45 protein-coding genes, 1 tRNA gene, 1 other RNA gene and 1 riboswitch (1 of these 48 running past the window's edge) are annotated in these 57,671 nt (G+C 66.1%); of the genes, 23 read left to right on the top strand and 24 right to left on the bottom strand.

Annotation, left to right across the window (positions count from 1 at the left end; translation table 11 throughout):
* Positions 1 to 106: 106 nt before the first annotated feature.
* From J3U95_RS22110 to J3U95_RS22160, 11 genes are all read right to left on the bottom strand, one after another.
* Positions 107 to 4,471, bottom strand: coding sequence for an RHS domain-containing protein (locus tag J3U95_RS22110; protein WP_208280803.1), 4,365 nt, complete (start codon positions 4,469 to 4,471; stop codon positions 107 to 109).
* Positions 4,472 to 4,480: 9 nt separating this feature from the next.
* Positions 4,481 to 7,447, bottom strand: coding sequence for a type VI secretion system Vgr family protein (locus J3U95_RS22115; protein WP_208280804.1), 2,967 nt, complete (start codon positions 7,445 to 7,447; stop codon positions 4,481 to 4,483).
* A gap of 304 nt (positions 7,448 to 7,751) precedes the next feature.
* Positions 7,752 to 7,827: transfer RNA gene (locus tag J3U95_RS22120), tRNA-Lys, on the bottom strand.
* Positions 7,828 to 7,905: 78 nt separating this feature from the next.
* Positions 7,906 to 8,661 carry a tol-pal system protein YbgF gene (ybgF, locus tag J3U95_RS22125; protein WP_071363434.1) on the bottom strand — a complete coding sequence of 252 codons (756 nt, stop codon included), beginning with the start codon at positions 8,659 to 8,661 and terminating at the stop codon, positions 7,906 to 7,908.
* Between the two features lie 101 nt (positions 8,662 to 8,762).
* The gene (pal, locus tag J3U95_RS22130; protein WP_109344256.1) at positions 8,763 to 9,287 is read right to left on the bottom strand and encodes a peptidoglycan-associated lipoprotein Pal; all 525 of its coding nucleotides are present in this window, start codon (positions 9,285 to 9,287) and stop codon (positions 8,763 to 8,765) included.
* Between the two features lie 34 nt (positions 9,288 to 9,321).
* Positions 9,322 to 10,593: a Tol-Pal system beta propeller repeat protein TolB gene (tolB, locus tag J3U95_RS22135; protein ID WP_208280805.1), complete on the bottom strand. Its 1,272-nt coding sequence runs from the start codon at positions 10,591 to 10,593 to the stop codon at positions 9,322 to 9,324.
* A gap of 31 nt (positions 10,594 to 10,624) precedes the next feature.
* Positions 10,625 to 11,605, bottom strand: coding sequence for a cell envelope integrity protein TolA (tolA, locus tag J3U95_RS22140; RefSeq protein ID WP_208280806.1), 981 nt, complete (start codon positions 11,603 to 11,605; stop codon positions 10,625 to 10,627).
* 10 nt (positions 11,606 to 11,615) lie between these two features.
* A complete protein-coding gene (locus tag J3U95_RS22145) occupies positions 11,616 to 12,047 on the bottom strand; it encodes a biopolymer transporter ExbD (protein WP_109344254.1) in 432 nt (143 codons plus the stop codon).
* A 30-nt stretch (positions 12,048 to 12,077) separates the two neighbouring features.
* On the bottom strand, positions 12,078 to 12,761 hold the full coding sequence (gene tolQ, locus J3U95_RS22150) for a protein TolQ (RefSeq protein ID WP_005671250.1): 684 nt from the start codon (positions 12,759 to 12,761) through the stop codon (positions 12,078 to 12,080).
* 20 nt (positions 12,762 to 12,781) lie between these two features.
* The gene (ybgC, locus tag J3U95_RS22155) at positions 12,782 to 13,186 is read right to left on the bottom strand and encodes a tol-pal system-associated acyl-CoA thioesterase (protein WP_208280807.1); all 405 of its coding nucleotides are present in this window, start codon (positions 13,184 to 13,186) and stop codon (positions 12,782 to 12,784) included.
* Between the two features lie 267 nt (positions 13,187 to 13,453).
* Complete coding sequence (locus J3U95_RS22160; RefSeq protein WP_208280808.1) at positions 13,454 to 14,200, bottom strand: SDR family oxidoreductase; 747 nt, start codon at positions 14,198 to 14,200, stop codon at positions 13,454 to 13,456.
* 168 nt (positions 14,201 to 14,368) lie between these two features.
* A riboswitch (ZMP/ZTP riboswitch) is annotated at positions 14,369 to 14,488 on the top strand.
* A gap of 109 nt (positions 14,489 to 14,597) precedes the next feature.
* On the opposite strand from J3U95_RS22160, the gene glyA reads away from it, so the two are divergent.
* The 9 genes from glyA to J3U95_RS22205 all read left to right on the top strand — a co-directional run bounded on the left by glyA (position 14,598) and on the right by J3U95_RS22205 (position 21,475).
* Positions 14,598 to 15,845, top strand: a complete 1,248-nt coding sequence (gene glyA, locus J3U95_RS22165) for a serine hydroxymethyltransferase (protein WP_208280809.1) — start codon at positions 14,598 to 14,600, stop codon at positions 15,843 to 15,845.
* A 69-nt stretch (positions 15,846 to 15,914) separates the two neighbouring features.
* Positions 15,915 to 16,382: a transcriptional regulator NrdR gene (gene nrdR, locus J3U95_RS22170; RefSeq protein ID WP_109344250.1), complete on the top strand. Its 468-nt coding sequence runs from the start codon at positions 15,915 to 15,917 to the stop codon at positions 16,380 to 16,382.
* A gap of 109 nt (positions 16,383 to 16,491) precedes the next feature.
* Positions 16,492 to 17,028 (top strand): type IV pilus modification protein PilV, encoded by a 537-nt coding sequence (pilV, locus tag J3U95_RS22175; RefSeq protein WP_208280810.1) that lies wholly within the window; start codon positions 16,492 to 16,494, stop codon positions 17,026 to 17,028.
* Positions 17,025 to 17,963, top strand: a complete 939-nt coding sequence (locus J3U95_RS22180) for a PilW family protein (protein WP_208280811.1) — start codon at positions 17,025 to 17,027, stop codon at positions 17,961 to 17,963. Before pilV ends, J3U95_RS22180 begins: the two co-directional genes overlap by 4 nt.
* 7 nt (positions 17,964 to 17,970) lie before the next feature.
* Positions 17,971 to 18,642: a pilus assembly PilX family protein gene (locus J3U95_RS22185; RefSeq protein ID WP_229520023.1), complete on the top strand. Its 672-nt coding sequence runs from the start codon at positions 17,971 to 17,973 to the stop codon at positions 18,640 to 18,642.
* The gene (locus tag J3U95_RS22190) at positions 18,639 to 19,091 is read left to right on the top strand and encodes a type IV pilin protein (protein ID WP_208280812.1); all 453 of its coding nucleotides are present in this window, start codon (positions 18,639 to 18,641) and stop codon (positions 19,089 to 19,091) included. Before J3U95_RS22185 ends, J3U95_RS22190 begins: the two co-directional genes overlap by 4 nt.
* 8 nt (positions 19,092 to 19,099) lie before the next feature.
* Positions 19,100 to 19,657 (top strand): GspH/FimT family pseudopilin, encoded by a 558-nt coding sequence (locus tag J3U95_RS22195; protein ID WP_208280813.1) that lies wholly within the window; start codon positions 19,100 to 19,102, stop codon positions 19,655 to 19,657.
* A gap of 84 nt (positions 19,658 to 19,741) precedes the next feature.
* The gene (gene ribD, locus J3U95_RS22200; protein ID WP_370662103.1) at positions 19,742 to 20,818 is read left to right on the top strand and encodes a bifunctional diaminohydroxyphosphoribosylaminopyrimidine deaminase/5-amino-6-(5-phosphoribosylamino)uracil reductase RibD; all 1,077 of its coding nucleotides are present in this window, start codon (positions 19,742 to 19,744) and stop codon (positions 20,816 to 20,818) included.
* Between the two features lie 30 nt (positions 20,819 to 20,848).
* Positions 20,849 to 21,475: a riboflavin synthase gene (locus tag J3U95_RS22205; protein ID WP_208280814.1), complete on the top strand. Its 627-nt coding sequence runs from the start codon at positions 20,849 to 20,851 to the stop codon at positions 21,473 to 21,475.
* Between the two features lie 4 nt (positions 21,476 to 21,479).
* On the opposite strand, the gene J3U95_RS22210 is transcribed toward J3U95_RS22205, so the two are convergent.
* From J3U95_RS22210 to J3U95_RS22235, 7 genes are all read right to left on the bottom strand, one after another.
* Positions 21,480 to 21,764, bottom strand: a complete 285-nt coding sequence (locus J3U95_RS22210) for a DUF3325 domain-containing protein (RefSeq protein ID WP_208280815.1) — start codon at positions 21,762 to 21,764, stop codon at positions 21,480 to 21,482.
* Positions 21,761 to 23,311 (bottom strand): PepSY-associated TM helix domain-containing protein, encoded by a 1,551-nt coding sequence (locus J3U95_RS22215; RefSeq protein ID WP_208280816.1) that lies wholly within the window; start codon positions 23,309 to 23,311, stop codon positions 21,761 to 21,763. Before J3U95_RS22215 ends, J3U95_RS22210 begins: the two co-directional genes overlap by 4 nt.
* Positions 23,312 to 23,320: 9 nt before the next feature.
* Complete coding sequence (locus J3U95_RS22220; protein WP_208280817.1) at positions 23,321 to 23,593, bottom strand: iron transporter; 273 nt, start codon at positions 23,591 to 23,593, stop codon at positions 23,321 to 23,323.
* Positions 23,577 to 25,700, bottom strand: coding sequence for a TonB-dependent receptor (locus J3U95_RS22225; protein ID WP_208280818.1), 2,124 nt, complete (start codon positions 25,698 to 25,700; stop codon positions 23,577 to 23,579). Before J3U95_RS22225 ends, J3U95_RS22220 begins: the two co-directional genes overlap by 17 nt.
* A gap of 96 nt (positions 25,701 to 25,796) precedes the next feature.
* A complete protein-coding gene (locus J3U95_RS28435) occupies positions 25,797 to 27,356 on the bottom strand; it encodes a M16 family metallopeptidase (protein ID WP_370662101.1) in 1,560 nt (519 codons plus the stop codon).
* 57 nt (positions 27,357 to 27,413) lie between these two features.
* Positions 27,414 to 28,712 carry a M16 family metallopeptidase gene (locus J3U95_RS28440; RefSeq protein WP_229520024.1) on the bottom strand — a complete coding sequence of 433 codons (1,299 nt, stop codon included), beginning with the start codon at positions 28,710 to 28,712 and terminating at the stop codon, positions 27,414 to 27,416.
* 92 nt (positions 28,713 to 28,804) lie between these two features.
* A complete protein-coding gene (locus J3U95_RS22235; RefSeq protein WP_208280819.1) occupies positions 28,805 to 31,477 on the bottom strand; it encodes a two-component system response regulator in 2,673 nt (890 codons plus the stop codon).
* Between the two features lie 347 nt (positions 31,478 to 31,824).
* Between J3U95_RS22235 and ribBA the strand changes: the two genes are divergently transcribed.
* Genes ribBA through nusB form a run of 3 tightly spaced genes read left to right on the top strand, consistent with a single transcriptional unit; the run spans position 31,825 to position 33,939 of the window.
* The gene (ribBA, locus tag J3U95_RS22240) at positions 31,825 to 32,937 is read left to right on the top strand and encodes a bifunctional 3,4-dihydroxy-2-butanone-4-phosphate synthase/GTP cyclohydrolase II (protein WP_208280820.1); all 1,113 of its coding nucleotides are present in this window, start codon (positions 31,825 to 31,827) and stop codon (positions 32,935 to 32,937) included.
* Positions 32,938 to 32,969: 32 nt separating this feature from the next.
* Positions 32,970 to 33,449: a 6,7-dimethyl-8-ribityllumazine synthase gene (ribH, locus tag J3U95_RS22245; RefSeq protein ID WP_005671273.1), complete on the top strand. Its 480-nt coding sequence runs from the start codon at positions 32,970 to 32,972 to the stop codon at positions 33,447 to 33,449.
* A gap of 19 nt (positions 33,450 to 33,468) precedes the next feature.
* Entirely contained in the window at positions 33,469 to 33,939 is a 471-nt protein-coding gene (gene nusB, locus J3U95_RS22250) for a transcription antitermination factor NusB (RefSeq protein WP_208280821.1), read from the top strand.
* Between the two features lie 308 nt (positions 33,940 to 34,247).
* On the opposite strand, the gene J3U95_RS22255 is transcribed toward nusB, so the two are convergent.
* A complete protein-coding gene (locus J3U95_RS22255; protein WP_229520025.1) occupies positions 34,248 to 35,099 on the bottom strand; it encodes a transglycosylase SLT domain-containing protein in 852 nt (283 codons plus the stop codon).
* A 572-nt stretch (positions 35,100 to 35,671) separates the two neighbouring features.
* Between J3U95_RS22255 and ubiD the strand changes: the two genes are divergently transcribed.
* The 6 genes from ubiD (at position 35,672) to J3U95_RS22285 (ending at position 41,974) form a co-directional block, all read left to right on the top strand.
* A complete protein-coding gene (gene ubiD / locus J3U95_RS22260) occupies positions 35,672 to 37,156 on the top strand; it encodes a 4-hydroxy-3-polyprenylbenzoate decarboxylase (protein ID WP_208280823.1) in 1,485 nt (494 codons plus the stop codon).
* Positions 37,157 to 37,238: 82 nt separating this feature from the next.
* Positions 37,239 to 37,337: signal recognition particle sRNA small type (gene ffs / locus J3U95_RS22265), an RNA gene on the top strand.
* Between the two features lie 146 nt (positions 37,338 to 37,483).
* The gene (locus J3U95_RS22270; RefSeq protein ID WP_208280824.1) at positions 37,484 to 39,616 is read left to right on the top strand and encodes a DNA polymerase III subunit gamma/tau; all 2,133 of its coding nucleotides are present in this window, start codon (positions 37,484 to 37,486) and stop codon (positions 39,614 to 39,616) included.
* 48 nt (positions 39,617 to 39,664) lie between these two features.
* Positions 39,665 to 39,994, top strand: a complete 330-nt coding sequence (locus tag J3U95_RS22275; protein WP_005671283.1) for a YbaB/EbfC family nucleoid-associated protein — start codon at positions 39,665 to 39,667, stop codon at positions 39,992 to 39,994.
* Positions 39,995 to 40,041: 47 nt separating this feature from the next.
* Positions 40,042 to 40,632 carry a recombination mediator RecR gene (gene recR / locus J3U95_RS22280; protein WP_109344233.1) on the top strand — a complete coding sequence of 197 codons (591 nt, stop codon included), beginning with the start codon at positions 40,042 to 40,044 and terminating at the stop codon, positions 40,630 to 40,632.
* A 106-nt stretch (positions 40,633 to 40,738) separates the two neighbouring features.
* Entirely contained in the window at positions 40,739 to 41,974 is a 1,236-nt protein-coding gene (locus tag J3U95_RS22285) for a glycosyltransferase (RefSeq protein WP_208280825.1), read from the top strand.
* Here J3U95_RS22285 and J3U95_RS22290 read toward each other — a convergent pair.
* Positions 41,965 to 42,282, bottom strand: a complete 318-nt coding sequence (locus J3U95_RS22290) for a hypothetical protein (protein WP_208280826.1) — start codon at positions 42,280 to 42,282, stop codon at positions 41,965 to 41,967. The two genes, J3U95_RS22285 and J3U95_RS22290, sit on opposite strands and share 10 nt — an antisense overlap.
* A gap of 281 nt (positions 42,283 to 42,563) precedes the next feature.
* Between J3U95_RS22290 and J3U95_RS22295 the strand changes: the two genes are divergently transcribed.
* A complete protein-coding gene (locus J3U95_RS22295) occupies positions 42,564 to 44,999 on the top strand; it encodes a penicillin acylase family protein (protein ID WP_208280827.1) in 2,436 nt (811 codons plus the stop codon).
* 182 nt (positions 45,000 to 45,181) lie between these two features.
* Here J3U95_RS22295 and J3U95_RS22300 read toward each other — a convergent pair whose 3' ends face one another.
* The 4 genes from J3U95_RS22300 to J3U95_RS22315 form a co-directional block, all read right to left on the bottom strand.
* A complete protein-coding gene (locus J3U95_RS22300; RefSeq protein WP_208280828.1) occupies positions 45,182 to 47,335 on the bottom strand; it encodes a putative bifunctional diguanylate cyclase/phosphodiesterase in 2,154 nt (717 codons plus the stop codon).
* Between the two features lies 1 nt (position 47,336).
* A complete protein-coding gene (locus J3U95_RS22305) occupies positions 47,337 to 50,210 on the bottom strand; it encodes a hybrid sensor histidine kinase/response regulator (protein WP_208280829.1) in 2,874 nt (957 codons plus the stop codon).
* A gap of 222 nt (positions 50,211 to 50,432) precedes the next feature.
* Entirely contained in the window at positions 50,433 to 50,627 is a 195-nt protein-coding gene (locus J3U95_RS22310) for a YbdD/YjiX family protein (RefSeq protein ID WP_109344227.1), read from the bottom strand.
* On the bottom strand, positions 50,627 to 52,693 hold the full coding sequence (locus J3U95_RS22315) for a carbon starvation CstA family protein (RefSeq protein ID WP_208280830.1): 2,067 nt from the start codon (positions 52,691 to 52,693) through the stop codon (positions 50,627 to 50,629). The genes J3U95_RS22310 and J3U95_RS22315 overlap by 1 nt, the downstream gene beginning before the upstream one ends.
* 202 nt (positions 52,694 to 52,895) lie before the next feature.
* Between J3U95_RS22315 and J3U95_RS22320 the strand changes: the two genes are divergently transcribed.
* The 4 genes from J3U95_RS22320 to J3U95_RS22335 form a co-directional block, all read left to right on the top strand.
* Positions 52,896 to 54,269, top strand: coding sequence for a cache domain-containing protein (locus tag J3U95_RS22320; protein ID WP_208280831.1), 1,374 nt, complete (start codon positions 52,896 to 52,898; stop codon positions 54,267 to 54,269).
* A complete protein-coding gene (locus J3U95_RS22325) occupies positions 54,259 to 54,915 on the top strand; it encodes a response regulator transcription factor (RefSeq protein WP_370662102.1) in 657 nt (218 codons plus the stop codon). Before J3U95_RS22320 ends, J3U95_RS22325 begins: the two co-directional genes overlap by 11 nt.
* A gap of 104 nt (positions 54,916 to 55,019) precedes the next feature.
* The gene (locus J3U95_RS22330; protein WP_208280832.1) at positions 55,020 to 56,195 is read left to right on the top strand and encodes an HDOD domain-containing protein; all 1,176 of its coding nucleotides are present in this window, start codon (positions 55,020 to 55,022) and stop codon (positions 56,193 to 56,195) included.
* Positions 56,188 to 57,671, top strand: the 5' portion of a protein-coding gene (locus J3U95_RS22335) for a putative bifunctional diguanylate cyclase/phosphodiesterase (protein WP_208280833.1). Its footprint extends 571 nt past the window's final position; the window shows 1,484 of its 2,055 coding nt (coding positions 1-1,484); the start codon lies at positions 56,188 to 56,190; the stop codon falls past the right edge of the window. The genes J3U95_RS22330 and J3U95_RS22335 overlap by 8 nt, the downstream gene beginning before the upstream one ends.

Genomic DNA, 57,671 nt, shown 5'->3' on the forward strand with positions numbered 1-57,671 from the left:
GTGCCGCCATCCTCAATCGCTTCACGCGCTTGGGCACGCCCACGACCGTAGCGGTGACCATGCCGTAAATCCGTCTGGGGTTTGGGGTACTACGCGCTCAATTGATTTATGCAACAAAGCCCCCCTGAAACCGTATTGGATTGCGGATGTCAGCCTTGCGCGCCGCTTCACTAATCGCCTCCTTTGCTTGCCCCCATGCCTTGTACTGCGCCGACCACGCGACCTTGCCCTCGCAATCTGTCAACTCCTGCGCCGTACCCAGATGATCGCATTGATAGAAGGCGATCTCTTCCTTATCGAACGGCTCGGCTTCCTGTTCGCACTCGCCGTTCCACAGCGGATCAAGCGCAATATCGTATTTTCCGTCGTTGTCCGCCATCAGCGCTTTGACATCGGTCGTGGGCATCAGTCGAAGCGCCCGGCTCCGGGTAGCCCGCACCAGCGGCACGAAGCTGTCGCGCTCGTACACGTAGTGCACCGTCCGTTCGCCCGCCGCATAGCTCTGGTGTACGCTGCTTTCCAACGCCAGCGTGTCGCCATCCCAGCCATACATGGTTCGGGCGGTCTCCCGAAAGGCAGTGTCCTTCATTACACCGCTGCGCTTGGCGATGCGCCGTCCGAGCGGATCGTAGGCATAGGTGGTGACGCCATGCCAGGTCGTAGCCCGGATCATCCGGTTGAACGCATCCCATTCATACTCTGACCGAAGGCCTTCCTGGGTTCGTTCCACGACGTTGCCGCGTTCGTCATAGCGGTAGCGCACGCCGGCATATTCCTTGAGTAGGTTGTCCAACAGTTTCGGCAGTGGGACACGGCGGCTAATGGGCTCCTGCTGCGCGGTATCGGGTGCTTGGATGTTCCCGGCCGGATCGAACGCGAAGGTTTCTCGACCCAAGGCGCTGTTCGCCGCCAGCAGCCGTCCGACCGGGTCGTAGCGGTATTCGATGCGGCCGCGCCGGTTGTCTTCGAGGCTGGTCAGTTGGCCGGACTGGTCGTAGCGGTATCGCCGCACGATTGCGGCCTGCATGCCGACCTGGACATCGGGACGGTACTCGTCGGGGGCGAAATACCGGTCCTTCCGACCGACCAGCGCGATGGCACCGAGCTGCTGTTCGATCAATCGGCCAGCCGGGTCGAACTTCATCGTTTGCAGTAGGCCGTTGGCCTGAGTGCGGCCGGTTTCCCGATACAGCGCGTCGCGCTCGAAGGAGACAAGGTCTTGCCCGTCGAGCAGCAGGCCATGCACGTGGCCGGCGCCGTAAGTCAGCCATTCGATGCGGTGGCCGTCGGGGCGGGTGGTGCCGGTGCGCTGATTGAGTTCGTCATGGTGGTGATGCCAAACGGCGGTGCGCTTGTCGGCGTGGAAGGGACCCTGGTAGTGCTGGTGCTCGCGTACCAGATTGCCGGCGTCATCGTAGAACCACTGCAGTCTGGCGTGTTCATTGTTCGCTTCGGCCAGTTGGCCGTTGGCGTTGTAGGCAAAGGTTTCGATCTGTTCCGGCTTGCCGGGCGCTGCGGCCCGCCGTTGCACCAGCCGGCCCATGGGATCGAATTCCAGCCGCGTGGTCACGCCGGCTTCGACGGTTTCCGCCAGCACGCCACTGGCTTCGTCATAGCGGTACTCGGTGGTCTTGCCGTCGAAACCCTGTTCTTGCAGTAGGCGGCCAACCGAGTCGTACCGGAAGCGGTAGATGCTGCCGTTTTCGTTTTCCAGCGCGGTCAAGCGGCCGAGCACATCCCACCGGTACTGCAGGCTGTGTCCTAACGCATCGGTGCGCTTCGCGATCTGTCCGGCGGTGGTGTAGCGGTAGGCGGTGGTGCGCTGCAATGCGTCGGTGTGTGCTAGCAGCCGGCCTTCGGCGTCGTAGCGCAGTTGCTCTTGGCTGCCATCGGAGTGCATGACGGCTTCGAGCTGGCCGGGATGATTGCCGCTGTTGGAGCCTTCGCTGTGCGCCTGCGCCAGCGTTTCGGCACTTACCGGCGTGTAGCGGTAGCGGGTCACATTGCCTGCGGCGTCAATACTTTTGACCCGGCGCTTGCGGTCGTCGTATTCCCACTGGCTGCTGTGCCCGGAACAGTCGGTGTAAGCGGCGAGCTGGCCGTCCGGGGTGTAGACGAGTTTCGTCACACCACCTTTAGCATCGGTGACTTCGACGGGCCGCCCAGCCTTGTCATACGCGTACTGGGTCTTGTTGCCGCGAGGGTCTGTTTCTTCGACCAGATGGCCCTGGGTATTGTAATCGCGCTTCCAGGTGCCGCCTTCGGCATCGCGGATGCCGGTGACGCGGTGCTGGGCGTCATACTCGAAGTGGACCTGGCTGCCGTCGGCGCGGGTGTGGGTCAGCAGGTTCCCGTGGTCGTCGTAACGGTGATGCTCGCTGCTGCCGTCGGTGTGGATGTGACGGACGACGTTCTTGGCGTCGTCGCGGAACAGCCATTCCTCGAGTCCGTCCGGATACACGATGCGGTAGGTGTAGCCGGCAATGTCGTAGTAGTAGCGGGTCTCGTTGCCAAGCGCATCGGTGACATAGGTCAGGCGAATGTTCTTGTCCCACTCCAGCCGGGTGTCGTCGCTGCCGTCGTCGGCCCATTCGCGGATTGCTTTGGCGTGCGCGCCGCTGTCTATGCTGGTGTCGTAGGCGAGGTTCATGCCGCGCCCGGTGCGGTCGGTATAACGGGTGACGAGGTGGCGGTCGTATTGGTACTGCCAGGAGGCGCCGTTTTCATCCTGGGCTTGAATCAGATCGCCGTGATCATCGTAGTCGTAGGCAGCAAGTTGGCGCTGCAGCTTGCCGTCCCTGATTTCCCACAGCGCGCGGATGCGGCCGGTATCAAGGTCGATCCGGGTGCCAACATGGGCGACGATGGTCTCGCCCTGCTTGCTGACGATGTCGCTGAGCACTTCCTCGCCGGCATAAGGGCCATTGGCGACGACGTGATCGTAGCGCAGGCCAAGGGCGGCGCCGTCGCCGGAATGCAGCGCGATCAGCCGAAAATGTTCCTTGCCCAGCTCGGCAGTCTTGGCGCGCACTGTGTCCACCAGCTCATAGGTTTCGCGCCAGGGGCTCGGTTCGCCTTCGGGGAGCGGCTTGCCGAAGTCGAGCGTGAGCAGGGTGGCGCTCATGCGGGTGAGCGTGACTTGCTCGACCGGATCGTAGTGCCGCTGGCCGATGTCCAGCCACGGATAGCGGTGGCTGCGGCCGTCGGCGGCGTGGTAGAGCAGGGCGGCGGGCTTGCCTTGGCCGACGACATCGATGCGGGTGCTGTACGGGGTGAGCCAGCGCGCACCGAGATTGCCGCGGTCATAGGCGCTCAGCTGGCTGCGGTAGGTGCGGCTCCATCCGATGGGGAGCGGCGCATCCAGTACGAAATCGGTATGGGTAAAGGTTTCGGCGCCGGTGGCGAAGCTGATCGAGTGTGCGGTGCCGCCTTTTGCAGGGCACAGCTTGCAGGCATTGGCGTCGCCCTTCGCCGGGCTTTGCCGGCCGCTCGTTCCCAATTCGTGGCCGGGGTTGTTCTTCTTATGGTCCGCGCCCTTGCTTGAGGGGACCATCGCTGGATGCCTCCGCTTGCGCTTGACGACCGCGTCGCGCAGCCGCACCAGCAGCCACCGGATGCTCATCTGCTCCTGTTCGTCGGCCAGCGCGGCGAGCTTGCTGCGAAACGCCGGGTTGAACTCCTGCAGGTGACCGATGATGCCCGTTACACCCGCGACCGCGTTCTGCGGCAGGTGGCTGGCCGCCGCTGCGGCAACATAGTTCGCGGTATTTTTGTACTGTCGGCCAAGGGCGCCAAGCATACGGCGCAAGCTGCTTTCTACCTTGGGGTCGTGCAGCTTGCTCTCCACTTCCGCCGGAGAAGCCACCTCGAACAGAGGTTCCTTGCCGATGCAGCGGTTCAGGATCTTGATCAGATCGTCCGCAATGCCGTCGGCAGTATCGGCGCAATTGTCGAGGATGCCGGCCAGTTTGCCCATCGCGCTGTCGACAAAGGTCTCGATCTCGCCGGCCAGCCTGGCGTTGAGGTGCAAGATCAGCACTTCGATTAGTGCGCTGCCGAGATCCTTGACACCTGACGCCAGCTTTTGCCGGGTCAGGTGCAGTGCCGGGCGCAGGCTCATGCGCGCCGCGCTCATCCCCAGCGGCACCGGAACGACGCCGATCAGGTTGATGCCGAGGCTGACCCAGTGCAGGAAATCGACTTCCTTCTTATTGATGGTCTTCTGGACCACGCCAACCATGTCCATGATGGCGTCGATCAGCGCCATGATGTTGCCGATCACCGGCAGGCTGCCGGCCACCGTGCTCAGGCGCTCCAGCGTGACGTAGTCGTTGCTGATCTTGCGCAGCCATTTATCGAAGGCGGCGGCGCCGGCGCCGATGTCTTGCTGATCTATGGTGTTGAGTGGGGCGACTGCGACTTCCGGCGCGCGTTCGGCGGGCTTGGACGGGGGCTGCTCGGTCTCGGTCATGGTGGCTTTTTATATGACGGATTTTTTCGGGATCGGGGACAGCGCTTCAGCGCCGATGTCCGGTAGTGATCCGGGCAAGCCGAGGGTGGACGCGGCGGCGCCGGCAGGTTTACCGGCATTTAAAGCGCCGTAGGTATGCGGGGCCGTCGCGCCGCCTGGAAGCTTGCCCACGGCATTGGCCATGCCCGCCTGCCCGACCGACGCCAGCAATGCTTGCGCGCCGCCTTTGGGAAGCGACTGCACCGCGCTTGCCGCTTGCTCCGCGGCTTGCGCAATCGCGCCGAACTTGCCGGCTGCGCCGTTGAGACTGCCTGCTGTCGCATCGGGGACAGTCTCGGTCAGCGCCACGGCCGGCCATTCGGTCCCCTGGCCGAAGTAGCTGCCTTCATCCCACGGGTCGCGCGGGTCCTTGCCGTAGCTGACCGTGGCCATCCCCATCGGCAGGCCGGCCACGCTGGCAAAGCCGTTGCCATCGAGCGTCCCCTGGTGGACACCACCTTCGGCATCGACGACGGTGTAATCGCCTCCCTGGATGCCTTGCTTGCTGCTGCCCTCCAGGTTCACGTACTGGTGACGGAGCGCAAGCTGTCCTGGCGGCAGCTGCACTGTCTGCGGCAAGGCAGGCGTCCCTTCGCTCTTGCCGGGCACGAAGCTGTGTTGCGCCGCGTGCTGACGCCAGTTGCCGCTGGTGCCATGAACGATCCCCGATGCGTTCCAACGGCTGAAGCTCGTGCCGCCGTTGATCACGACCTCTTCCTTCGCCGTGATCGTGATCCGGTTGGCGGTATGGGTGATGTTGAGCTTGGCCAGGATGTTGACGCTGTCCTTCAAGGCGGTAATGTCGATGTCGGCGCTGGCCGCCACCAACTTCATGCCGGCCTTGTAGGCAAACATGCGCACCGCTTCCTTTACGCTCACGAGCAGGCTCTTGCCTGCACTTAGGCTGGCATGGCCACCGCTGGTCAGGGCGGTATGCTCCACACTCATCAGGTGGGTGGAACCCTGCGAACTGGTTTCGATACCGGCAGGGCTGGCCAGGGTGAGGTGGGGAGCCTGGAACTCCGGAAATTCGCCTTGCGTCGGCGAGCCCCCTTGGCCTTTGATGGCGTCGGCCTGCGCCTGCAGTGCGGCGACGACCTGATCCTGGTCGCCCGGTTGGTGCGCCTGCGCCTGCTGCGCGGCCTGCGACAGGCTGTCGTGCAACTCATGTCCCTGGGCCAGACGCGCCAGGGTCTCTGCCATGTCGGTGATATGGGCGTGGGCGTTCGGGCGACCTTCGGTGCTGAGCAGCAGGCCTTGCTGCGCGCGCACCACGCCGTGGCCATCGGAGCGTAGCTCGAAGCCCTGGCCGCGCGCATCCTTGCGTCCGGCGTTGTCGTCGATGCGGTTGATATGGCCGAGGCTGAGCTGACTGGCCAGATGGTCGCTCTTGAGCTGTGCCTGGATCTTCCCCTGCGTGTCATCCAGTACCAGATGATTGCTGCGGCCGCCGGGCGTGTTGCCGCCTTCGGCACTCAGTTCCCGGCTTCTGAGCCCCATCAGCGCCTGCTGTTCGGGCAGCTTCCATGGCGGCATATAGCTCTGGTTATATACGGAGCCGGTCACGATCGGATGGTCGGGATTGCCATCGAGCCATTGCACGATGACTTCCGATCCGACCCGCGGATGGCTGGCCAAGCCCTTCTCGCCGCCGGCCCAATTGCTGCTTACCCGTACCCAGCAGCTGCTACTTTCGTCCCGGTCCCAGTGAAACTTCACCTGGATGCGCCCGTACTGGTCGACGTTCAGGCTGCCCTGGCCTTGCGAGCCGACCACGATGGCGGTCTGCAGAGTCAGCAGCTTTGTGTCCGTGCTGTTGAAGCCACGTCCCGGACGCCAGGGCACCGACTTGCTTTGGCAGACCAGGCGGTTCCTGTATTCCGCTGTCGCGTCCTTGCCTTGCAGGTAGTTGTTGCTGGCCTCATGATGCACTTCCAGGACCAGGAATTCGCCGTCGCCGCTTTCGCCGAAATGGTCGAGCAGCTTGAACCATCGGCCCGCAGCGACCCTCCGGTTGTTGCCCTGCGCTTCGACCATCTTGCCGCGAGCCTCGATTTCTTCCATGCGCAGGCGTGCAAGCTGGTCGGCGCCGGACTGGTGCTTGAAGCCGTAATGCCCTTCATAACTGTGCACTTCCAGCCGTGGAATATCACCTTGTTCGTTGACGGTGACAATGTCCGCATGTACTGAGCGCGGATTCTTGAAGTCGAAGCCGCTCACTGCCGCTTTACTGGAAGCCCACTGGCGCAATGGGCTCCAGTCGCCAATCGCGTTTTCTTCTATGGAGCCGCCTGCGCGCTGGAAGCGGATACCGGGCGATGCCCCGTCGATCGGCTCAGAGGTGCGCGTGTCGTTGCCGACCTTTAACACGTGGCCTTCGTTGGTATGCTCGTACCAATAGCAGTAGCCGGCCGCTTCCCAACGCCGACACAGGTAGTTGTGGTCGGTCTCGTCCCACTGCGTGGTCATCGTGAGCTGTGGCTGTTCGCCGGCGACCGTCCACTCCCACACAGGCAGGCTGCCGTAGCCGGCAAAGACCGTCTCGGCCTGTTCCCTCAGGTTTTGCGCATGGAACAAGCGATTGTTCCGGCGTAGACGCGTATATGCCAACCACGGCTTCAAGACGGCTTCATAGAAGGCCAGGCCACCATCCGTCTTGATCAGCTTGAAAGCTGCGACATAACCGGTGAATGGGCGCAGGCTGCCGTTGTCCTGCACCAACGATATGCACAGCAGCTTGCCGTGCATCGCCTCGAGTGCTATCCGGGCATCGTCGCTCAGCAGTTCCACCTTGAACTCGAAGTCGCGCGACAGGTATTCCGCGCCTTCGAACCGGTTTACCATCAGCCTCGCTTGCGGACCGTCCTTCTTGGGGAACGACAGGCGCAACAGGCGGGCGTGCTGGTGGGCTTCCAGCAGCGATTGCAGGACAGTCATCGTGGATCCGCATCAGTTGATGGAGCCGCAGTCCGTCTTGCACGCTTCGTTTGAGCGCGGCTGGACGTGCGACGAATCTCTTGACTGTAGTTATTAATCGCGAGCGACTGATGACGTAACGCAACTATTCACAAAGTCGTGCCGCGCAGCGGTATTAGCGGCGACCTTGAGATTTCACGGATTCAATGGGCGGGAGATGAGATTCCGCGCGGGGCGAGTGCGGTACGGAAAATAGAGCAGGGAATGCGGCAGAAACAAAAAAGGCGTCACGATCACTCGTAACGCCTTTTGCTACAACATATTCTGGTAGGCCGTGCTGGGCTCGAACCAGCGACCAACGGATTAAAAGTCCGCTGCTCTACCAACTGAGCTAACGACCCGAAGAAGCAAGATTATAGGGCTAGGTCATGAACCTGTCAATTGCCGAGCCCGATCAAACCGCGCTTGAAGCCTGCGGCTTACTTCAGCGAAGCCAACCGATCCCGCGCCGTCTGCGCCGCGCTCGAGTCCGGATACTTGGACACCAGCGTCTGCAGCGACTTCTTCGCGTTCTTGTTGTCCTTCAGCAGGGCGTAGCTGCTGGCGATGTTCAGCATGGCGTCCGGCACCTTGGCGCTGTCGGCGTAGGTGGTGGTTACGACCTGCTGGGCCGCGATGGCCTTCTTGTAGTCGCCCAGCGCGTAATAGGTGTTGCCCAGCCAGTACTGCGCATTCGACGCATAGGCCGATTGCGGATACTGCTTGACGAATTCCTGCAGCGCGACGGACGCGCCCTTATAGTCGCCCGACTGGAACAGGGCGGTGGCGGCCTCGTAGGCGGTCTTTTCGGTCGGCATCACTTCGGCGGTCTGGCCGTCGATGACTTCCTGGCGCGGCTCGAAGCGTTTCATGCGCGCGTCGAGATCGGCGTACAGCTGCTTCTGGCTTTCCTGGGCCTTGGACAATTCATTCTGCAGCACTTCGATCTGGCCGCGCAGGCGCGCGATCTCGCGCATGGTCTGCTCGTGCTGGTTCAACATCTCGATCTGGACCGTCTTGTCCGACTTGCCGTCGATGCGCGCGGTCAGGTCGCGCGTGATGTTGTCGACCTTGGTGCGCAGGTCCAGGATGGCCTTGCGCGCTTCGTCGTCATCGAACGGGCCGGCCGCGGCATGCAGCGGCATCCACAGGGCCAGAACGAGGCAGGCGAGGCGGGACGGAGACAGTTTGATCATAAGCGTTGCTCTTTCTAAACCGGTTGCTGAGATAAAACGGGGCGGGTAGCAGTCTGCACTGCGTCCCGCCCCCTGTCAATCGGCTGAGTCAGCCGTATTGATTACTGGTAAACGATGTCGGCGCGGCGGTTTTCAGCCCAGGCTTCTTCGTTGCTGCCGGTAGCTTTCGGCTTTTCTTCGCCCAACGAGACGGCTTCCATCTGGCCTTCCGACACGCCCAGCGATGCCATCGAGCGACGGACGGCTTCAGCACGCTTCTGGCCCAGGGCCAGGTTGTACTCGGTGCCGCCGCGTTCGTCGGTGTTGCCCTGGATCAGGACTTTACGCGAGGTGTTCTTGGTCAGGTAGCCCGAGTGGTTCTGCACCACTGGCTGGCCGTCGGCGCGGACCACGAAGCTGTCGTAGTCGAAGTAGACGCTACGGTTGGCCAGGACGCCTTTTGGATCGTTCAGTGGATCGACGGTGCCGGTTTCCACTGGACGGATGTCACGGCTGTCGGCCACTGGTGCTGCTGGCTCTGGCGACTTTTCAACGACTGGGGTTTCGTCCAGTTTGGTTGGCGACGAGCAAGCAGCCAGCAGGGCGGCAGCGGAAGCGATGAAGGCGAGACTCTTGAAGTTGCGCATGGATTTTCTCCTGTTCTGGTTAAGGTTTTACTTCTTACTTCATGAAAGGACCCCAGCTGGGCTCCCGAATGTTTCCCGCTTTGGTCGTCAAGCGTTGCTTGACCCGTCCATCCACAGACACCACTGCAAGCGAGACGCGCCCGCCGCCCTTGGTTGCATACATGATGTACTTGCCGTTAGGCGAAAAACTCGGTTCGGTGGCCCCATCGGCCAGGCGAAGTTCCCGGCCGCTTGCCAGGTCCATCGCGTATAAGGAGAAAGCGCCGCCGCGCTGCGAAATCCAGGCCAGCGTCTTGCCGTCGGAAGAGACGCGTGGGCTGATGTTGTAGTTGCCGTTGAACGTCACGCGGGTGGCATTGCCGCCCGAGACGCTCATCTTGTAGATCTGAGGACCGCCGCTGCGGTCGCTCGTGAAGTAAATGGTCTGGCCGTCGGCCGAGAACTGCGGCTCGGTATCGATGCCAGGATTATTGGTCAGGCGACGGTGGCCGCTGCCGCTCGAATTGACGGTGTAGATTTCCGTATTGCCGTCCTGCGACAGGGCGACGGCCAGGGTCGAGCCGTCCGGCGACCATGCAGGCGCGGAGTTATTGCCCTTCTGGTTGGAGATCACGTTGCGGCGGCCGGTCATCAGGTCTTGCAGATAGACCACCGGCTTGCGGTTTTCCATCGAGACGTAGGCGACCTTCATGCCGTCCGGCGACCAGGCCGGCGAAATGATCGGTTCCTTGCCCTGGGTGGCGATGATCTCGTTCTCGCCGTCGGCGTCGGCCACGGCCAGCGCGAAGCGGCTCGCCGCGCGGTCTTCCTTCACATACGCGATGCGGGTCGAGAAGATGCCGCGCACGCCGGTCAGCTTTTCATAGACGTCGTCGGCGATGCGGTGCGCCTGCAGGCGGGTGTAGCGGGGCTGGACTTCGCCGCCCAGCTGCGAGATTTCGCCGCCCTTGACGGTGTCGAGCAGCTTGTAGCGGATCGCGAAGCGGCCGTCCGGCTGGCGCGCCACGCTGCCGACCACCAGCGCGTCGGCGCCACTGGCCTTGAACGCGCCCAGGTTCACCTTGCCGGCGTCGGCATCGCTGATCACCTGGCCGGCGTCGATGACCTTGAACACGCCGCTGCGCTCGAGGTCGGCGCGGATGACGGCCGAGACTTTGTCGGGGGCGACGGATTCGTCGGCGAAGGCGGCGATGGCCACCGGAATCTGGTTGCTGCCGACGCCGGCGATTTCGATCTGGATTTGCGCATTGGCTGTCGTCCCCATTGCGAGGGAAACGCTGAACAGCAAAATGTGAAGTTTTTTCATGGAGTCTCTAGTAAAACTGGTTCGAACCGAATCAATCGTAATCTTTCATCGAGAAATTCACGTCAAGCGTACGCTCCACGGTCCCGTCCTTCTTCTTGGGAAGTGGAGATGCTTTCTTGATACCATTTTCCACTGCTCTGTCAAATTCTGGCACACCGCTGCTTTTCACGAGGCGTACCGACATGATTTCGCCGGTCGGCAACTGCTCCACCCGGAAGGTGGCGCGCGGATTGCCGGCCACGTCGGTATTGCCCGGATAGGCCGTTGCGCTCTTGATCGCAGCCGTGATCGCGGCGATGTAACCGCCATCGCTGCGCGGACCGGTCGACTTCACCGCGGTGCCGGTGCTGCCCATGGCGCCGGCCATGCGCTTGAGCTCTTCCTGGCGGAATTTCTCCAGCTTGGCGGCCTCGGCCTTCGCGGCAGCGGCTTCCTTTTTCTTCTTTTCAGCAGCAGCAGCGTCGGCCTTCTTCTTCTCCGCGGCTTCCTTCTTCTTGCGCTCGGCTTCCTCGAGTTTCTTCTTCTCGGCTTCGTCGCGCTTCTTCTGTTCCGCTTCCTCGCGTTTCTTCTGCTCGGCCTCTTCGCGCTTGCGCTCTTCCGCTTCCTTGCGCTTCTTCTCTTCAGCGGCAACCTTCTTCGCTTCTTCTTCCTTGCGCTTCTTTTCCTCGCGCAGCGCGATTTCAGGATCCGGCGTCGGCGCAGGACGTTCCACCACCGGCTCCGGTGGAGGAGGGGGCGGCGGCGGTTCCGGCGCGGGCTCGGGTTCGGGCTGCGGCTCGGGTTCCGGCGCCGGCTCGGGCGGCAATTCGGGCGCCGCGGCGGTCTGCACCGACATATCCCACACCTCGGCCTCGACCGAGACCGGATTGACCTTCTGCCAGCTCACGCCGATCGCCAGGAAGGCCAGCAGCGCCGCGTGCACCGCCACTGCCAGCAGGAACGATGGCAGTGGTTTCGGTTCTGGCGGCACGTAGTAGGGCGCGCCGTCGTTGACTGACTTCTTTGCGGTCATATCTTCGGCGTCACTGGGTGGCCAGGCCGACCCGGTTGATGCCCATCTTCTTGGCTTCCGAAATCAGCTGGATCACGTCGTCGTACTTGCTGTCACGGTCGCCTGCGATCAGGACCGGAAAGTCCGGATTCTCTTCGTGCAGTGCGCGCAGGCGCTGCAGCAGGGCGGAGCGGTCGGCCACTTCGTCCTGGGCGACTTTTACTTTTCCGTGCACGCCGATCGAGAGCTTGTTGCCCGGCTCGATGGAAATCTGGATATACGTGTCCGGCGGCAGCGCGGATTTCTCGGCGCGCGGCAGATTGACGACGCTCGGCGCCTCATTCGCCGGCACCGCCATGAAAATGATGAGCAGCACCAGCATCACGTCGATATACGGCACGACGTTGATCTCGGACTTGAACTTGCGGCGACGTCCGCCGCGCATGCTGCTGGAAAATGCCATCCCGATGCTCTCCCGGTTCTCGTGGGCGGATCAGCGCGACTGGCGCTGGAGGATGTTCGAGAATTCTTCGACGAAGCTCTCGAAGCGGTTCGCCAGGCGGTCGATGTCGTGGGTGAAGCGGTTGTACGCGACCACGGCAGGGATTGCGGCGAACAGGCCGATCGCGGTCGCGATCAGCGCTTCGGCGATGCCGGGAGCGACCACCGCCAGGGTGGCCTGCTCGACGCTGGCCAGGCCGCGGAACGAGTTCATGATGCCCCACACGGTGCCCAGCAGGCCGATGTACGGCGAGACCGAACCGACGGAGGCCAGGAAGTTCAGGTGGGTGTCGAGCGAATCGAGTTCGCGCTGGAACGAGGCGCGCATGGCGCGGCGGGCGCCGTCGAGCACCGAGTTCATGTCCAGGGCTTCGCGCGATGCCTGCTTGCCCTTGATGAACTCGCCCATGCCGGCTTCGAAGATACGGGCCAGGGGGCCGCTCTGGTCGCGCTGGCTGCTGGCGCTCTGGTGCAGCGTGTGCAGGTTGCCGCCGGCCCAGAAGCTGCGCTCGAACTGTTCGGTCTGCGCGCGCGCGGCGCGGATCGCGAACACCTTGCGGAAGATATAAGTCCAGCTCACGATCGACAGCAACAATAGCAAGGCCATGATCAGCTGCACCAGCACGTGGGCATTGGCGATCAGGGAGACAAACGAGAGGTCATGGGTTGCGGTCATGGCTTAACTTATATGATTTTTCAGGCGGCACGCATTTTAGCAGCCACGTCGTCGGGCAGGGAGCGAGGACGCGTGGTTCTTACGTCAACGCAGCCGATTTTCACGTTGGCTGAATTGAGCAGCACCTCGCCGCACCATGCTTCCTGGAGAAACTGAACCGAAGCTCCACCCACTTTCGTCACGCTGGTGCGGATGCTCAGTTCGTCGTCGAGACGGGCGGCAAGGCGGTAATCGAGGGTCATGCTCCTGACGACGAAGGCCGTATGGTCCGCGTCGATCAGCGCTTGTTGTTCGATTCCGAGCGCGCGCAGGAACTCGGTACGGCCACGCTCGAAGAACTTCAGGTAGTTGGCATGATAGACAATGCCTCCGGCGTCGGTATCTTCGTAATAAACCCTGACTGGCCAGTTATACACTGAAGGCATTCTTTGTTGCCGAATAAATGAAAACGGGAAATATTTTACGCGACTTTCCACTTTAATATGTACGCTGACGTACGTTGAAAGTGGAAAAGTTTTACGTACTGGTAGCACGGGGTCGTGCTTTTGAGCAGTAGTAGACTTGAAACGTGGTTAAAAGACCAATCACTGTAACACTTTCTCACAAATGATGGCTGTGTGATCGGTCTTCACGGCCTTTACAGGGGTAGAGTTGGCGGCTCCGCCGCCGACCCTACGGTAGCGAGCGTCGTCTTATCCCCGGCGCACGTTGAACGGCGAGAACCCCTGGCACGTCGGCATCAGCTCGATGCTGTTGACGTTGACGTGCGGAGGCAGCGTCGCGATCCAGAAAGCGGTGTCGGCGATGTCTTTCGCGGTCAGTGGTTGCGTGCCTTCGTAGACCTTGGCCGCGGCCGCGTCGTCGCCCTTGAAGCGCACGTTCGAGAATTCGGTGCCGCCGCACAGGCCCGGCGCGATATTGGTGGCGCGCACGCCGGTGCCGACCAGGTCGGCGCGCAGGTTCAGCGTGAACTGCTCGACGAAGGCTTTAGTTGCGCCATACACATTGCCACCCGGGTAAGGATAGTGGCCGGCCACCGAGCCGATATTGATCACCAGGCCGCTGCCGCGCGCCACCATGTCCGGCAGCACGGCGCGGGTCATGGTGACCAGGCCCTGGCAGTTGGTCGCGATCATGGTTTCCCAGTCCTCCAGGGGGACTTCGTATGCTGGCGCCGTGTTCAGCGCCAGGCCGGCATTGTTCACCAGCACGTCGATCTGTTTCCACTCGGGTGGCAGGCCGGACAGGGCGGCCTCGATCGAGGCGCGGCTGGTGACGTCCAGGGTCACGGCCAGGGCGCTGTCGCCCAGCTCGCGCGCCAGGTCGGCGATGCGGTCGGTGCGGCGCGCGGCCAGGACGACGCGGTGGCCATGGGAGACGAAGGTGCGCGCCATTTCGGCGCCGAAGCCGGCCGATGCGCCGGTGATGAAGACGATCATGATGGGTCCTTGGATGGCAACAGGGGGCAGGCGGGAGAGGCAAGGCGCGCTGCCGAACCGTAAAATTGTAGCCGAAACGACCACGGGTCCGCTGGACGGCCCGCATTCTCCGCCCGCACAGCGGTTTCCTTGCCCTACGATGGGGAGTTCAGTACAATTTGGAGTCCTTACGTCTCACGTAACTGGCGAAACACCGCGTGCGCGCACCATTCGGATGCACGGCGCGGCAAAGGTGGGCACCCACCGGGGAACGTGAGACGCCATACGCCGTTCGCCTGGGCAGCCATCAACCGGTACGCGTTCGATCGCGGCTGCCTGCGCCCGTGCCTACGGCCCGCCCCGGCTCCCGCCTTTCAATGCCACCAGTTGCCTGGATTACTATCGATTGGAGTTTTACATGTTTGCCAAAGACCATACGCTCGCCAATATCGACCCGGAACTGTGGGATGCAATTCAAAAAGAAAACGTTCGCCAGCAAGACCACATCGAGCTGATCGCCTCCGAGAACTACACCTCGCCGGCCGTGATGGAAGCGCAGGGCTCGCAGCTGACCAATAAGTATGCCGAAGGCTATCCAGGCAAGCGCTACTACGGCGGCTGCGAATACGTCGACGTCGCCGAGCAACTGGCGATCGACCGCCTGAAGGAATTGTTCGGCGCCGAAGCCGCCAACGTCCAGCCGAACTCGGGTTCGCAGGCCAACCAGGGCGTGTTCTTCGCCATGCTCAAGCCGGGCGACACCATCATGGGCATGTCGCTGGCCGAAGGCGGCCACCTGACCCACGGCATGTCGCTGAACATGTCCGGTAAATGGTTCAACGTCGTCTCGTACGGCCTGACCGCCGAGGAAGACATCGACTACGAAGCGCTCGAGAAGCAGGCGCACGAGCACAAGCCGAAAATGATCATCGCCGGCGCGTCGGCATTTGCCCTGCGCATTGATTTCGAGCGCATCGCCAAGGTGGCCAAGGACGTCGGCGCCTACTTCATGGTCGACATGGCCCACTACGCCGGCCTGATCGCCGCCGGCGAGTACCCGAACCCGGTGCCGTTCGCCGACTTCGTCACCTCGACCACCCACAAATCGCTGCGCGGTCCGCGCGGCGGCATCATCCTGATGAAGGCCGAGCACGAAAAGGCCATCAACTCGGCGATCTTCCCTGGCATCCAGGGCGGTCCGCTGATGCACGTGATCGCCGGTAAAGCCGTGGCGTTCAAGGAAGCGCTGTCGCCGGAGTTCAAGGCATACCAGAAGCAAGTCGTGAAGAACGCGAAAGCACTGGCTGAAACGCTGATCGCACGCGGCCTGCGCATCGTGTCGGGCCGTACCGAATCGCACGTGATGCTGGTCGACCTGCGCGCCAAGGGCCTGACCGGCAAGGAAGCGGAAGCGATCCTGGGCCAGGCTCACATGACCTGCAACAAGAACGGCATCCCGAACGACCCGCAGAAGCCATTCGTGACCTCGGGCATCCGCCTGGGCAGCCCGGCCTTCACCACCCGCGGCTTCAAGGAAGAAGACGCGGTCACCGTGGGCAACCTGATCGCCGACGTGCTGGACAACCCTCACGACGCCGCGACCATCGAGCGCGTGAAAGGCGAAGTCAAGAAGCTGACCGACAAATACCCGGTCTACGCTCGCTGATCGTCGCGATGTAAGGGGCCGGTTCGCCGGCCCGCTCAGTATCCATGTAGTACCTGCAGCCCCGGCGCCATGAAATGTCCCTTTTGCCAGCATGAAGAAACACAAGTCCTCGATACCCGCGTATCGGAGGAAGGGGACGCCATCCGGCGCCGGCGCCGCTGCGGCAAGTGCGACAAGCGCTTCACCACCTATGAACGCATCGAGCTGTCGATGCCGATCATCGTCAAGAAGAATGGCAGCCGCACCGAATTCGCGTCGAGCAAGCTGCGTGGCAGCCTGATGCTGGCGCTACGCAAGCGCCCGGTGGCGGCCGAAGCGATCGACGGCGCCGTCGCCTCGATCGAGGAAAAGCTGCTGACCAGCGGCCGGCGCGAAGTCCCCAGCGTGTATGTCGGCGAGCTGGTGATGGAAGAGCTCAAGCGCCTCGACAAGATCGCCTATATCCGCTTCGCATCCGTCTACAAGAATTTCGAGGACCTGGATTCCTTCCAGGCGGCGCTGGCCGAAGTCGGGCATCAGCGCAAACTCGACAACTGACGTCGTTTCCAAGTTCCGTTTTTCGTCCGACGCATTCTTGCGTCGACGCATGGGCGCCTGAGTCCTGCCTGATAACTTCTCTGCTCGCACATCGTTAGCGGAGGACTTCATGCAGGCGCATCTCCCCGGCCGCCCGGGCGGTTTCACCATGATCGAAGTGCTGGTGGCCATGTTCGTGCTCGCGGTCGGCGTGGTCGGCGCCGGCGCGGCCCAACTGGCGGCGCAGCGCACGCGCCAGCATGCGGCATTCACCTCCGAAGCGGCGCTGCTGGCCACGTCCTTGGCCGCCCGCATGCAGGCCAACGCCCATGTCGCGAGCCTGCCGGACGGCGCCAATCCCTATCTGCCGCTCGATTACAAGGCGTATGGCGCCGGCCCGCCGGCGGGCGGCGCCCCGTGTTTCGGCGCGGGCGCCTGCGATCCGCTGGCGCTGGCCGCCTTCGACCTGCGCGAGACGCGCCTGGCGCTGCACCGGGGCTTTCCATCGGGCCGCATCGCCGTCTGCCGCGACGGCGCGCCGTGGGATGCCGACCATGGCCGCTACCGATGGGCGTGCAGCGGGGACGCAACTGCGCCGGTGGCGATCAAGATCGGCTGGCATGGCACGCAGGATGGGCCGGGCTACGTGTTGCTGGTGGCGCGATGAGGGCAGCTAAACTGCGCGTTCGACAGGCCGGCCTCACGATTGCCGAACTGATGGTGGCGATGGCGCTCGGCCTGGCGGTGCTGCTGGCCAGCGGCTCGCTGTTGATCACCAGCGTGCGCGCGCATGCCGCCGTGATGGAAGCGTCCGAGATGGACGACAGCGGCCGCTATGCCGTGGATGCGCTGGCGCGCACGATCCGCCTGGCGGGGCACGTCGACTGGGCGGCGCATCCGACGTCCGACCCTGCGGCCCCGGCGCGGCTGGCCGGCCTGGATGCCAGTTCGCTGGAGCGTACCGGCGTCGGCATCGATGCAACCTTGCCCGACGAAGCCAATGGCAGCGACGTGCTGGCCCTGCGCTTTCCCGGCAGCGGCGCGCCGCCCAATGGCGACGGCGCCACCCTCGATTGCGCCGGTTTTCCCGTGCACCGCGAGGAAGAAGGCTGGAGCATCTTCTACGTCGCGCGCAATGCCCAGGGCGATGCCGAATTGCGTTGCAAGTACCGGGGCGCGAGCAGCTGGTCGTCGGATGCGGTGGCGGGCCGGGTCGATGGCTTCCAGGTGCTGTACGGCCTGGATGCCGACGGCGACCGCGTCCCGGACCGCTACGTCAATGCGACCGAGCTGGGCGCGCTCGATGCGGCGCTGGTGCTGGCCGGGGCCACGCCCGACGAACGCGCGGCCGACCTGCGCAAGCGCACCCACTGGAAGCGGGTGGCGCTGGTGCGGGTCGCACTGCTCCTGCATGGGCCGCGCCTCGATCCTGGCGCCGACGCCAACATCGTCTATGATTTGTTCGGTCCAGACCATGGCGCTGCCTTTTCCATTGGCGACCAGGGCACGCGGCTGGCGGGACCGGCGCTCGACGATGGACGTGAACCACGCATGCGCAAGGTCTATGGCGCGACCATTGCCTTGCCGGTGGCGCCGGATTGAACGTCGTATGCGCACCTTCTACGCAAGGCGGGAAGGCGGCATTGCGCTCCTGACCGCCCTGGTACTGATGCTGGCGGTGCTCATGACCGGCATCGCGTCCACCCGCGGCGCCTTGCAGGGGGCGCGCGCCGCCGCCCACGAACGCGATCGCGTGCTGGCGCTGCAGATGGCCGACGCCGCGCTGCTGGATGCGGAGCGGGACATCGAAGGCGGCGCCGAACCTGGTTCGGCGCGGGCCAACGCCATCGCCGGCGGCAGCGCGGACGCGTTCGTCGCCGGCTGCGGTGGCGGGCGTCCGTATAACGGCTTGTGCGCGTTCGCGGCCAATCCCGACCAGCTATCCGAACTGCTGGCCGAGGAAGAAGGCCCGGCGATCCTGTTCGGCAGCTTTACCGGCCTGAGCATGCCGGACGGCGAAGGCGCGCTGCCGCTCGCGGCGCCACGCTACCTGATCGAGCTGATGCCGACGACGCCCGACAGTCAGTTGTACCGGATCACGGCGCGCGGCGCCGGCAGCATGCCCGGCACCCATGCCGCGCTGCAAGCCTATTACCGCAAGCCGTCCGATGGTGCGCGGGGGCGGCGCGTCGGCTGGCGTGAGCTGGGAAACTGGAGCGAAACGTTCGCGATGCCGGCTGCCAGCGCGGCCGGCATAGCGACTGGAAAGGGCAGACGATGAAGCGCGACAGCAAGGGCTTTACGCTGGTCGAGCTGATGGCGGTGCTGGCCATCCTCGCCATCCTGGCCGCGCTCGTTTATCCATCATATACGCAGCAGGTGGTGAAGGCGCGCCGCATCGAGGCCCAGCTGGCGCTGCTGGACATCATGCAGCGCCAGGAACAATACCGCGCGCTGCACCATTCCTATCAGGCATTCTCGATCGAAACAGAGGACGCCGACGCCGGCCAATTCCCGACCTGGACCGGCAACAGCGCCGCCGCCAGCGCCCATGAGCTGGACGGTTACGCCTGCCCCGGCCAGGAGATCGCCCATTGCATCGAGCTGCGCGCCCGGCCGGGCACCGCCAATGTCGATGCCGGCTTCTCTGACCCCGACTGCGGTGACCTGACGCTCGACAGCACCGGCCGGCAAACGGCCAGCGGTCCGTCATCGCGTTGTTGGCCGTGAAGCCAGCGATGATACTGCGACATTGCGCCGGCCTGTCCCTGGCCGAGCTGGTGGTGGTGCTGGGGATGGTCGCGGTGACGGCGGCGGTGGCCGCCCCCGACCTGCACGCGCTGGTGCGCGGCCAGCAGCTGCGCACTGCGTCGGGCGACCTGCATGGCGCGATCCAGCTCACGCGCTCGCAGGCGATCGCGCGCAACGAGCGGGTCACGCTCACGCCCAACGACGAGGCGGGCCGCGACTGGTCGCGCGGCTGGACCGTCTATGTCGATCGCGACGACGACCGCCGGCCGGGGGAGGGCGACGAGATCCTGGCCGTGCATTCTCCTCTGCCGGACGGCATGCAGGTCAGCTATTCCTTCACCAGCCCTGCGCCGCCGCAATACATCGCCTACAATGGCGCGGGACGCAGCTGCAGCGACACCAACAGCGCCGCATCGCGTCTTGGCACGCTGTCGCTATTCCATGGCGGCGGGGTGCGCCGTATTAAAATCAATATGCTCGGGCGTGCGCGCCTGTGCAATCCGGCCCGCGAGGACGGGTGCGACGGCGCCGCGGCGCCGCCCTGAAGGAAAGAGATGGCGACCACCGATATGGCGACCAAAGAGATGGCGAACGGCTACAGCGAACTGATCCTGAACGATACCGATGGCATGGCCCTGGCCCTGGACTGGGCGGCGCGCGGCATGTACATCACCGCGCCGAACCCGCGCATCGGTTGCGTGATCGTCAAGGACGGCATCGTGATCGGCGCCGGCCACACCCAGCCCGCCGGCCAGGCGCACGCCGAGATCCAGGCCTTGCGCGACGCCGCGGCGCGCGGCAACGACGTGCGCGGCGCCACCGCCTACGTGACGCTGGAACCATGCAGCCACCACGGGCGCACGCCGCCATGCTCGAACGCCCTGGTGCAGGCCGGCCTGGGAAGAGTCGTGGCGGCCATGGTCGATCCGAATCCGCTGGTGGCCGGCCGCGGCCTGGCCCAGCTCGAGGCGGCCGGCATCGAGGTCAAGGCCGGCGTGCTGGCCGAGGCGGCGCAAGAGCTGAATGTCGGCTTCTTCTCGCGCATGGTGCGCGGCCTGCCGTGGGTGCGACTGAAAGTCGCCGCCAGCCTGGATGGCGCCACCGCGTTGGCCGGCGGCGAGAGCCAGTGGATCACGGGCGAGCAAGCGCGCGCCGACGGCCACGCCTGGCGCGCGCGCGCCAGCGCGATCGTCACCGGCATCGGCACGGTGAAAGCCGACGATCCTCAATTGACCGTGCGCGGCGTCGACACGCCCTTGCAGCCGCGCCGCGTGATCGTCGACAGCCGTCTCGAGATCGACCTGGACGCCCGCATCCTGCAGGGCGAGCCATGCTGGATCGTGGCCGCCGTCGAGAACACCGAAAAAGCCGCCGCCCTGGCGGCCGCCGGCCATGAGGTCTTGATGCTGCCGAATGCGCGCGGCAAGGTCGACCTGCCGGCGCTGATGCGCGAGCTGGGCCGGCGCGAGATCAACGAAGTGCACGTCGAGGCAGGTTCCAGGCTGAACGCCTCGATGGTGCGCGAAGGCTGTGTCGACGAGCTGCTGGCCTACCTGGCGCCGAGCCTGATCGGACCGGGGCAGGGCATGTTCGACCTGCCCGCGCTCGAGCGCCTGGCGGACCGCCGCCAGTTGCGCTTCCACGACGTGGCGCGCGTGGGCGACGACCTGCGTATCCTGGCCCGCTTCGTCGAGCCGGCCGCGTGAACTGAATTAGACCCAACACGAAGGAATCATATGTTTACTGGAATCGTCGCCGCCGTCGGCAACATCACTTCCGTCGCGCCACTGGCGGGCGGCCTGGACGCCGGCGTGCGCCTGGTCGTCGACGCCGGCCCGCTGCCCCTTAGCGACGTCGCCCTGGGAGACTCGATCGCCATCAACGGCGCCTGCATGACCGTGGTCGAGAAGACCGACAAGGCGTTCACCGTCGACGTCTCGCGCGAGAGCCTGAACAAAACGGTGGGCCTGGAAGCGACCGGCGAGGTCAATCTCGAAAAAGCGCTGACCCTGGCCGAGCGCCTGGGCGGCCACCTGGTCTCCGGCCACGTCGATGGCCTGGGCGTGGTGCACAGCTTCGAGCCGGTCGGCGAATCGTTCGAGCTGATCGTCGACGCGCCCCACGAGCTGGGCAAGTTTTTGGCGTACAAGGGCTCGGTCGTGGTCAATGGCGTGTCGCTGACCGTCAACCGGGTCGAGGATCTCGAAGCCGAGGGCAAGAAGGTCTGCCGCTTTTCGATCAACCTGATCCCGCACACGATCGAGGTCACCACCCTCAAGCACCTGAAGGCCGGCTCGAAGGTCAACCTCGAGATCGACCTGATCGCGCGCTACGTCGAACGCATGCTGTCGGCCGCGCGTTGATGCACTAGCGGCCTGCGCTGCGCCAGGTGATGGTGAAGGCGACGGCGATCGACGCCGCCGAGATCAGCATGGTCCACAGCAGGCTGCCGAAGCTGGCGCCGTCGCGCCAGACGCACAGGCCGTAGGCGAGCAGCAGCAGGCACAGGCCGCCGGGGCGCAACCAGCGCGGCGCCGCATTACCCGCGCGCCGCCACCCCATCCGTTCCCAGTGTTCGGACATCGCCAGCGCCAGGCAGGCGAAACCGGCGTAACTCGCCAGGCAGGCGAACAGCAGCAGCGCCGCGCTCAAGACCGTACCTCCGCCCGCATGGAGCGGGCCTGGGCCGGCTTGCCGGCCAGCCGGCGCGCGCTCCATGCCGCCAGCAGTGCCAGCGCCAGCAACATCAGGTCCATGCCGGCCACCGCCCATTTCCCGTCCGCGAGCGCCCGGGCGACATGGTCGCCCGTCGTCGCCGCGTTGAGCAGCACGCAGCCCACGGCGAGCAGGCAGGCAGTCCAGGCTTGTTCGCGCCACGCCGCCCTGCCGCGCCACCAGGCGTGGGCGAAGCTGGCCAGCCACGCGAGATAAAAGGTCCAGACCTCGAGCGCGGCGCGCGCCAAGCCATCCGGCAGCAGGCGATTCGCCGCCAGGAAGGCGAGCGTCGCGATCACGATCCCGGTCACGCTGCCGACCGTCAAACCTTCCACCACGCGCACCCCGGCCAGTCCCTTCGCGGCATGGCGCGCGCGGCGCGCCTCGAGCCAGAACAGGAAGCCGGTGGCGATCAGCACGCAGCCCGCCAGCCCGGCCAGGAAGTACAGCCAGCGCAAGGTCCAGTGCTCGAACTGGATGAAGTGGATGCCCGAGATGAAACGCTGGGCCGACATCACGGGCGCCGCCTGGAAGCGGTGCAGCACCTCGCCGCTGGCCGCGTCGAAGAAGATCTGGTCGACGTTCATCGTGACTTCGCGCGCGTAGGAGCGGCGCAGTTCGACGTAGCTGTTGGCGTCGCCCGGATGCCAGACCCGCACGAAATATGGCTGGGATTCGGGCTGCGCGCCGCCCCATTCGCGCCGCGCCACATCGGCCATCGCATCGAGCGAGGCCAGGGCGCCGGGCGCGTCGGCCCTGGGCCGGCTGTACTTGCCGTAGGCATCGGCGAAGAACGCGGCCTTGGCCGCCTTGCCTTCGCCGTAGGCGCCGGTGTACGCCTGCGGAAAGTAAATCATCATGAAGATGACCATGCCGGACAGCGTGATGATGAAGTGGAAGGGCAGGCCCAGCACGCCGACCAGGTTATGCAGGTCAAGGCTGCTGCGCTGCAGGGATTTGCGCGGCCTGAAGGTGAAGAACTGGCTGAAGATCTTGCGGTGGATGATCACCCCCGAGACCAGCAACAGCAGCATGCTCATCGCCGCCACGCCGACGATCCACTTGCCGACCTCTTTCCACCCCAGGTGCAGGCCGTAGTGGAAGGGGAAGAAGAAGCCGCTGCCACCCAGCGTGCCCGGCTCAGGCAGGAAGGCGAGCCGCTGCGGATCCAGCTGGCGCGGCGCCGGTTCGTCATCGCCGGCCTTGTAGGTGAAGCGCAGCACCGGCGTGCGCTGGGTCGGCAGGTCGACTCGCCACTGGCTGGCGCCCGCGGGCACCGCCGGCAGCACGGCGCGCGCGACGGCGTCGAGCGAGATCGGCGCGGTCGCGGGCACGAGCCGGGTGGCCGGCATCATCCAGCGGTCGATCTCGCGGTCGAACACGCTCAGGGTGCCCATCCAGAACACGGCGAACAGCACGCTGCCCAGCACGACGCCGGCCCAGGTGTGCAGCCACGCCATCGATTTGCGGAAGGTGTCTTCCATGGCGCTTCCCTAGTCAACCACGTGGATGACGGCGGCCGTCAAGACCACCCCGGCCGCCAGCACGATCCACAGTCGCTTCGCGGGACGAACGCTGAAAGCCCAGACCAGCAGCGCGAGATAGAACACGAAGCCCAGCATCGACGACAGCGCGACGGCTTCAGAGCGCCCCATCCCGAGGCGCGCCAGCACGGCGCCGGCCGCGATCACCGTCAGCACGGTGAGCAGGTAGCCGCCCGCCACCGCGCCGACGATCCTGAGGCCGCGTTCAGAAGCCGAGCGCATAGCCCACGGTCACGGTGCGGCCGCGGCCGGCGAAGTAGCGGGACGGTTCCACCAATGCGCTTTGCGAGTAGTACGTGATGTAGTCCTTGTCGAGCAGGTTGGCGAAGCCCAGGCGCAGGTCGCCCTTGCGCAGCTTGTAGGTCAGGGCAGCGTCGACCAGGGTGTAGCCCGAGAAGCGTTTCGCCGGCTCGTCGAAGTCCTGCGAGAACGCATGCTGGGCCTGTACCAGCGACGACAGGCGGTCGGTCCAGTTCGCGGTCCAGCTGGCCAGCACGCGGTCCGGCGCCACGTTCAGGCCGTCGAGCTTCGCATCCAGGCTGCCGTCGTTATTGCTGTCGTAGCGGCCCTTGGTGCGCGCATACGAGAGGCTGGCGCGGTGGGCCGCATTGAAGCGGTGCGCGATCTTGGCCTCGACGCCTTCCAGCCGCGTCTTTTCGCGCGCCATCATGAACACGCCGCCGACCGAGACGACGCGTGCGCCGAAGTCGGAATCGGAACGGTAGTAGCTGGCGTCGAATTCCCAGTCGCCCTTGCGCACGCGGGTGCCGGCTTCCACGCCGTCGGTCAGGATCGGTTCGAGGTTGCGCAGGCTGCCGATGCTCTGGCCCGGCGTATTGATCGAGCGGAGCGTGCGGCCAATGTCCGGCAGGCCGAAGCCTTCCGAATAATTGGCGTACAGGGTGACGTCCTTGACCGGCTCCAGCACCAGCCCCGCGTTGAGCAGCGTTTCGTTGAACTTGATCTTGCCGCCTTCGACGAAGGTGTTGTTGTAGGCGGCCAGCGTGCGGTAGCTGTCCACTTCGAGGTCGGCGTTCTCGCGCCGCGCGCCGGCGTGCAGCGTGAGGTTATCGAGCAGCTTGAATTCGCCCTGGGTGAACAGCGACAGGTTGCGGTACTTCGACTCCGGCACGAAAGTGCGCCTGGTCCCGTACATGTCCTGCTTGCCCTCGTCGACCAGCGTGTCGAAGCCGAAGGTGAGCTTCAGGCGCCCGTCCAGCAGGCCTTCTTTCGTCAGGCCGACCTTGCTGCCGTACTTCGAGGCGACCGAACGCGACTGGTCGTACAGGGTGCCGCGCGGCGCGATCGTCACGTCCTGGAAGGTGGCCGAGTTGTCGGCGCCGAACAGGCCGACGAATTCCTGGCTGTAGGCCATCGCCGACAGTTCCATGCCGGCCAGGCTGGTATGGGTATAGCTGGCGCTGGTGGTCCAGACGTCGTTCCAGGCCGGCGTGCCGGGCGGCGTGCCCTCGATCGAGGTGGATGGCATGCCGCGCGCGCGGTCGCCCGGCACGCCGAGGTAGCTGGCCTTCGACTTGATGCGGTAGCGGTTGACCGAGAACTGCAGGCGCTGGTGTTCGTCCGGCCGGTAGCCGATCTTGGCCAGCACGTCGTAGCTGCGCGAATCCATCAGGTCGCCCTGGGTCACGTCGACCCCGATCGAACGGCCGGCGCCGTCCAGGTACAGCCCCTGGTCCTCGTAGCCGACCGAGAACAGGTATTCCAGCTTGTCGCCGCGGCCGTCGAGGCGGTAGGTGGTCTTGTAGTCTAGCAGGTCGCCGTTCAGGCTTGATGTGGGCGTCGTCACCTGCACGTCGACGTGCTGGTTGAAGCTGCCGGGGGCAGGGCGGCGCGTGATGATGTTGATGGTGCCGCCGGTCGCGCCGAGGCCGTTGATGGCGTTCTGGCCCTGCACGATCTCGATGCGGTCGACCATCGCGTAATCGATGGTGTGGGCCTCGCGCCCGGTGGGGCGCACCGGATTCGATTGCGGCACGCCGTCGACCAGGATCAGCGGGGCGCGTCCGCGCAGCGTTTCGCCCGAGCCGTTCATCTTGCCGCGGCTGGGCGTGTACGAGGGCAGCAGGTTGCTGAGGACGTCGGACGTGTTGGTGGAAATGGTCAGCTGGCGCGCGATGTCTTCCTTGCGGATCACGACCACCGTCTGCGGCGCCTTGTCCACTTCGACGTTGGAGCGGGAGGCGGCGATGACGACCGCGGCGCCGTCGCCGTCGGACGGCTGGGCTTGGGCGGCGAACGCCAGCAAGACGAGTGGAATGAACGCCGCGAGTGGATGACGCTTGAAATGGAAGGTCTGCGAGGACTGCACGAACGGCTCCGATCTACTTGATAATGAGAACTATTATCAAGTAGATCGGAGGTCGGTGTCAATTCACCACCGGCGGTGGATGGGATGGCGTGGAGGTCAGCGGCCCGCGGCGCCTGTCCTGCCGGCGCTGGCCACCTTAGCCGCCGCCTGCGTCTCCGGGTTGAGCACCACTTGCACATAGTTCTTCGTGTCGAAGTAACGCCGTGCCGCCGCCTTGATGTCATCCGCCGTCAGGGCCTGCACCTGTTTTTCCACGGAGAGGATCGAGGCCGGATCGGTGCCCTCGGTCAGCGACGATTGCAGGTTCGCCACCCAGTAGCCGTTCTCGCGCAGCGAGCGGCGGTGGTTCTGGATCCAGCCGGTCTTGACCTTGTCCAATTCCGCCGCGTCCGGGCCATGTTCCTGCAGGCGCGCGATCTCGGCGAAGGTCGCGGCGATCACCTTGTCCACGTGTTCCGGTCCGGTCGGCAGGCTGATGCCGACCGAGTAGTTCCCGTACGGGATCTTGCTCAAGGTGCCGCTGGCGCCGCCGCCGTAGATCATCGCCATCTTCTCGCGCAGCACCTCGATGATGCGCAGATTGGTCACTTCGATCAGCGCCGACAGGCGCAGCTGCTCGGCGTCGGAGAATTCGGCCGGGCCGGTGAAGTTGAGCGCGATCGTGCTCTTCGGCTCAGAGCCGCTGCGCACCTCGCGCTTGACCACGCCGGTGGCCGGACGCAGGCCGACGTCGCGGTAGGCGACCGGGATATCGGGCGTCGGCAGGGTGCCGAGATAGGTCGCCAGCAGCGGCCGGATCTTCTGTTCGTCGAAGCTGCCGACCAGGATGAAGGTCAGGTCCTTCGCGCTCGAGAAGCGCTGGCGGAAGATGTCGATGCTGCGGTCCAGGTCGATCTTGGAAAATTCCTCGGCATCGAGCGTGCGCGGCGCGCGCGGGTGGTTGTTGTACAGGGCCGCCACCAGCGCGTCGTTGAAGTAGCGTCCCGGCAGGCCGCTCTGGTTGCGCGCGATTTCGGCCTGCTTGTCGATGTAGGCGTGGAACAGGCCTTCGTCGCGGCGCACGTCGGCGAACTTCAGCCACAAGAGCTGCAGCATGGTCTCGATGTCGGTGGCGCCCGATGCGCCCGCGATCACGTCGGTGTAACTCCCCAGGCCCACGGTCACGCCGGCCGCCTTGCCGGCCAGGATCTTGCGCATGTCGAGCGGGGAAAAGTCCTTCACGCCCATGCTGGCCACGATCGCGTTCGAGAAGCGCGCATTGAGGATGTCGCCGTCCGGGAACAGGCTCTGGCCGCCGGGACGGGCCGCGCTCAGCATCACCTGGTCGTTGCGGAAGTCGGTCGGCTTGAGGATCACCTTGACCCCGTTCGACAGCGTCAGGCGGGTCAGGCCCAGCGCCTTGTCGTGCTGCTCGGCGGTGATTTTTCCGGGTTGCGCCGGGCGCTCCATCAGGCGCGTCGCCAGCAGTTTTTCGTCGTGGCGCTCCACCGGCGCGCGCGCGGCCGTGCTGACCGCCGCCAGCAGCTGTTCGCCGGTCGGCGCGTCGGGCTTGTCCACGCCCGTGTACAGCACCAGCTTGCCCGAATCCGCCGGAATGGTACGCTGCGCGTAATTGTTCATCTCGGCGAGCGAGATGCCCGGCACCAGCTGCTGCACGTAGCGCCACTCGGTGTCGATGCCGGGGATCGCTTCGTCCTGCAGGAAGTTGCGGATTTACTCGGCGGCGTAGGTGGCCGAATCGCTCTTGGCGCGCTCGTTCCAGGCCTGCTCGTAGGTGCGCATCAGGTTCTTCTTGGCCCGCTCGAGCTCCTGCTCGCCGAAGCCGTGCTGGCGCGCGCGCTCGTTTTCCTGGACCAGGGCCGCGATCGCCGGCAGGGCGCCGCGCGGGCCGATGGCGGCAGAGGAATTATAGGAGTGATAGCGCGGCGTCAGCTTGCCGAGCGAGCTGCTCGCGCCCAGGTAGGGCGCATCGGGCAACTGCGCCAATTCGGCCAGGCGCTGGTTGAGCATGGTTCCGAACAGCGATTGCACCAGTTCTTCGCGGTAGGCGCCGATGGTGCCCAGCTCGCGCACCGGCTGCACCGGATAGCGGATCAGGACCGCATTGCCGTTGGCTTCCGGATCGGTGACGACCAGCGCCTCGGTATCGGCGCGTGCCGGAATGGCGGCGTAGTCGCGTGGACGCGGATTGGCCGGATTCTTCAGGCGCGCGAAATGCTGCTTGACGAGCTTCTCGGCGCGCGCCGGGTCGACGTCGCCGACCACCACCACCGCCATCAGGTCGGGGCGGTACCAGTCGCGGTAGAAGCGCTTCAGGGCATCGGGTTTGAAATTCCTCAGCACGTCTTCGCGGCCGATCGGCAGCCGCTCGGCATACTTCGAGCCGTTGAACAGGCGCGGATAGATCTGCTTGCCCATGCGGTCCGAGGCGCCTTTGCCGAGGCGCAGCTCTTCCAGCACGATGCCGCGTTCCTTATCGATCGCGTCGGCATCGAAGCGCACGCCATGGGCCCAGTCTTCAAGCACCTGGAACGCCTTGCTGACGTGTTCCGGCTTGTCGGTCGGGATCGGAAGGATGTAGACGGTTTCGTCGAACGAGGTATACGCGTTCAGGTCGGCGCCGAAGCCGACGCCGATCGACTGCAGATAGGACACCAGCTCATGCTTGCGGAAGTTGGTGGTGCCGTTGAAGGCCATGTGCTCGACGAAGTGGGCCAGGCCGCGCTGGTCTTCATCCTCGAGGATGGAACCGGCCTTGACCACCAGGCGCAGTTCGAGCTTGCGTTCGGGGCGCGCATTGCGCTGGATGTAGTAGGTGAGGCCGTTGTCCAGTTTCCCGACCTTGACCTGCGGGCCGACCGGGATGGGCGATTCCATCTGCAGCGCCGGCGTTGGTTCGGCCTGCTGCGCCGGCGCCTGGACTGCCTGCGGCGCGCCATGCGCCAGCGGGGACAGTCCCAGGACCACGGCCAGCGCCATCGACGGCAGGCCGCGTACGAAGTTGTTGCTCATTCAATGGTTCCCGGAAGACTTGGTGATTGCATTCTACATGGCGCGAAGGTGTGCACGGATGAGCTTAAGGCTGCCCTAAACCTGTCACCGGTTCACAGTACGACCCGTCCTTTCGCCAGCAGCTCGGCCATCTCGAAGGCCGGCACCGGCCGCCCGTACAGATAGCCCTGCAACACGTCACAGCCGAGGGAACCGAGAAAATCGCGCTGGCCGACCGTTTCCACGCCTTCGGCCACCACCGCCAGCGACAGGCCCTGGGCCAGGGCGATCGTGGCCTGGGCGATGGCGGCGCTGCGCTGTTCGGTGGCGATATTGCGGACAAACGTCTGGTCGATCTTGAGCTTGTCGAGCGGGAAGCGCGACAGGTAGCCGAGCGACGAGTAGCCGGTGCCGAAGTCGTCCAGCGACAGCGAGACTCCCAGCGCGCGCAGCTCGGCCATCTGGGCCTCGGCCGCGGCGCTGTCGCCCAGCATCACGCTCTCGGTCAGCTCGACCTCGAGCCATTGCGCTTCGAGCCCGCTGTCGCGCAGGGCGGCGCGCACCACCTGGGCCACGGCGCCGGCCTTGAACTGGCTGGCCGAGACGTTGACCGCCACCCGCACCGGCCCCAGGCCGGCGTTTTGCCAGGCCTTGTTCTGGAAGCAGGCCTGGCGGATCACCCATTCGCCGATCGGGTGGATCAGGCCCGTGTCCTCGGCCAGCGGGATGAAGTCGGCGGGCGACACCGGCCCGATCTCTTCGCTGCGCCAGCGCAGCAGCGCTTCCATGCCGACCACGCGGCCATCCAGGCGCGAGACCTGCGGCTGGTAGTGCAGCGACAGCTCGTCGCGCTCGATCGCGCGGCGCAGGCGCGTCTCGAGCGCCAGCCAGCGCAGCGCTTCGGCGTTCATCTCGCCCTTGAAGAACCGGAAGCCGTTGCGGCCCGATTCCTTCACCAGGCTCAGCGCGGCGTCGGCCGCCTTGAGCAGGTCGCCCGGGACGTCGCCGTCGCGCGGATAGACGCTGATGCCGATGCTGCCGGTGACCACCACGTCGTGCTCGCCGACCAGCAGCGGCTGGGACACGGCTTCCATCAGGCGCTGGGCGCAATAGATCACGTCGTCGGTGTCGTCGAAGCTGGTCAGCAGCAGCACGAATTCGTCGCCCGACAGGCGCGCCACGGTGTCGGTCGCGCCGGCCACCGCGCCGGCGCGGCGCGCCACCTCGCGCAGCACGGCGTCGCCGGCCGCGTGGCCCAGGCTGTCGTTGATGCGCGACAGGCGGTCGACGTTAAACAGCAGCAGCGCCACCTGGGTCGCATCCTTGCGCGCGGCGGCCAGCGCCTGCTGCATGCGGTCGTTGAACAGCGAGCGGTTCGGAAGCAGGGTGAGGGCGTCGTGGTTGGATAAAAAGTCGAGCTGGTGGTGGGCCGCCTTCAGCGCCGACAGGTCGGTCGAGACCGACACATAGGCGGTGATCCTGCCATGGTCGTCGCGCACCGCGCTCAGGCTGGTGCGCTCCGGGTAGATCTCGCCGTTCTTGCGGCGGTTCCAGACCTCGCCGCGCCACTGGCCTTCTTGCTCCAGGCAGTCCCACATCGCGCGGTAGAAGGCCGGATCGTGGCGTCCCGAGCGCAGCATGGCCGGGCTGCGGCCGAGCACCTCGGCTTCGCGATAACCCGTGATTTCCTCGAAGGCGGGATTGACGGCGACGATCTTGGCGTCGGCGTCGGTCATCAGGATCGCCTCTTGCGTGCTGTCGAACACCTGGCGCGCCAGTTCCAGCCGGTGCTCGCTGTCGCGCAGGGCGGCGTCGGCATCGGCGCGCGCCAGCGCCTCGAGCTGCAGCTGGGCGGCGTGGCGCTGCACGACCTCGTACAGGTTCAGGTTCTCGTAGGCTACCGCCAACTGGGCCGCGAGAGCCGTGGCCCAGCGTTCCTCTTCGTCGGAGAACGGCGCCGCGCCATTCCTGCGCGTGCAATACAGCCAGCCGAGCGGATGCTGCAGGTCGTGTACCTGGAGGCCGAGCAGGTGGCCGACCTCGGGATGGTGCTGGGGCAGGGTGGCCAGCAGGGCGTCGTCGCCGTCCAGGCGCAGCGGGGCGCGGGCGCGCAGCAGTACGCCGGGCAGGTCTTGCTCGTTCAGCGCATAGGCCTCGAGCAGGCCGCCTTCGACGCCATGGGTGGCCAGGTGGCGCACCGTGCGTTCGGTGCTGGCCAGCAGGCACAGGGCGACGCAGTCGGCGTTGAGCACGCGCCGCGCGGCGTCCACGAAGGCATCGGCCAGGGCCTCGACGCGGCGCTCGCCCACCAGCATCATGCACATGCGCTCCAGCTCGGACAGGCGCGCGCACAGGTCGAACGGCAGGTCGCGGTCGTGCTCGCGGCTCGACGGCAGCGCCGGCGCCGGCGCGCCGTGCGCCACGCCCAGCTCGGCCGCCACCGCTTCGAGGATGCGCTGCGGCTCGGAAGGCTTGCCCAATACCGTGGTCACGCCGCAGCGCGCCGCCATGGCCATCGTCTCGCGCTCCGAATAGACGGCCGAGAAGAAGATGACGCGGGTCGCGTGCAAGGCGGGATCGGCGCGCAGCTGCTGGACGAACTCGTAGCCGTCCATGGTCGGCATCAGGATGTCGGTGATGATCAGGTCGGGATGCTCGGCGCGCGTGATGGCGAGCGCCCGGGAGCCGTCCTCTGCTTCGAGGATCCGGTGCTCGGTGTAGCCGAGCAGGGCGCCGAGATAGCTGCGGTTGCTCGGCCGGTCGTCGACGATCAGGATCGTGGCCATCAGCACCGCCCTCCGCATGGGGCGGCGCCTGGATGGCTGACAGGAACGGCTACCGGCATGGCAACTCCGAAAATTGGCCCGCACCGCCTGGATGGGTGCGGTAAAGATGTCTTAATAATAATCCAGTTGGATGTGGGCACAGTACGATGTTGCACGTGAAAACATCGAGCTTAACAATTTAAAGCCGCAGAATCACTAGTTGTTGCTCATTCGTAACGCCAGTTGACGCGATAGTACGGCTGTGCTGCCGAATTGGGGAGAGGCAGGGGCCGACAATGCGGTTGAACGCCTGTAAATCCTTTAAAATAGCGGATTACGCATAACACTCCCGTTTCAAGGAATCCCGTATGTCTATTTCCAGCACCGAGGACATCGTTGCCGAACTGCGCGCCGGCCGCATGGTCATCCTGGTCGACGAGGAAGATCGCGAGAACGAAGGCGACCTCGTGCTTGCAGCCGACTTCGTCACGCCCGAGGCGATCAATTTCATGATCCGCCACGCGCGCGGCCTGGTCTGCCTGACCCTGTCCGAGGAAATCTGCGACCGCCTGGCGCTGCCGATGATGACCTCGCGTAACGGCACCTCGTTCGGCACCAATTTCACCGTGTCGATCGAAGCGGCCGAAGGCGTCACCACCGGCATCTCGGCGGCCGACCGCGCGCGCACCATCCAGGTGGCGGTGAACAAGGGCACGACGCCGGACGACCTGGTGCAGCCGGGCCACATCTTCCCGCTGCGCGCCCAGAAGGGCGGCGTCCTGATGCGCGCCGGGCATACCGAAGCGGGCTGCGACCTGACCCATATGGCGGGCCTGACCCCGGCCTCGGTGATCTGCGAGATCATCAAGGAAGACGGCACCATGGCGCGCCTGCCCGACCTGATCGAGTTCGCCAAAGAGCATAATCTGAAGATCGGCACCATCGCCGACCTGATCCACTACCGCAGCCAGAACGAGTGCCTGGTCGAGCGCGTGGCCGAGCGCACGCTGTCGACCGAGGCCGGCGAATTCCAGCTGGTCGCCTTCCGCGACGCGCCGAGCGGCTCGGCCCACCTGGCCCTGGTCCACGGCGAGCTGTCGCCCGAGAAGGAAGCGCTGGTGCGCGTGCACCAGCCGGTGTCGATCCTCGACCTGCTCGAGAACCGCGCCACCACCCACTCCTGGGACATGGCTTCGGCCATGAAGACGATCAAGGCCAGCGACGCCGGCGTGATCGTGCTGCTCAACTGCGGCGAAAGCGCAGACCAATTGTTCGCCCAACTGGCGCCGCAGGACGGCAAGGCCAGCCGCGCCGGCGCGCGCGCCGCGTCGATGGACTTGCGCACCTACGGCATCGGCGCCCAGATCCTGCGCGCCCTGGGCGTGGGCAAGATGCAGCTGCTGGCCAATCCGCGCAAGATGCCGTCGATGACCGGTTTCGACCTGGAAGTCACCGGCTACGTGCCTCGCCCGGACGCCTGAACAATCAACCAATCAACAAGAAGAGGTCAGCCATGACGGTAGGAACTTTTGAAAGCAATCTGCAGGGCGAAGACCTGCGCATCGGTATCGTGCAGGCCCGTTTCAACGCCGACGTCGGCCACGGCCTGCTGTCGTCCTGCCTGGCCGAGCTCAAGCGCCTGGGCGTGGCCGACGAAGACATCCTGCACGTGACCGTGCCGGGCGCGCTCGAAGTGCCGCTGGCGCTGCAGCGCATGGCCGTGACCGAGCAGTTCGACGCGCTGATCGCCCTGGGCGCGGTGATCCGCGGCGAGACTTACCACTTCGAGCTGGTGTCGAACGAATCGGGCGCCGGCATCACCCGCATCGGCCTCGACTATGGCATCCCGATCGCCAACGCGATCCTGACCACCGAGACCGACGAGCAGGCCGAAGTCCGCATGGCCGAGAAGGGCGGCGACGCCGCACGCGTCGCGGTCGAAATGGCCAACCTCCTGATGGCGCTGGACGAGCTGGTGCCAGAGGACGAATAACAGTAAAGGCAAGAAAACAATGACTGACAAGAGTACGCACGCCAACCCGAGCAAGAACCGCACGCCGCGCCACCGCGCGCGCGAGTTCGCGCTCCAGGGTCTGTACCAATGGCTGCTGAATAACGAATCGGCGCGGGTGGTCTCGACCAATATCCGCGGCGCCCACGGCTTCGACAAGGCCGACGGCGAGTTCTTCTCGGCGCTGCTCAATGGCGCGATCAGCACCTCGGTCGAGCTGCGCGAAGCGATCGCCCCGCTGATCGACCGCGCGATCACCGAGCTGTCGCCGATCGAGCACGCGGTGCTGCTGCTGGGCGCCTACGAGCTGAAGAACCATCCAGAGATTCCGTATCGCGTCGTGATCAACGAGGCGGTCGAGCTGACCAAGTCGTTCGGCGGCATCGATGGGCACAAGTACGTCAACGGCGTGCTGGATAAATTGGCGTCGCGCATGCGGCCGGATGAGGTGGCGGCGAACGAGCGTCGCTGATCGTTTTGCTTCCAGCTTGACGAGAGAAAGCCACCGTGCGCGCGCCGGTGGCTTTTTTGTTGGGTGTGTGGTTTGCGGCGGGCTTGGCGGGAATAGTGCCAGTGGCACTATTCCCGCCTGCGCGGGAACGACGTTGATTTGGTCGATCGACCAGCCAGCAACGCGACTTCGAACACGTACCTAAGCACGTCGTTCCCGCGCAGGCGGGAACCTAAGTCGCGTGCGCAGCCCACAGCGCCAACTATATATAGCAAACGCAAAAAAGCCACCGCCGCAGCGGTGGCATCCAAGGAACTTCCCTCGTGATCTTACAGGCCGGCCAGCGGCTCGACGTTCGGCACGTGCGCGCCGGTGGTGGAGGCGGTCGTGGTTTCCTGCATCGGCCTCGCTTCCGGCTTGACCGTGTCGGACTCGGTCTGCTTGGCGGTGACGATGGTCGCCGGCATCGGCGCCGCGCGCGGGGTGCGCACCGGAACGTTCTGGCCTTTCGAGACTTTCTTCAGCAGGCGGTACTCGTTCAGCACCTTGTTGCCGTAACCCGAATCGGTTTCCAGGTCGGCCGCGCCGACATAGGTCTTCAGGCCGCCTTCGATCGAGCCGGTACGCTTGACGTAATCCTTCAGGATCAGGGCGCCGACACGGATGTTGGCGACCGGGTTCAGGGCTGCCTGCGGGCCGCCCACGTCCTCGAACTTGTCGTGGTGGACCTTGGCCATGACCTGCATCAGGCCCTTGGCGCCCATCGGGCTTTCGGCGAACGGGTTCAGGCCCGATTCGATCGCCATCACCGCCAGGATCAGGAGCGGGTCGAGTTTCAGCTCGTGCGCCGTCAGGTAGGCGGTCGAGACCAGCATATTGGCGGCGTCGCCGGCCACGCGATAACGCTTGGACAGCCAGTTGGTGACGTATTGCTGCTGCTTGCTATTGCCCAGCATCGCGTGCGAATCGCGCAGGTGCGTCGTCTCGACGGCCACCGCTTCGACCACGGCCTTCGGCGTCGGCGCGACGGGCGCGACCGGTTCCACGACGGCAACGGCGACTGGCTGCGGATGCAGCATTTCAGAGACGCGCTTGGCGAAACTGTCATTGGTGTACAGCAGCGCCAGCATGGCGACTGCGGTCAGACCGAATACGGTCAGGGTAGTGCGTGCGGTTTTCATGAAACCGCTTGCCGTTTTGCTCACGGAAGACCACGTGATTGGCTGGCTGGCCATGGATTGCACGAGCCTTGCGCTCGTGATAACACGATGAAACATCGAATTTTCCCCTTGTCGCGGCAAAAAGAATCCCGTCGTGTCGCTCCGAGCGAAACGCAGAATGTGTTTTTGCCGTGCATCAGAAAATCGTTTGTCGCCGCGACGCGGCCGACTAACGCCGTCATTGCTTTGCTTCAGCTGGCTGCTAACCCGTAGGGCAGGGACCAGTGGCTCAACAACTGTCTCGGGGGTTTGGGCAGACGCCCAAGAGAAAACACTCCTTAAAATGTCGTATGGGGCCCCGACCCCGTGAATGCATGAGAACGGCTAAAATTGTGGCAAAAAAAGTAAGGCCGTCTCATCAAGTAGGACGGATTGTAGGGGCGGAGCTTATATCAAGTCAACCCTAGCACGTTCGTCTCTTATAACTTTTGGTTCTGATGAGGTGGCCTTCCAAATGGAAATACTTGACGAATCAATCACTTGGCTCCACCCTCTCACTTACGTTCTGCAATCGAAGAAATGCACAAAACTTGATGAAATATACAGACTTGCGAGATTTTATGGCCCAGCTCGAACGCATGGGCGAGCTCAAACATGTTGACATTCCGGTATCGCCGAATCTCGAAATGACCGAGATCTGCGACCGCACCCTGCGCGCCGAAGGCCCCGCGCTGCTGTTCCGGCAACCGACCGGGCACACGATCCCCGTCCTCGGCAACCTGTTCGGCACCCCGAAACGGGTCGCGCTGGGCATGGGGGCGGAGGATTTGAGTGAGCTGCGTCAAATCGGCCACGTGCTGGCGCGCCTGAAGGAGCCCGAGCCGCCAAAAGGTTTCAAGGACATCATGGGCATGGGCTCGCTCGTCAAGGCGGTATGGGATATGGCGCCGAAAGAAGTGAAGGGCGCCCCCTGCCAGGAAATCGTCTGGGAAGGCAAGGACGTCGACCTCGGCCGCCTGCCGATCCAGCACTGCTGGCCGGGCGACGTCGCGCCCCTGATCACCTGGGGCCTGGTGATCACCAAGGGGCCGAACAAGAAACGCCAGAACCTGGGCATCTACCGCCAGCAGGTGCTGGGGCCCAATAAAGTCATCATGCGCTGGCTGGCGCACCGCGGCGGCGCGCTCGATTTCCGCGAGCACGCGCTGGCCAATCCGGGCAAGCCGTATCCGATCGCGGTGGCGCTGGGCGCCGACCCGGCCACCATCCTGGGCGCCGTGACGCCGGTGCCGGACACGCTGTCCGAATACCAGTTCGCCGGCCTGCTGCGCGGCAGCCGCACCTCGCTCACCAAGGCGATCGGCAGCGAACTGATGGTGCCGGCGTCAGCCGAGATCGTGCTCGAAGGGCATATCTACCCGGACGAGAACCACCCGTCCGGCTTCGAGCATGCGCTCGAAGGGCCATATGGCGACCACACCGGCTACTATAATGAACAGGACAGTTTCCCGGTGTTCACCATCGACCGCATCACGATGCGGCGCGATCCGATCTACCACTCGACCTATACCGGCAAGCCGCCGGACGAGCCGGCCGTGCTGGGCGTGGCGCTGAACGAAGTCTTCATTCCGCTGCTGCAGAAGCAGTTCACCGAAATCACCGATTTCTATCTGCCGCCGGAAGGCTGCAGCTACCGCATGGCGGTGGTGCAGATGAAGAAGCAGTACGCGGGCCACGCCAAGCGGGTGATGTTCGGCGTCTGGAGTTTCCTGCGCCAGTTCATGTATACCAAGTTCATCGTCGTGGTCGACGAGGACGTCAATGTGCGCGACTGGAAAGAGGTGATCTGGGCCATCACCACTCGCGTGGATCCGACCCGCGACACGGTCATGGTCGACAACACCCCGATCGACTACCTCGACTTCGCGTCGCCGATCAGCGGCCTGGGCAGCAAGATGGGGGTCGACGCCACCAATAAATGGCCGGGTGAAACCAATCGCGAGTGGGGGACGCCGATCGTGATGGAGCCGGCGGTCAAGAAGAAGGTGGATGAGATCTGGGGGCAATTGGGCATCTGATCGCTCCAGGCAGGGGCGGCCGCTGCCGCGCCCCCCCCCTGCCATTTCCCCAAACCGTACACCCTGGGGTATAATGAGTGCTGGCGGGCCCCTGCGCATTGTGGCATGGTTTACCTGGTCAGGTCGGGAACGAAGCAGCCAAAGCCGTTCACCGCAAGTGCCGCAGATCAGGCTCGCCTCTTATCTCCTCTCTCCCACAGCAACTCCCTCTCTCTTGTTGTCCCGCGTTGGCGTTCGCACGTCCATGGGCTCCGTTTTCATTCCCGTTACACAAGAGCCCGCCCGCCGAATGTTCGCGACGACCGCCATCTGCGGTAAAATCGTGGCATGTCCTATCAAGTCCTCGCCCGCAAATACCGTCCCAGGAACTTCGAAACGCTGGTTGGCCAGGAGCACGTCGTCCGTGCGCTGACCCATGCCTTGCGCACGGAGCGGCTGCACCATGCCTATCTGTTCACGGGCACGCGCGGGGTCGGCAAGACCACCCTGTCGCGCATCCTGGCCAAGTCGCTCAATTGCACCGGACCTGACGGGCAGGGCGGCATCACCGCCGAGCCGTGCGGACAATGCGAGGCTTGCCGCGCGATCGACGCCGGCCGCTTCGTCGACTACATCGAGATGGATGCGGCGTCCAACCGCGGCGTGGACGAAATGGCCCAGTTGCTGGAACAGGCGGTCTACGCGCCGAGCAATGCGCGCTTCAAGGTCTATATGATCGACGAAGTGCACATGCTCACCAATCACGCGTTCAACGCGATGCTCAAGACGCTTGAGGAACCGCCGCCGCACGTCAAGTTCATCCTGGCGACCACCGATCCGCAAAAGATTCCCGTGACGGTGCTGTCGCGCTGCCTCCAGTTCAATCTCAAGCAAATGCCGCCGGGCCATATCGTCGGCCACCTCGAGAACATCCTGGGCCAGGAAGGCGTGAGCTTCGAGCAGCCGGCGCTGCGCCTGCTGGCGCAAGGCGCGCACGGTTCGATGCGCGACGCGCTGTCGCTCACCGACCAGGCGATCGCCTATGCGGCCGGCCAGGTCACGCTCGATGCGGTGCAGGGCATGCTCGGCGCGCTCGACCAATCCTACCTGGTGCGTCTGCTCGACGCCCTGGCGGCGCAGGACGGCGCCGACCTGATGGCGGTGGCCGACGAGATGGCCAGCCGCAGCCTGTCGTACAACGGCGCGCTGCAAGACCTGGGCACCTTGCTGCACCGGATCGCGCTGGCGCAGTCGGTGCCCGGCGCCGTGCCGCAAGACCTGCCCGAGCTGGCCGACATCATGCGCCTGGCCGGGGTCTTCGAGCCGCAGGAAGTGCAACTGTATTACCAGATCGCCGTGCACGGCCGCAACGAGATCGGCCTGGCGCCGGACGAATATGCCGGCTTCACCATGACCCTGCTGCGCATGCTGGCCTTTCGCCCCGGACAGGGTGGAGCCGAAGCATCGGCCGCGCCGCCCGCCGCCGCTCCGGTAGGCGCGTCGCCTGCGCGCGCCGCCGCGGCGGCTGCGGCCAGCCATGCGGCGGTGACGCCGCGGTCGGTCCCGCCTTCGGCGGCGCCGGCTGCACCTGCTGCGCCGGCGCCTGCGCAGCCCAACGCGGGGGCCGCCGCCCCCGGCGCGCCGGCGATGACGTCGGCGCGGGCCGCGATCAATGCGGCGCTGGAGGCGGCGCGCGCCGCCTCGGGCATCCGCACCCCGCCCAAGCGTCCGGTGGCCGAACCGGTCGCGCCGGCGCCAGCGCCCACGGCGCCGCCGCCAGCGGCGCCCGGACCGTCGGCCGCGCTGTCGTCCCCACCGCCGTCGGCACCACAGGCACGCGCCGCTTCCGCCCCGCCGCCATGGGATGGCGGGCAGGCGCAGGCCATGGCCCAGCAGCCGCAGTCACAAGCGGCCATGCAGGCCCGCCAGCAGCCGCAGCAGCAGCCGGACGACGACGTGCCGTCCTGGGTCACCGATTTTTCCGACGACACGGCAGTCGCCGCCGAGGCGCCGGCCGTGGTCGCGCCCGCGCCCCAGGTGCGGGCCCCGGCCGCGCCGCCGCACGCCTATGTCGTCACGCCCGTGCCAGAGATCGCCTGGGACGGCAACTGGCCGGCGCTGGCCGGCAGCCTGCCGCTGCGCGGCGTGGCCCAGCAGCTGGCGCTGCAGACCGAACTGGTTGCCTGCGTCGTGCACGACCGTTCGGCCACTTTTAAACTGCGCGTGCCGGTCGATACGCTGCGCGCCAGCGGCAATAGCGAGAAGCTGGCGGCTGCGCTGCAAGAACATTTCCCTGACTTCCGCGTGAACGTGGAGTCCGAGATCGGCCCGGTGTGGTATACAGCCGGGGCCGAACAGAAAGCGGCGCGCGAGGAGCGCCAGCGCCTGGCCGAGTCCATCGTCGCCGCCGATCCTTTCGTGCAGGAGCTCGAGCGACGCTTCGACGCGTTCGTCGTGCCCGGCTCGGTCAAGGTCGCCTGAGCGCCCGTTGCCGATCAATCACCCATCCGACTTTTGGAGAAACCCACCATGATGAAAAACCAGCTCGCAGGCTTGATGAAACAGGCGCAAGCCATGCAGGACAATATGAAGAAGGCGCAGGAGCAGCTGGCTCAGATCGAAGTCGAAGGCCAGTCGGGCGCCGGCCTGGTGAAGGTCGTCATGACCTGCAAGAACGACGTCAAGCGCGTCACCATCGACCCGTCGCTGCTGGGCGACGACCGCGACATGCTGGAAGACCTGGTCGCGGCCGCGTTCAACGACGCCGTGCGCAAGGCCGAGGCGACCGCCGCCGAGAAGATGAGTGGCCTGACCGCCGGCATGCCGGGCCTGCCGCCTGGCTTCAAGATGCCTTTCTGATCCATTGATACCAGTCCCGGCCGGCGCCTGCCGGCGGGACGCCCCACATGTCGACCTCGCTCGAATTTCTCATCGAATCGCTGCGCCGCCTGCCGGGCGTGGGCCCCAAGTCGGCCCAGCGCATGGCATTCCACCTGCTGCAGCACGACCGCGAGGGCGCCGCGCAACTGTCGCGCGCGCTCTACCAGGCGGTCGACACGGTGCACCACTGCGCCAAGTGCAATACCTTCTCCGACATTGAAATTTGCGAGCTGTGCGCCGACCCGGAGCGCGACCACACCCTGCTGTGCGTGGTCGAGACCCCGGCCGACCAGATCATGATCGAGCAGACGCTCACCTGGCGCGGACTGTACTTCGTGTTGATGGGCCGGCTGTCGCCGCTGGACGGCATCGGCCCGCGCGACCTCGCCCTGGACAAGCTCGTCAACCGCGCCACCGATGGCGTCGTCGGCGAAGTGGTGCTCGCGACCAATTTCACCAACGAGGGCGAAGCCACCGCCCACTACATCAGCGAAATGCTCAAGGCGCGCGGCCTCAAGGTGAGCCGCCTGGCGCGCGGCGTGCCGGTGGGCGGAGAGCTCGAGTATGTCGACGCCGGCACGATCGCGCGCGCCATGCTCGACCGCCGCAGCGCCTGATGTCCGCAATCCCGATCCGGTAGCGCGGTCCCTGGACGCGCGTCCTGCGTGTGCGCAAGCCCGGTTGGTGGGCCGCTGCTATCGTGGATTTTTCTGCGAGCCGGCCATGCATATCGTCGACCTCACGATGTTCTATGCCGCCGAGGGCGGTGGCGTCAGCACCTACCTGAATGCCAAGTCGGCGTGGCTGGCGCGCCAGGGCCGCGCGCGGCACACGATCCTGAGTCCGAACCGCGATGCGGCGGGAGGTGTGGCGACAGACGTCGCGCGCGCAACGCATGCCGCTTCGGCATGCCTGCGCCTCCCAAGCCTGGCCTTGCCCGGTTTTCACGGCTACCGCATGCCGCTGTCGGTCGCCGCCATCGCCCGCCGCCTGCGCCGCTTGCGGCCCGACCTGGTCGAAGTGGGCGACGCCGGCCACTGCGCCTGGGCTGCGCTGCGCGCGCGCGACCGGCTGCGCATCCCGGTCGTGGCCTTCTACCATTCCGATTTGCCGCGCCTGGTCGAGAACCGCTTCGGCCTGCATGCCGCCCAGCTCACCCGGCGCTACCTGGCGCAGCTGTACGGCCAGTTCGACCTGGTGCTGGCGCCGAGCCGGCTGATGGTCGGGCAACTACACGCGATGGGGGTGCACGGCGCGCTGCACCAGCCGCTCGGCATCGATTGCACCGTCTTCCATCCCGACCGGCGCGATGCCGCCGTGCGCGCCGAACTGGACGTGGCGCCCGGAGCCTGCCTGCTGGTGTATGCCGGACGCTTCACGGCCGACAAGAAACTGGATGTATTGCTGGCGGCAATGGCCCGGCTCGGTCCCGGCTACCACTTGCTGATGGTGGGGCCCGGCGAGGCCGCCTTCGATATCCCGAAGGGCGCCCGGATCAGTCGCCTGCCGTTCCAGCGCGACCAGTGCGCGCTGGCGCGCCTGCTGGCCAGCTGCGACTTGCTGGTGCACCCAGGCGATTGCGAAACATTCGGCCTGATCGTACTCGAGGCCATGGGGTGTGGCCTGCCGGTGGTGGCGGCGGGCGCCGGCGGACTTGCCGAACTGGTCGACGACGCGACGGGAGTGCTGGCGCGGCCCAATAGCCCCGACAGCCTGGCCGAGGCGATCAGGCATGCGGCCGCCCGCGACCTGGCGGCGCTCGGCGCCAATGCGCGGCGCAAGGTCGAATCGTCGTTCGACTGGGAGACGGTGTTCGACGGGTTACTCATGCACTACTGCAAACTGCTGCCGCAGGATGCCGCGGGCTGCGGAAAGCCGGACTGCGCAAAGCCGGGCTGCGCGACCCAGGGCCACGCGCTCGACGAACAGTCCTATGCCGGGGCCGGCTCTTACCAGTAAGGACCCCAGTAGCCGCCGCGATAGCGAGGCCCCCAGGCGCCATATGCGCCGGCGCCATTGCCCATGCGCTGCAATTCCTCGCGCGTGCCCAGGTGCAGCACGCATTCGCGCCATGGATCGGTGTTCGCGCTATAGCCCAGCTGGCTGCATGCCGGGCCGTAAATATTCATGAGTTCCGCCATCTCGGCCTGCGCGCGCGCCGATTTTTCTTGCGGCGTCGAACAGGCGGCGGCCAGCAGGGCCAGGCCGATGGCGGCGGACGTGCGCACGATGGCAGGCATTCTTGCGCCCTTGTTGACGTTTTCCATGACAGTTCCTCCCGCCGCATCGCGCGGCATGATTCCAGAATAGCATCACCCGCACGCGCCGCGTGTGCGATGACAAACGAATAGTGAGATTTCTTCACATTCTTCATTGTCGTACATGGGGATGGATGTGTCCGCCTTCAACGACATCAGCAGCTACGCCGCCGGAGACGTAGTGGATGCGCCCATGACACCGCGTGCAATGAGGTATTTTTCTCGCACCAATTCGTATACGGCGTGAATTTTCTGGCAAGATACGCCCCCAAAATAAGGAGACGCGACGTATGGACAAACCCTTGGGCAGGTCCCGATGGAAGACCTGGACCCTGCGCGGGGCCGGGGCGCTGCTGGCGCTCGTGCTGCTGGCGGCGCTGGCCATCTGGTTGTTCCTGCGCGCCAGCCTGGCCCAGCTCGACGGCGAGCGCCGGGTGGCCGGCCTGGCGGGCGAAGTCAGGGTCGAGCGCGATGCCGGAGGGGTGCCCCTGATCAGTGGCGCCAGCCGGCTCGACGTCGCCTATGCGACCGGCTTCGTGCATGGCCAGGAACGCTTCTTCCAGATGGACTTGTTGCGCCGCACGGCGGCCGGCGAGCTGGCCGAGCTGTTCGGCGCGGCGGCGCTGCCTACCGACCGCACGCATCGATTGCATCGCTTCCGCGCCCGCGCGCTGGACACGCTGGCGCGGCTGCCGGCGCCGGAACGCGCGCTGCTGGAACGCTATGCGCAAGGCGTCAACGAGGGTCTCGACGCACTCGGCGCGCGGCCCTTCGAATACGCGCTGACCGGCGTGGCGCCACGGCCGTGGACGGCGCCCGATTCGCTGCTGGTGGTGTGGGCCATGTACATCGACCTGCAAGGCGCCCAGCAGGCGCGCGAACTGGCGCGCGGCTGGCTGCGCGCGCACAGCGACGAGGCGCAGCTGGCTTTCCTGCTGCCCGAGGCGACCGGATTCGATGCGACCCTGGACCAGGGCGCGGCAAAGGCGGCAAGCCCATTGCCGCCGCAGGCCCCGGCCTGGTGGGGCGCCGCGCCGGATGCACCCGGCGCGCCGGTCAGGCTGGCCGGCCTGGAGGTCACCGATTCGGTCGGCAGCAACAACTATGCGCTGGCCGGCAGCCGCAGCAGCACCGGCGCGGCCATCGTGGCCGACGACATGCACCTGGGCCTGCGCCTGCCGAACATCTGGTACCGCCTCGCGCTGCGCTTTCCCGACCCAAGTGCGCCCGGCGGCCAGCGTCGCCTGGCCGGCGTCAGCCTGCCCGGGGCGCCGCCGTCCGTCATCGTCGGCAGCAATGGCCAGGTGGCGTGGGCCTTCACCAACAGCTATGCCGATTCGCTCGACCTGGTCGAACTGCAGGTCGACCCGGCCCGGCCAGGCCAGGTAGGCCTGCCGGGCGGCTGGGAGACGCCGCGCGAGCACGTCGAGGCGATCGCCGTGAAAGGCGCCGCGGCCGAGCGCATGGTCGTGCGCGAGACTTCGCTCGGCCCGATCCGCGAGGTGGCGGGGCGCAGCTATGCGCTGCACTGGATCGCCCACGATCCGGCCGCGCTCAATATGAATCACCTGAAACTCGAGCGGGTAGCCAACGTCGAGGAAGCGCTGGCCGCCGCCGCCAGCAACGGCATCCCGGCCCAGAACTTCGTCGCCGGCGACGTGCTGGGGAATATCGGCTGGACGGTCGCCGGCCTGCTGCCGCGCCGCACCGCCGACGGCCAGGCGGCCAGCCTTGCCGCCGGCTTCCCGCTCGCCGCCGGCAGCGCGGCGCAGACCTGGAGCGAGGCGCTGCCCTACGCCGACTATCCGCGCATCCTGAATCCCGCCGACGGCCAGATCACGACCGCCAACAGCCGCCAGCTGCTTGGTGCGGGATCCGCGCTGCTGGGCGACGGCGGCTACGACCTGGGCCAGCGCAACCGCCAGCTGCACGAGGGCTTGCAAGCCATGGGCGACCGGGTCGACGTGCGCCGCGCCTTCGACGGGGCCATGGATGACCGCGCGATCCTGGTCGGCCAGTGGCGCCAGCGCGCCCTGGCCGCGCTCGATGCGCGCTCGCTCGCCGGCCACCCGCAGCGCGCCGAGTTCCGGCGCCTGCTGGAGACCAGCTGGAGCGGGCGCGCCAGCGTCGAGTCGATCGGCTATCGGCTGGCGCGCGACTTCATGTGGGCCGTGCACGATCTGCTGTACGGCGGCGTCAATGCGGCGCTGAAGGAGATCGATCCGAAGGCCAGCGCAGCCGCGGCCAGCACGCGCTGGCCGGCGGTGGCCGCGCGCCTGCTGGACGAGCGGCCGCCGGGCTGGCTGCCGGCCGGCCATGCATCGTGGCGCGACCTGGAGCTGGCGGCGGTGGACCGCGCCATCGCGGCCCTGGTCGATGCCGGCACGCCGCTGGCCGAGGCCACCTGGGGCCAGCGCAACACCGCGGACATCGCGCATCCGATCAGCATGGCCGTGCCCGCGCTGCGCCCCTGGCTCGCCGCGCCGAGCCAGCCGCTGGCGGGCGACGCCCACATGCCGCGCGTGGCCGGACCGAAGTTCGGCCAGTCGGAGCGGCTGACCGTGTCGCCGGGACGCGAAGAGGAGGGTTTATACAATATGCCGGGCGGGCAGAGCGGGCATCCCTTGTCGCCGTTCTTCCTGCTGGACCACGCGGCCTGGGTCGAGGGCAAGCCGGTGCCGTTGTTGCCGGGGGCGGTGAAGCATACGTTGCGGTTCGTGCCGTGAGTAGCGCTAACGCGCGTCTTCGGTAGCAGCTTCGGCACGTCGTTCCCGCGCAGGCGGGAACCCAAGCTTGCATGCAGCCAGGCTGCGTTCGATCCAAGTGGCAGCGGTACGAACTTAGGTTCCCGCCTGCGCGGGAACGACGTGCTTGGGCTGCTGGCTGCGATATGGTGGGTTAGCCGCCATCACTTCACCGGCAAGGCCTGCTGCGCATGCTGCAGTATCTCGGTGATCTTCTCGGCGCTGGAAGGGTGGCCGAGGTAGTAGCCCTGCACCATGTCGCAGCCATATTCCTCGAGCAGCAGCAGCTGCTCGCCGGTCTCGACGCCCTCGGCCACTACCACCATCTTGAGGCCGTGGGCCATGGCGATGATGGCGCGCGTGATGGCCGCGTTTTCCGAATCCTGGGGCAGGCCGGCGATAAAGCTGCGGTCGATCTTGAGGGCGCGCACGTCGAAGCGCTTCAGGTAGTTCATCGATGAATAGCCGGTGCCGAAGTCGTCGATCGACAGGTGCACGCCGATGCCGCGCAGCTGCTCGAGCGTGACCAGCGTGGCGCGCGCATCGTCCATCAGCGTGCCTTCGGTCAGCTCCAGTTCCAGCAGGCGCGGCTCGAGCCCGGTCTCGTTCAGGGCCGACAGCACGATCTGCGACAGGTTCTCGTCCTTGAACTGCTTGGCCGACAGGTTGACCGCGATGCGCAGCAGGCGCCGCGTCAGGCGCTGCCAGGCGCGCGCCTGGCGGCAGGCGGTGCGCAGCACCCATTCGCCGATCGGGACGATCAGGCCGGTCTCCTCGGCCAGCGGGATGAACTCGGTCGGGGGCACCAGGCCGCGCTCGGGATGGCGCCAGCGCACCAGGGCCTCGACCCCCACGATCTCGGACGTGCGTACGTCGCGCTGCGGCTGGTAGACCAGGTACAGCTCGTCGTTCTGCAGCGCGCGCCGCAGGCCCACCTCGAGCTTCACGTGGCTCATGATCTGCATCGTCAGCGAAGAGCTGTACAGCTTGGCGTTGTTCTTGCCGCAGTTCTTGGCATGATACATCGCGGTGTCGGCGAACTTGAGCAGTGATCCACAATCGTCGCCATCCTCGGGGAACAGCGAGATGCCGATGCTGGCGGTGACGAAGATCTCGTTGCCCTCGATCAGGAAGGGCCGCCGCATCGCTTCCTTGACGCGGGTGGCCACGTTCAGCGCGTGCTCGACCCGCTCCAGGTCGGGAATCAGGATGGTGAATTCGTCGCCGCCCAGGCGCGCCAGGCTGGCGGCATCGCGGGCGTCGTGCTCGACGCCTTCGCCGCGCGAGACCAGGTCGCTGGGACGGGTGGTCTCGCGCAGGCGTTCCGAGACCATCTTGAGCAGCTGGTCGCCGGTGTTGTGGCCCAGCGTGTCGTTGATGCGCTTGAAGGCATCGAGGTCCATGAACAGCACCGCGAACTTCTTGTTGCCCATCTTGGCGCGCTGCAGCTCGCGTTCCAGGGTCTCGAGAAAGGCTTGCCGGTTGGGGATGCCGGTCAGGCCGTCGCAATAGGCCAGGCGCCGGATCTGTTCCTCGGCGCGCTTGCGTTCGCTGATGTCGCGCACCAGGCCCAGCACCTCGGACGGGCTGGTGGCCACCAGGCGCGCCTCGAAGTGCAGCACCTCGCCGCATTCGATCAGTTCGTACTCGACCGAGCGCACCTGCTGGGTGGCGAGCACGGTCTCCACCTGCTCCAGCATGCGCGCCGCGATCTCGGGCGGCAGCGTGTCGGACAGGTGCTTGCCGATGAAGCGCGCGCTGGTAGGTGGCGTGCCCACCGGCCGTCCCGGACACGATTGACGTTCCTGGCCGGGCTCGTAGTCGAGATAGAAACCGTCCCCGTTCAGGCGAAAGAAGGTGTCGGGAATGGCTTCGAGCACGGCGCGGTTCTGGGCGTCGGCGATGCGCAGGCGGGCGATGGCGTCGCTGGCGCGCAGCACGTACAGCACGCGGTGGCCGAGGATCGGCCAGTTGATCGGCTTGGAGACGAAGTCGGTGGCGCCGACCTCGTAGGCCTGGGTCACGGCCTCGACGTCGTCGCTGCCGGTGACCATGACGATCGGGACGCAGGCGCCGTCCGGATCAAAGGCGCGGATCGTGCGGCAGGCCGTGAAGCCGTCCATGCGCGGCATGTCGACGTCCATCAGGATCAGGTCCGGCACGCGCTCGCGCGCCAGCTCGACCGCTTCCAGGCCGTCGCCGGCCTCGATGCCGTCCATCCCGACCTGGGTCAGCATCTCGAGCATCAGGAGGCGCATGACGGGATCGTCGTCGGCGACGAGCACCGTCCCGCGCTGGGTGGAGGCAAAGGCTGGCATGTCAGGATTCCTTTTCAAGCATGGCGTGGAGCGACTGGCGCACCGATTGGAATTCGCGCTCCATGTCGGCCAGCAGGGGCGCGGCGCCGTCGACGCTGCCGCTGCGGCCGAGCTGTTCGAGATCGCGGCAGGCCGCGGCCAGGCGACCCGCCCCGATGTTGGCGCTGGCCGACTTGAGGCCGTGGGCGATGCGGCGCAGGCTTTCGGCGTCGCGCGCGGTCACTGCCTGGCGTAGCGCCTGCAGGTGGCGCGGGGTGTCGCCCACGTAGGCGTTGATCACCTTCTGCACCAGGGCGTCGCCGGCGTCGCGGCTCAGCGCGCGGATATTGTCGAGGGCGGCGCGGTCGACCGGGTCACCCTGCGGCGGCGCTGGCGGTGCCGGGGGAGGTGGCGGCGCAGGCGGCGGGGGCGCAGGCGAAAAGTCGAGCGCCAGTTCGGCGTCGTCGTCATGGTGGCGTTCGGCCAGCACCGGCAGCGCCACCCAGCGCCCGATCACGGCCGCCAGCTGCTGCTGGGTGAAGGGCTTGGACAGGTAGTCGTCCATGCCGGCCGCGAGGCAGGCTTCGCGGTCGCCCTGCAGCGCGTTGGCGGTGATCGCGATCACGGGCAAGGTGCGCGCGCGGCCCATCTCGCGCTCGTGGCGCCGGATTTCCCCGGTCGCCGCGAAGCCGTCCATCACCGGCATCTGGCAATCCATCAGCACCGCGTCCCAGCCGCCTTCGTGCACCGCATGCAGCGCTTCCTGGCCATTGGTGGCGCAGTGGGTTTCCAGGCCCAGGCTCTCCAGCATTGCCCTGGCCACTTCGACGTTGACCGGATTGTCCTCGGCCAGCAGCACGCGCCGCGCGCGCCGCGCCGGCTGCTGGCGCGCCATCGGCGTCGGCTGGGGAGCGTCGTATGGCGCGGCAGTGGCGGCGGCCGGATGATGCAGCCGCGCCGCGCGCGCCGTCAGGCAGGCATACAGGTCGGCCGCGCGCGCCGGCTTGACCAGCTGGTAGGCCACGCCGGCCTCGCGCCGCTGGACCGGATCGGCGGCCAACCGCTCTGGACTGAGCAGGACGATGTGGGTCGAACGTGCAACCGCCTCGGCCCGCACCGAGGCCGCCAGCGCCAGGCCGCTGGTCTGGGTCAGCTCCATGTCGAGCACCGCCGCATCGTACGGCCGGCCGGCGCGCGCCGCGCTCACCAGGTGTTCGAAAGCAGCCGCGGCGCTGCCCACGCCCTCACAGGCCGCGCGCCAGGCTTCCAGCTGCTGCACCAGTTCCTTGCGGCTGGCCTCCTGTTCGTCCACCACCAGCACCCGCAGTCCTTCCAGCGTGTGCTGGCGGTGGCCGGGCGCGTCGGGATCGACGCGGCGCTTGTCGAAGCTGAGCGTGAACCAGAAGATCGAGCCCTGCCTGGGCGCGTTCTCGACGCCGATCGTGCCCTTCATGAGTTCGACCAGCTGCTTCGAGATGGCCAGCCCCAGGCCGGTGCCGCCGTACTTGCGGGTGGTGGAATCGTCGGCCTGGGAAAAGGCGTTGAAGATGCGCGCGCGCGCGTCGCGCGAGATGCCGATGCCGGTGTCGTGCACCTCGAAGCGCAGCGCCACCCGTTGCGCGTCCTCGCCGGCCACCCGTACCCGCGCCATGATGCGGCCCTCGGTAGTGAACTTGATCGCATTGCCGATCAGGTTGGCCATGATCTGGCGCAGCCGGTTCGGGTCGCCGCAGATCGCCACCGGGATGTCGTTGGCGATGTCGAAATCGCAGCCCAGGCCCTTGGCCGCCGCCTGCGGGGTATAGACGTTGTGGATGTCGTCCAGCAGGTCCCACAGGTTGAAGTTGATGTATTCGATGGTCAGCTTGCCGGCCTCGATCTTGGAGAAGTCGAGGATGTCGTTGATGATCACCAGGAGGTGCTCGCCCGAGCGCTTGACCAGCTGCGTGTAGCTGCGCTGGGCCTCGGTCAGCTCGGTGGCCAGCAGCATCTCGGTCATGCCCAGCACCCCGTTCATCGGGGTGCGGATCTCGTGGCTCATGGTGGCGAGAAAGCCGCTCTTGGCGCGGCTGGCCGCTTCGGCCGCGTTCTTGGCCTTCTCCAGCTGCTCGGTGCGCACGCCGACCTGGCGTTCCAGTTCGTCGCGGTGGTGCAGCAGGGCCGCGCCGCGGTCCTCGATCTGGGCCAGCATGGTGTTGAAGCTGTCGATCAGCACGCCCAGTTCGTCGCTGCGCTTGTGCTGCACGCGCAGGCCGTAATTCTGGCTGACCGAGACCTTTTGCGCGGCCTGGATCAGCCTGGCGATCGGTTCGGCGATGCTGCGCTTGAGCGGCCGCGCCAGTCCCAGCGAGACCAGCAGCGCGGCGCCCATCGCCAGCCCGATCACCAGCAGGCTGGCCAGGATCTCGAGCCACATCGGCAGCAGGTCGGCCTCGATCATGATCGCGCCGACCGGCAGCTCGCCATGGCGCACCTCGTGCACCACGCGCATGTGGCGCGACAGCAGGAAGCTGCCGGCGCGATTGGCGTCGTCGAGCGTGTCCAGTCCGAGATCGTCGAGCGAGGGCAGTTCTGCGCCCAGCCGCGACGGCGCGCGGTACTCGGCCAGCGAGCGCCCGAAACGATCGTACAGCACCGCCGCCGAGATATCCTGCTGGGCTTCCAGCGCCGCCAGCGTGGCGCCGGCCTGGCGCCGGTCGACCAGCATCAGGTCGCCGGAGGTGGCCGCGCCGATCACGCGCGCGAAGGCCGCCAGTTGCAGGCTCTCGGCCTGGCGGTGATTGACGATGGAGGTGACGGCGAAGGCGCAGAACACGAACAGCAGGGCGGTCGCCGTCGAGAGCAGCGAGAGGATGTTCAGCTTCCGGTTCAGGCTCGAGCGCTCGAAATTCTGCATCGTGGTTCCCGCAAACGGCACAGCGCAGCGGATCCGGCAACGGTGCAGATCCTCCTAGCGGGCAAGAACCCGCAGGAAAAAAATATACGCACTAGGGGAGGTGACAGCTTTGCGAATCCGCAAATGTGGCAAAGGGAACAATTCCATGTCGCAATTTGCATCGACGGGCGCAAATAAAGGGGCGCCCGCGGCGCCCCTTGTCGGATCAGTTCGTGCTGCCCGTCAGCAGCACGACGCCCGGCTTCCCCCATAGCGCGCCTCCTGGCGCTCGCGGAAGAATTCCTCGTACGTCATCGGAGGCTGGTCCGGATGGGTACGCTCCATATGCGCCAGGTAGGTGTCGTACTCGGGCAGGCCGACCATCAGCCGCAGGCTCTGCCCGAGGTAGTTGCCGGCCTGTTTCAGGGTGCCGAACATCACTGCACCTGCGCGGCCGGCATGGCGACGTACGGCGATTCCTTCACGGTCGGCGCGTTCGATGCGCGCGCCGCCATCACCGTGCGCACGCCGTAGAACAGCACCGCCAGCACCACGAAGATGAAGAAGCCGGCCAGGCTGGCGTTGACGTAGTCGTTGAAGATGATGCGCTCCATGTCGAGGATCGACTTGGCCGGCGCCAGGATCTCGCCCGCGTCGTGCGCCGCCTGGTATTTGTTGGCGTGCGAGACGAAGCCGATGCGCGGATCGGCGTGGAAGATCTTCTGCCAGCCGGCGGTGAGGGTGCAGGCCAGCAGCCACACGGTCGGCAGCGCGGTGACCCAGGCGTACTTGGCGCGCTTCATCTTGAACAGCACGCAGGTGCCCAGCATCAGCGCGATACCGGCCAGCATCTGGTTGGCGATGCCGAACAGCGGCCACAGGGTGTTGATGCCGCCCAGCGGATCGACCACGCCCTGGTACAGGAAATAGCCCCAGGCGGCGACACACAGGCCGGTGGCCAGCAGGTTGGCCGGGAGGGAGTCGGTGCGCTTGAGCGACGGGGCGAAGGCGCCCAGCAGGTCTTGCAGCATGAAGCGGCCGGCGCGGGTGCCCGCATCCACCGCGGTCAGGATGAACAGCGCCTCGAACAGGATCGCGAAGTGGTACCAGAAGGCCATCATGGCCGGGCCGCCCACGACGTTGGACAGGATGTGCGCCATGCCGACCGCCAGGGTCGGGGCGCCGCCGGCGCGCGAGATGATGGTGTGCTCGCCGACGTCGCGCGCCATCTGTTCGAGTTCGGCCGGCGTGATCACGAAGCCCATCTGCGACACGGCTTGCGCCGCCGATTGCGCGGTGGTGCCGAGCAGCGCCGCCGGGCTGTTCATGGCGAAGTAGATGCCCGGGTCGATCGTCGATGCGGCGATCAGCGCCATGATGGCGACGAAGGATTCCATCAGCATGCCGCCATAGCCGATGAAGCGGGCCTGGGTTTCGTTCTCGAGCATCTTGGGCGTGGTGCCCGACGAGATCAGCGCGTGGAAGCCCGAGACGGCGCCGCAGGCGATGGTGATGAACAGGAAGGGGAACACATTACCCGACCACACCGGACCGGTGCCGTCGATGAACTTGGTCACGGCCGGCATCTGCAGGTCGGGGGCGACCACGATGATGCCGATCGCCAGCGCCAGGATGGTGCCGATCTTGAGGAAGGTGGACAGATAATCGCGCGGCGCCAGCAGCAGCCACACGGGGATCACTGCCGCTACGAAGCCATACCCGATCAGCATCCAGGTCAGTTCGGTGCCGGTGAAGGTGAACATCGGGCCCCAGGTCGGCGAATCGTGGACCCACTGGCCGCCGATGATGGCCAGCATCAGCAGCACGAAGCCGATGGCCGAGATCTCGCCGATGCGGCCGACCCGCACGTAGCGCGAGTAGATCCCCATGAACAGCGCGATCGGGATCGTCGCCATCACGGTGAAGGTGCCCCACGGCGAACCGGTCAGGGCTTTCACGACGATCAGCGCCAGCACCGCCAGGATGATCACCATGATCATGAAGGTGCCCAGCAGCGCGATCATGCCGGGGATCTCGCCCATCTCGGACTTGATCAGGTCACCGAGCGAGCGGCCGTCGCGGCGAGTGGACATGAACAGCACCATGAAATCCTGCACCGCGCCGGCGAACACGACGCCGGCCAGGATCCACATCATGCCGGGCAGGTAGCCCATCTGCGCCGCCAGCACCGGGCCGACCAGCGGGCCGGCGCCGGCGATCGCGGCGAAGTGGTGGCCGAACAGGACGTTCTTGTTGGTGGGGACGTAGTCGAGGCCATCGTTGTACTTCCAGGCCGGGGTCTGGCGCGTGGGGTCGAGACCCATCACCTTGGTGGCGATGTAGAGCGAATAGAAGCGGTAGGCGATCAGGTAGACGCAGCCGGCGGCCGCGACGATCCAGATGGCGTTGATGGTTTCACCGCGCTTGAGCGCGATGTAGCCGAGCGCAAACGCGCCCACGATGGACAGGACGATCCATCCGAGCATGCTCGTGATACGTTTCATGGGGTGACTCCTCCGATGTGGATTGATGCTTTTGCGTCAGTACGTGCCGACGCCAATTATTTACAGCATGCCGTTGAGTATCTTGCACTATTGTCAGTACCGCAAGCGCATGATTACGCAGTCTCTACGTAATGCTACGTAGGGCGATCCCTGCCATCGGACGTAGAATGCAGGCCTTCGACTCAAACCATGCGGACGGCATATGCGGCTGAGGCAAAAAGTGATCGTGCTGGCCGTCGTGCCACTGGTGGTGGCGCTGTGCGCGATCGCGCTCTACGTGCGCCAGCAGGGCGTGACCCTGGCGGCCGAGCAGCGCGCCACGATCCAGCACGCCTACCTGGCGAGCAAGGAGGCCGAGTTGCGCCACTACGTCGAGCTGGCGACGCGCTCGATCGCCCACCTCACGCGCACCGGTGACAGCGACCCGGCCACCCAGCGGGAAGCGATCCGCATCCTGTCGAGCCTGAGCTACGGCGAGGATGGCTACTTCTTCGTCTACGACACCCGGGGCACCAACCTGATGCACCCGCGCCAGCCGGAGCTGGTCGGCACCGATATGTGGGAGTGGCGCGACTCGACCGGCGCGCCCACCATCCAGCGCCTGATCGCGCTGGCCAGCGGGGGTGGCGGCTTCCTGCGCTACACCTGGGCCAAGCCCTCGAGCAACCGGCCGGCGCCCAAGCTGGGCTACGTGGTGCCGATCGCGCACTGGAACTGGGTGATGGGCACCGGCATCTACCTCGACGACGTCGAATCGGCGCTGGCGCTGGTCGACGCCCAGCAGTCGCGCAATATCGAAGAGACGCTGCTGTGGATGGCGGTGCTGGCCACGGTGGCGGCGGTAGGCGTGGCCGGCGGCGGCCTGGCCCTGAACATCAGCGAGGGAAGGGTGGCCGACGCCAAGCTGAAGGCGCTGGCCCAGCGCGTGGTGGAATCGCAGGAAGAAGAGCGGGCGCGCCTGTCGCGCGACCTGCACGACGGGATCAGCCAGGCGCTGGTCTCGGTCAAGCTGCAGCTGGAGGCCGGCATCATCCGCATCGACGGCGACGAAGCGCGGCGCGAGCAGGGCCGCGCGGGGCTGGAGCGCACCGTCGAGCAGGTCAAGACGCTGCTGGGCGAGGTGCGCCGGATCTCGCACGACCTGCGCCCGACCCTGCTGGACGATATGGGCCTGGCGCCGGCGCTGGACCACCTGGCCAGCGAATTCGGCGAGCACGCGGGCGCGCCGGTGCGCTTCCGCGCGGCCGGCGCGGTGGATGCGCTGCCCGAGATCGTGGGTACGGTGCTGTTCCGCATCGCGCAAGAGGCGCTGACCAACGTCGAGCGCCACGCCCAGGCGCGGCATATCGAGATGGTGCTCGAGCGCGTGGGCGACCTGGTGAGCCTGTGCATCGCCGACGACGGCGTGGGCTTCGACACGGACGGCGTGGCCGTGCATCCCAAGCGCGGCATCGGGCTAAGGAATATGATGGAGCGCATGGAGGCGATCGGCGGGCGGTTCTCGATCGCGTCGTCGTCCACGGGCACCCGGGTGGTGGCCAGCATCGATTTGAAGGAGCAAGGCAGTGATTGGTGACGTGAGCGGTGAAGTGAATGATGAAGTCAATGAGGTAAAAATCCTGCTGGTCGACGACCATCCGCTGGTGCGCGACGGCCTGCGCGCGCGGCTCGAGTCGGCGCCCCACCTGACCGTGGTGGCCGAAGCCGGTTCGGGCGAGGAAGCCCTGGCGCGTGCCGGGGAGTTCCACCCAGACCTGGTGCTGATGGACGTGAACATGCGCGGCGGGAGCGGCATCGAGGCCACCTACCAGCTCACCGCGCGCTATCCCGGCATCGCGGTGCTGATGTTGTCGATGCACGACAAGCCCGAATACGTGAGCCAGGCCATGGCGGCCGGCGCCCGCGGCTATGTGCTGAAGGACGCGCCGGGCAAGGACATCGTGCTGGCCATCGAAACCGTGATGGGCGGCGGCATCTACTACAGCGCCGCGCTGGCGCGCCAGCTTGCCAATCCGGCCACGCCGAGCGACCAGCTGACGGCGCGCGAGCAGGAAGTGCTCAAGCATATCGCAGCCGGGCAGTCGAACAAGCAGATCGCGCGCGACCTCGATCTGTCGGTGCGCACGGTCGAGACCCACCGCCTGAACATCAAGCGCAAACTCGGCATCGAAGGACAGGCGGAACTGATCCGTTTTGCGGTCCAGCGCGCAGGTAATAACTGAGACAGTAACTGAGAGTGAACTCTCGCTATCCACCGGGAAACATTGCTGTTGCTTTATAGTATTCGGTGCAATAAGATTGCCTGGATATTATTGAGAAACATCATATGGCCGAGCAGGGACACTTTCCGCTGGTAGCAATCGACCCTGTCGCCAATGCGCAGAACGAATGGGTGGCCTTGAGCCTGCGGCTGGCGCCCGGCGCCGACCTGGCGCAACGTCTGCAAGCGGTGTTCGCGGGCGCCGACCTGCTCACGGCAATCGCGCCGCTCGACTGCCTGCTGCACCTGGATGGCCCTGAGGCCTTGACGGTGCCGGTGCTGGCGCTGCTGCCGGCCAACCGCGTCGGCCTAGTGATCAAGGCCGAGGCGCTGGCGTCCGGCAGCGCCGCGCGCCAGCTGGCCGAGCTGCATGCCTACGGCTATCGCGTCTGGCTCGACGGCGACATCCCCGAGGGTGCGAAGGCGCCGCCGGCCCTGCGCTCAGCGGCGCGCGATTGCCGCGCGCATGGTGACGCTGCGCTGCTGCCCGGCCGCCTGGTCTCGCTGTTCGGACCGCACCTGGCGCACGGCGTCGACGGCGCGCGCCGCTTTTCCGAATGCGAGAACGCGGGTTTTGATTGGTTCAGCGGCGACTACCCCTGCGACCCCGACGCGGCGCCCTCGAAGGACGACGACGGCAGCTCGCGCCGCCGCATATTGACCCTGCTGGGCCTGTTGGCGCGCGACGCCGAATCGCGTGAGCTGGAAGACCAGATCAAGCAGGACCCGGTGCTGGCCTATCACCTGCTCAAGCTGGTCAACTCGGCCGCCTTCGCGGTGAGCACCCAGATCACGAGCTTCTCCCACGCGATCACGGTGCTCGGCCGGCGCCAGCTGCAGCGCTGGCTGCAGCTGCTGCTGTACGCGCGCCAGCAGCCGGACGGCTTGCCGAACCTGCTGCTGCCGCTGGCGGCGCGCCGCGGCGCGCAGCTGGAAGCCTTGAGCCGGGACGCGGGCGGCGATCGCGACGCCCAAGACCTGGCCTTCATGACCGGCGTGTTCTCGCTGCTCGACCGCTTGCTGCACATGCCGATGGCGGCGATCGCGGCCGACCTGTACCTGCCGGACGACGTCGCCGGAGCCCTGGTCGAGCGGCGCGGCCGGCTCGGCGCCTGGCTGCGGCTGACCGAGATGCATCCGGATCTAGCGATGCTGGAGGAGGCGGGCGTGAGCCCGGCCGCCTGGTGGAACAGCCAGCTGAGCGCCTGGCACTGGGCGATCCAGGTGGGCCGGAATGTCTGACCTGCGCGAACTGGATTCCTTCGACTTCGTCGGCGGCACGGCCGCCGTCTGCGACGCCATCCTCCGCTTGCGCGGCGAGGCCCTGACCCTGGAGCTGGGACGCCTGGCGGCCCTGCTGACGGGCAGCCCGGAGGGACGCTTCGTGCCGGGCGCCGGCCTGATCGATCCGAACCCGCCGGGCGCGCGCATCCTGCGCCACGCGGTGGCGGCCGGCATCGAGCAGTTCGGCTGGTACGAAGTGAGCGGCGGCGAAGGGTATTGTCCCGAGACCGAGCGCAAGCTGGTGGCGCTGGCCCACCTGACCGCGAGCCTGATGCAGATGCACGCGCTGGCGCAGCGCTCCACCCACGCTTATGCGCAGATGGAAGCGCAGCTGGCGCACCAGTCGCAGATCCTCGACCAGATCCACGAATCCGTGCTGACGATGGACCAGATGGGCTACATCACCAGCTGGAACCGCGGCGCCGAGCAGCTGTTCGGCTATACCGCGCTGGAAGCGATCGGGCGCAACATCCTGTTCCTGTATGCCGACGAGGATGGCGGCGACGACATGCAGCCCGACCTGTTCGCGGAGCAGGGCGGGCGCATGATGGAAGTGCGGCGCCGGAAAAAATCGGGCGAGGTGTTCTGGGCCAGCCTGTCGCTGTCTCCGCTGCGCGACCTGGCCGACCGGCCGACGGGCCTGATCGCCTATCTCACCGACATCACCGAACGCAAGCAGGCCGAGGAACAGCTGCACCACCTGGCGTATTACGACGAGCTGACCGGCCTGCCGAACCGCACGCTGTTCGCGCGCCTGGTCGACCAGGCGCTGGCGGTCTCGCAACGCAACGAGACGGCGGGCAGCGTGCTGTTCGTGGACCTGAACCGCTTCAAGCGCATCAACGACACGCTCGGGCGCCGCATTGGCGACGAGCTGCTGCGCCAGGTCGCGCAGCGCTTCAAGGACGCCCTGCGCGACGAAGACGTGGTGGCGCGCCTGTCGGGCGACGAATTTGCCGTCGGCCTGTCGGACATCCGCCAGCACTTCGAGGCCACCACGGTGGCGCAGAAGCTGCAGGCCTCGCTCGACGCGCCGTTCTATATCGGCGGGCATGACCTGCGCGTGGGGGCCAGCATCGGCATCAGCGTGTATCCGCAGGACGGCAACGATGCCGAGACCCTGCTCGGCCTCGCCGACATCGCGATGGAGCGCGCCAAGCGCGCCGACGCCAATCCGGATCGCAGCGTCGCCTTCTACAGCCAGGACATGAACAAGGGCATGCAGGAGCGCATGCGCATCGAATCGGGTCTGCGCCATGCGCTCGGCAACGGTGAACTGACCCTGTATTACCAGCCGAAGTTCGAGATTGCCAGCGGGCGCATCGTGGGCGCCGAAGCCCTGGTGCGCTGGGTGCATCCGCAGCGCGGCATCGTGCCGCCGTCGGAATTCATTCCGCTGGCCGAGACCACGGGCCTGATCGTGCAGGTGGGCGA

This window comes from Massilia oculi, assembly GCF_017582745.1.
Lineage (GTDB): Bacteria > Pseudomonadota > Gammaproteobacteria > Burkholderiales > Burkholderiaceae_D > Telluria > Telluria oculi_A.

Bases quoted from the DNA above. Each gene is read 5' to 3' on its own strand.
- J3U95_RS28440 (WP_229520024.1), bottom strand. From the start codon at position 28,712: ATGAGCAACAACTTCGTACGCGGCCTGCCGTCGATGGCGCTGGCCGTG.
- pilV (WP_208280810.1), top strand. From the start codon at position 16,492: ATGCAGGCGCATCTCCCCGGCCGCCCGGGCGGTTTCACCATGATCGAA.
- J3U95_RS22255 (WP_229520025.1), bottom strand. From the start codon at position 35,099: ATGAAAACCGCACGCACTACCCTGACCGTATTCGGTCTGACCGCAGTC.
- J3U95_RS22300 (WP_208280828.1), bottom strand. From the start codon at position 47,335: ATGCCAGCCTTTGCCTCCACCCAGCGCGGGACGGTGCTCGTCGCCGAC.
- recR (WP_109344233.1), top strand. From the start codon at position 40,042: ATGTCGACCTCGCTCGAATTTCTCATCGAATCGCTGCGCCGCCTGCCG.
- J3U95_RS22305 (WP_208280829.1), bottom strand. From the start codon at position 50,210: ATGCAGAATTTCGAGCGCTCGAGCCTGAACCGGAAGCTGAACATCCTC.
- J3U95_RS22285 (WP_208280825.1), top strand. From the start codon at position 40,739: ATGCATATCGTCGACCTCACGATGTTCTATGCCGCCGAGGGCGGTGGC.
- ribH (WP_005671273.1), top strand. From the start codon at position 32,970: ATGACGGTAGGAACTTTTGAAAGCAATCTGCAGGGCGAAGACCTGCGC.
- ybgF (WP_071363434.1), bottom strand. From the start codon at position 8,661: ATGATCAAACTGTCTCCGTCCCGCCTCGCCTGCCTCGTTCTGGCCCTG.
- J3U95_RS22315 (WP_208280830.1), bottom strand. From the start codon at position 52,693: ATGAAACGTATCACGAGCATGCTCGGATGGATCGTCCTGTCCATCGTG.
- J3U95_RS22110 (WP_208280803.1), bottom strand. From the start codon at position 4,471: ATGACCGAGACCGAGCAGCCCCCGTCCAAGCCCGCCGAACGCGCGCCG.
- J3U95_RS22270 (WP_208280824.1), top strand. From the start codon at position 37,484: ATGTCCTATCAAGTCCTCGCCCGCAAATACCGTCCCAGGAACTTCGAA.
- J3U95_RS22220 (WP_208280817.1), bottom strand. From the start codon at position 23,593: ATGCGCTCGGCTTCTGAACGCGGCCTCAGGATCGTCGGCGCGGTGGCG.
- J3U95_RS22160 (WP_208280808.1), bottom strand. From the start codon at position 14,200: ATGATCGTCTTCATCACCGGCGCATCGGCCGGCTTCGGCGCCGAAATG.
- ribD (WP_370662103.1), top strand. From the start codon at position 19,742: ATGGCCCTGGCCCTGGACTGGGCGGCGCGCGGCATGTACATCACCGCG.
- J3U95_RS22205 (WP_208280814.1), top strand. From the start codon at position 20,849: ATGTTTACTGGAATCGTCGCCGCCGTCGGCAACATCACTTCCGTCGCG.
- pal (WP_109344256.1), bottom strand. From the start codon at position 9,287: ATGCGCAACTTCAAGAGTCTCGCCTTCATCGCTTCCGCTGCCGCCCTG.
- J3U95_RS22185 (WP_229520023.1), top strand. From the start codon at position 17,971: ATGCGCACCTTCTACGCAAGGCGGGAAGGCGGCATTGCGCTCCTGACC.
- glyA (WP_208280809.1), top strand. From the start codon at position 14,598: ATGTTTGCCAAAGACCATACGCTCGCCAATATCGACCCGGAACTGTGG.
- ubiD (WP_208280823.1), top strand. From the start codon at position 35,672: ATGAAATATACAGACTTGCGAGATTTTATGGCCCAGCTCGAACGCATG.
- J3U95_RS22190 (WP_208280812.1), top strand. From the start codon at position 18,639: ATGAAGCGCGACAGCAAGGGCTTTACGCTGGTCGAGCTGATGGCGGTG.
- J3U95_RS22310 (WP_109344227.1), bottom strand. From the start codon at position 50,627: ATGTTCGGCACCCTGAAACAGGCCGGCAACTACCTCGGGCAGAGCCTG.
- J3U95_RS22115 (WP_208280804.1), bottom strand. From the start codon at position 7,447: ATGACTGTCCTGCAATCGCTGCTGGAAGCCCACCAGCACGCCCGCCTG.
- J3U95_RS22290 (WP_208280826.1), bottom strand. From the start codon at position 42,282: ATGGAAAACGTCAACAAGGGCGCAAGAATGCCTGCCATCGTGCGCACG.
- tolQ (WP_005671250.1), bottom strand. From the start codon at position 12,761: ATGACCGCAACCCATGACCTCTCGTTTGTCTCCCTGATCGCCAATGCC.
- J3U95_RS22320 (WP_208280831.1), top strand. From the start codon at position 52,896: ATGCGGCTGAGGCAAAAAGTGATCGTGCTGGCCGTCGTGCCACTGGTG.
- J3U95_RS22145 (WP_109344254.1), bottom strand. From the start codon at position 12,047: ATGGCATTTTCCAGCAGCATGCGCGGCGGACGTCGCCGCAAGTTCAAG.
- J3U95_RS22180 (WP_208280811.1), top strand. From the start codon at position 17,025: ATGAGGGCAGCTAAACTGCGCGTTCGACAGGCCGGCCTCACGATTGCC.
- nusB (WP_208280821.1), top strand. From the start codon at position 33,469: ATGACTGACAAGAGTACGCACGCCAACCCGAGCAAGAACCGCACGCCG.
- J3U95_RS22295 (WP_208280827.1), top strand. From the start codon at position 42,564: ATGGACAAACCCTTGGGCAGGTCCCGATGGAAGACCTGGACCCTGCGC.
- ybgC (WP_208280807.1), bottom strand. From the start codon at position 13,186: ATGCCTTCAGTGTATAACTGGCCAGTCAGGGTTTATTACGAAGATACC.
- J3U95_RS22215 (WP_208280816.1), bottom strand. From the start codon at position 23,311: ATGGAAGACACCTTCCGCAAATCGATGGCGTGGCTGCACACCTGGGCC.
- tolA (WP_208280806.1), bottom strand. From the start codon at position 11,605: ATGACCGCAAAGAAGTCAGTCAACGACGGCGCGCCCTACTACGTGCCG.
- J3U95_RS22330 (WP_208280832.1), top strand. From the start codon at position 55,020: ATGGCCGAGCAGGGACACTTTCCGCTGGTAGCAATCGACCCTGTCGCC.
- J3U95_RS22195 (WP_208280813.1), top strand. From the start codon at position 19,100: ATGATACTGCGACATTGCGCCGGCCTGTCCCTGGCCGAGCTGGTGGTG.
- J3U95_RS22235 (WP_208280819.1), bottom strand. From the start codon at position 31,477: ATGGCCACGATCCTGATCGTCGACGACCGGCCGAGCAACCGCAGCTAT.
- nrdR (WP_109344250.1), top strand. From the start codon at position 15,915: ATGAAATGTCCCTTTTGCCAGCATGAAGAAACACAAGTCCTCGATACC.
- J3U95_RS22275 (WP_005671283.1), top strand. From the start codon at position 39,665: ATGATGAAAAACCAGCTCGCAGGCTTGATGAAACAGGCGCAAGCCATG.
- tolB (WP_208280805.1), bottom strand. From the start codon at position 10,593: ATGAAAAAACTTCACATTTTGCTGTTCAGCGTTTCCCTCGCAATGGGG.
- ribBA (WP_208280820.1), top strand. From the start codon at position 31,825: ATGTCTATTTCCAGCACCGAGGACATCGTTGCCGAACTGCGCGCCGGC.